Below are 55967 nucleotides of genomic sequence, written 5' to 3'. Positions count from 1 at the left end.
ATTCCGCATCGAGCACGACACCATGGGCGAGGTGAAGGTGCCCGCCCACGCCCTCTACCGCGCCCAGACCCAGCGCGCCGTGGAGAACTTCCCGATCTCCGGACGCACCCTCGAGCGCGCCCACATCGAAGCCCTGGCCCGGGTGAAGAAGGCCGCCGCACGGGCCAACGCCGAGCTCGGGGTCCTCGACCAGGAGCTCGCCGACGCCATCTCGACCGCCGCCGAACAGGTCGAGTCCGGGGAGCTCGACGAGCACTTCCCCATCGACGTGTTCCAGACCGGCTCCGGCACCTCCTCGAACATGAACACCAATGAGGTTCTGGCCACACTGGCCAACCGGTCGCTCAAGGAGAAGGGCTCGGAGAACGAGGTCCACCCGAACGACCACGTCAACGCCTCGCAGTCCTCCAACGACGTCTTCCCCACCTCGGTCCACGTCGCAGCGACCTCGGCGCTGATCAACGACCTCAAGCCCGCCCTGACCTACCTGGCAGAGGCCCTGGAGGCCAAGGCCGAGGAGTTCAAGGACGTCGTGAAGTCCGGGCGCACCCACCTGATGGACGCCACACCGGTGACCCTGGGCCAGGAGTTCCACGGCTACGCCGCTCAGATCCGTTACGGCATCGAGCGCGTCGACGCCGCACTCCCCCGCGTCGCCGAGGTCCCGCTGGGCGGCACCGCCGTCGGCACAGGGATCAACACTCCGCTGGGCTTCGCAGAGAAGGCGATCCGTCACCTCGCCGAGGACTCCGGCCTGCCGCTGACCGAAGCCCGGGACCACTTCGAGGCCCAGGCCAACCGCGACGGACTCGTCGAGGCCTCCGGCCAGCTGCGCACCATCGCCTACTCGCTGATGAAGATCAACAACGACCTCCGCTGGATGGGCTCCGGTCCGAACACCGGTCTCGGCGAGCTGCGCATCCCGGACCTGCAGCCCGGGTCCTCGATCATGCCCGGCAAGGTCAACCCGGTCATCTGCGAATCCGCCATCCAGGTCTGCGCCCAGGTCATCGGCAACGACACCACCGTCGCCCTGTCCTCGACCAACGGCGCCTTCGAGCTCAACGTCGGCATCCCGGTCATGGCCGCCAACCTGCTCGAGTCCGTCCGCCTGCTGACCAACACCAGCTACGTGATGGCGGACAAGATGATCACGGGCCTCACCGCGGACGAGGAGCGCTGCGGCTTCTTCGCCGGCGCCTCCCCCTCAGTGGTCACCCCGCTGAACAAGCACATCGGCTACGAGGCCGCCGCGAAGATCGCCAAGTACGCGGTCACCGAGAAGAAGACCGTGCGCGAAGCGGTCGTCGAGCTCGGCTACCTGGAGCGCGGGGACCTCACCGAGGATCAGCTGGACTCGGCACTCGACGTGAAGTCCATGACTCAGCCGGGCTGAGTCACCTCACGGTCACCACGCTCAGCGCTGCCACGGCGGCACGTCGGGGTCACCCTCGTCGTGCCGCCGTCGGTCGTCCGCCCCGCGCCGGGTGGCCAGCTGCCAGATGACGGCGACGAACGCCACCGCGATCGCCACGGCCACCAAGACGACGATGCCCATCAGCACCAGCGTCAGGATCCGTGCCATGGCTGCTCCTCAGGGGTCGGCGGCAGAGTGACGTGCTGAGCGTACCGACCCGGCGGCTCGTCGAAGAACCGCGCCGGGGCCTGAGCGTCGAGCACCCAGCCGATCACCATCCGCTGATCGTCGGTGATCGGCTCCGGCAGCTCTGAGACCGGGAACCACCCCACGTCTACGGACTCCTCGTCGTTGACCCGAGGTTCGCCCCCGACGGCCTCCATCTCCAGCACGGTGTCCAGGTAGCGGCACCGATCCCCGTGGGGATACTCGATCAGATGCGAGGCGAAGACACCGGCCACCCGCACCGGCCGGGCACGGACCCCGGTCTCCTCCTCGATCTCCCGGACCGCCCCCACCGCCGGCTGCTCCCCCGGGTCGAGGATCCCGGAGGTCACCGTCCAGCGGCCGGAGTCGGTCCGTCGGACCAGCAGCACCTCAGGCTCGTCGGCCGTGCGGCGCACCACGACGCCTCGCACCGCGGGGATCCACAGCTCTGCGGTCCCGACGTGCTCGCGCAGCTCGCGGATGAAGTCAGGGGTGGGCACCTCTGGTCACCTCCGTGGGCGGGTCGGCTCTGAGGCCCAGTTCACCACATCACCAGCGCGAGCGCGGTCCCGCCCAGCAGGAACGGCCCGAAGGGGATGCGCGTGCTGCGGTTCGCACGGCGGGTGACCAGCAGCACCAGGGACACCACTCCCCCGAGGAGGAACGACACCACGACGGCGGCGCCGAGGGTCGACCATCCCACGAACCCAGCCCACAGCCCCAGCACCGCCGCGAGCTTGACGTCGCCCATTCCGATCGACGGCGGATGGATCAGCTTCACCACCAGGAACCCGAGGGACCACACCACCCCGGCGAGCAGCGCCCGCCCCCAGACGCCGACGTCGCCCATCACCAGGGACACGATCAGCAGCAGCCCCGCCGTCGTCGCCGTCCACGGGTAGACGATGCGGTTGGGCAGGCGATGCTCCCGCAGGTCCACCACCGTGAGCAGAAGCGCGCAGACCGTGGAACCGCTCAGACCGAGGATCAGCAGGATCCCGGCGGCCGCACTCCAGCCGCCGGAGCTGAGCGTCTCACCGAGCAGTCCGATCACGTCCGCCACTCTACGGAGAGGTTCGGCACCTCTCATCTCCGCAGCCGCAGGCTGTGGAGTACCAGATCCTCCCGGTCCAGCTCAGGCGCATCCTGTTCAGGCGCACCGTTCAGACACGCTCGATAGACTTGTCCTCCGACCGTCCGAGCAGGAGGCACCTATGGCACGCCGCAGCGACCCCGCCGCGTACGACCCCGCCTCGGAGCCGGCGCGCAGCGAGACCGGCGACTCCTGGGGCGCGATCATGCGCGACGCGCGCACCGGCACCCTGGGGATCTTCGCTCCGCTGCTGATCCTCATCGGCGTCATGTGGGCGGTCCACGTGGTCAACTTCTTCGGAGCCGGCTGGCTCTCCTCATCACTGGGGCTGCGCCCGCGCAGCCTCGACGGGCTCGTCGGCGTCGTCTTCGCACCGCTGCTCCACGGCGGATGGACCCACCTGATCGGCAACTCGGTGGCCCTGCTCCTCCTCGGGGCGATCGCCGCCGCGGTCACCGGCCGGCTGCTGCGGATCACCGCCGCGGTGTGGCTGCTGGGCACGGCGGTGCTCTGGGTGATCGGCACACCCGGAGTCCACATCGGCGCGTCGATCCTGGTCTACGGGTTCGCCACGTTCCTGGTGGTCTACGGATGGGCGACCCGACGTCCGCTGCCGCTGCTCGCCGCCCTGCTGGTGCTGGCCGGCTACCTGGTGCCGTTCCTGGTCGGACTGCTGCCCCAGTCCGGGATCTCCTGGACCGGTCACCTCGCCGGAGCGGCCGGAGGTGTCATCGCGGCCCTGGGCAGCACCCGTCAGATCCGCGCGGACCGCGAACACCGCAGGGCCCTGAAGTACGCGAAGAAGCTCGAGAAGCACCGCTGAACCCCTCCGCGTCGGACCCGGGGGTCGGTGCTCTCCCCAGTGCTCCCCTCGGTGCTCCCTCTCAGTGCTCCTCGAGGAGGTCGGTGACCAGGGCGGCGATCCGCGAGCGCTCCGAGCGGGTCAGCGTGATGTGCCCGAACAGCGGATTGCCCTTGAGGATCTCGACGACGGCGGCGATACCGTCGTGCCGACCGACCCGCAGGTTGTCGCGCTGGGCCACGTCGTGGGTGAGCACGATCTTCGAGTTCTGACCCATCCGGCTCATCACCGTCAGCAGCACGTTGCGCTCCAGCGACTGCGCCTCGTCGACGATGACGAACGCGTCGTGCAGCGACCGCCCACGGATGTGGGTCAGCGGCAGCACCTCCAGCAGCCCGCGGGAGACGACCTCGTCGAGCACGTTCTCCGAGACCACAGCGCCCAAGGTGTCGTAGACGGCCTGGCCCCACGGGTTCATCTTCTCCGCCTCGGAGCCCGGCAGGTACCCCAGCTCCTGACCACCGACCGCGTACAGCGGGCGGAAGACCACGATCCGCTTGTGCTCGCCGCGCTCCAGCACCGCCTCGAGGCCGGCGCACAGCGCCAAGGCCGACTTGCCGGTGCCCGCCCGGCCGCCCAGGGAGACGATGCCGACCTCGGAGTCCCGCAGCATGTCGATGGCCAGACGCTGCTCGGCAGAGCGTCCGTAGAGCCCGAACACGTCGGAGTCGCCGCGCACCAGGTGCACCTCGCCGTCGGCGTGCAGCCGACCCAGGGCGGAGCCGGTGCCGGAGTGGATGACCAGACCGGTGTTCTTCGGGAGCCCGGCGGCCTCCTCCAGGACGATCCGCTCGGCGGAGTAGAGCTCGGAGAGCTGCTCGTCGGATACGGTGACCGACTCCAGGCCCGTCCACCCCGAGTCGGCGACCCACTCGTTGCGGTACTCATCGGCGTCCAGTCCCATCGCCGAGGCCTTAACACGCATCGGCAGATCCTTCGAGACCACGGTGACGTCGCGGCCCTCGTCGGCGAAGCTCTTGGCCACTGCGAGGATCCGGGAGTCGTTGTCGCTGCCGCGGAACCCGTGCGGCAGGACCTCCAGGGAGATGTGGTTCAGCTCCACCAGCAGGGTCCCGCCCTCGTCGTTCAGCGGCACGGGGCTGTTGAGCGTCCCGTGGGTGATCCGCAGCTCGTCCAGCAGGCGCAGCGCCGACCGGGCGTAGTAGCCCAGTTCGGAGTCGTGACGCTTGTGCTCGAGCTCCGAGATGACCACGACCGGCACGACGACGTCATGCTCGGCGAACCGGGTGATCGCCCGAGGGTCGGAGAGCAGGACCGAGGTGTCCAGGATGTAGGTCTTCTGCGCGACGGCCCCGGCGACGACGGCTTCGACGTCGGAGGTCGCGCCGGTCAGGGCGTCCTGGGAGGTGCTGACAGCAGTCACAATGGCTCCAGACCCGGGGGCCGAGCGCCCCCGCGCATCGATCGGTGTTGGTCGGAGCGGCCGAGGGGCCGAGCCGACCCCTGTGATCGATGGTCCGAGGACACGGCATCGAGAGCCTCTCCGGTCAGGGGTGCTGACACCTTCAGCGTAGACGCGCCCGACCTCGTGGGTGTGGAGGAGGCCGTGTCGCGATGTGACGAGCCGGTGAACTTCCCGTGACAGGAGTCCAGGTCAGCCCCCGAAGCGCCGTCCCCTCCGGGAGAAGTCACGCAGCGCGCGCAGGAAGTCCACCCGCCGGAAGTCGGGCCACAGGGCCTCGCAGAAGTAGAACTCGGAGTACGCCGACTGCCACATCAGGAATCCGGAGAGCCGCTGCTCCCCGGAGGTGCGGATGATGAGGTCGGGGTCGGGCTGCCCGCGGGTGTAGAGCTTCGCGGAGATGTCGGCCGGACTGAGCTCGGCCGCCACCTGCGCGGGGGTGCGGCCGGCCCCGTCCGCCTCGAGGAGCAGCTCACGGACGGCGTCGACGATCTCCCGCCGCCCGCCGTACCCGACGGCGACGTTGACGTGGACGGCCGGGGCCTCCTGCGGCCCGCTGATCTCATGCAGCCGCGCCGCGAGCGCCTCGGGGAGCAGGTCCGGGGCCCCCACCGGATGCACCTGGACCGGCCGGCCGCCGGGCCGGGATTCGGCCAGGCTGTCCAGGGTGTCGCCGATGATCTCGGTGAGCTTCTCCAGCTCCTCGGCCGACCGGTTCATATTGTCGGTGGAGAGCATGTACAGGGTGACGGTGGGGATCCGCAGCTCGGCGCACCAGCCGATGAACTCCACGATGCGGCGGGCTCCTGCGGCGTGGCCGTCGGAGGTCGAGCCGCCGGCGAGCCTGGCCCACCGCCGATTGCCGTCGACGACGACGCCGATGTGCCGCGGCATCCGGTCCGGCGACAGACTGCAGTGGAGGCGCGACTCGTAGGCACGGTAGAGCAGATCCTGAAGTGCCATCCCCTCCCCCTTCGCTCTCCGTCGAGGAACCGTTCCACGGTACACATGCCCGACCGATCCCGGTGGGACGCCGGCTTGTTACTCAGCGGTCATATAGGGCGAGTACACTGCATCCCATGACGATGACCGACGCTCGCGCCCGGCACGACGCCGGAGCCCAGGATCATCCTCGCGGCGACGGCGTCGCACCGGCGGACCGACTCTTCGACTCCCACATCCCTCTGAAGCCGAAGATGCGGGGCTGGCTGCACGCCGGGATGGTGCCTCTGGCCCTGGCCGCCGGCATCGTGCTGATCGCCCTCTCGCCCAGCGGGATCCTCACCGTCGCCTCGGTGGTGTATGCGATCACCGGGCTGCTGCTGTTCGCCGTCTCGGCCACCTACCACCTGGGGCGGTGGTCCGCCCGCACCGCCCTGGTGCTCAAACGGCTGGATCATACGAACATCATGCTGATCATCGCCGGGACCTACACCCCGCTGACCCTGGCCCTGCTGCCGGAGCCCAGGGACGCGATCCTGCTGGCCGGCGTCTGGGCGGGCGCTCTGGGAGGAGTGGCCTTCCGGCTGTTCTGGACCTCCGCACCGCGGGCCCTCTACGTCCCGGTCTATGTGCTGCTCGGGCTCGCCGCGGTGATCTTCATCGGTGACTTCTTCGCGGCGAACACGGTCTCGGCGATCCTGATCTGCGCCGGCGGCGCGGCCTACATCACCGGAGCCTTCTTCTACGGGCTCAAGAGGCCGAACATCTCACTGACGTGGTTCGGATTCCACGAGCTGTTCCACGCCTGCACGCTGGTCGGATTCGTGTGCCACTACATCGCGATCATGTTCGCGCTGCTGGGTGGCTGACCGGGCGACCGGGTCACCGGGTCACCGGGATTCGCCGGCACGCTCCCTGAAGAGCGCCTCGGGCACCAGGCGCACGAGGACGATCATCGCCAGCAGCTCCAGCAGGGACTGCAGCACCACGACCACCGGGGCGATCTCCCACCCCACGGGCAGCGCCAGGGCCACCGGCAGCACCAGGAACGAGTTGCGCGTGGAGAACGAGAACGCGAGCGTCCTTCGTGATCGCATCGGGAGCCGACCAGCCGCTCCGAGCAGCGCTGCGGCGACCAGTGCGGCCCCGAGGAACAGGACCACCACGACGGCGACGGCCGGCAGCAGGTCCGCAGCGCCTATCACCTGCGGTGCGTGGACGGCGGTGACCATCAGCACCACCACGGCCAGCAGCGGCACCGGCAGCAGCCCGAGCCGCTCTCGGACCGCCCGACCGCGGTCCGATCGGCCCAGCGGCCGTTCCAGCGCGAACGCCGCTGCGAGCGGCACCAGCACCACGGCGACCGCGGCGACCAGCGACCCGGAGTCGACGGTGAGCACCTGCACATCGGTCATCAGCCACAGATAGACCGGCAGCAGGCCGAGCTGGAGCAGCAGGTTCAGCGGGGTCAGGGCCGCCGCACGGGCGCCGTCGCCCCGGCCGAGGTGGGCGAAGGTGATGAACCAGTCGGTGCAGGGCACCAGCAGGACCAGCAGCAGCCCGATCTGCACCGGGTCCCCGTCCTCGAAGAACCGGGTCAGTCCGAAGGCGACCCCCGGCATGACCACGAAGTTCCCGACCACGGCGACGACGAGGAAGCGCCGGTCGGCGAACGCCCGCGGGATGTCGGCCGACGGGGTCTGGGTGAAGGTGGCGAAGAGCAGGGCGGCCAGCAGCGGCCACACCAGGACCTCGGCCGAGGCCCAGGCGCCGGGGGCGAGGGATCCGGCCAGGAGTCCCGCCGCCGCGGCCACCAGATAGGCCCAGACCTGCAGACGGTCGAGCCGCTCCCGTGCCGTCGGTGCGCCCGCGGTCATCGCTCCCGAGGTCGTCCGCCCTCGAGGTCCTCGGGTGCGGACGACTCCGCAGCCTCGGCGGCAGGGTCCCGCCTCGTCGCCTCTTCCGCGACGGGGGCTGCCCCGAAGCGCTGGGCGGCGGCGGCCTCGCGGGCCCGCAGCTGCGACTCGCTGATCTGCGCGGCGGTCACCTCACCGGGGAACTCCGGCTCGTCCCCGTCGGCCTCCGCTTCGATCTGCGCCCGGTACTTCATCCGACGCATGCGCCGGATCATGTCACGCACGATGAAGATCAGCAGCACCACGATCAGTGCCGTGAAGAGGAACCCCTCGATGCCGGGGGTGATGTCGGACTCCTCGAGCCCCTCGCGCAGGGCAGGACCTTCGTCCTGGCCGCCGCCTCCGGGCCACCAGTCGGTCAGTACGGGAAGAAGATGCACAGGGAGTCTCTCGCCTCAGGGATTCTCGTCGCCGGACCAGTCTACGCGGGTCGGGGGCGGCTCATCAGCGCAGTCCGGCGAACAGGTCGTCCTCCGGAGTGCGGGTCTCCACCCTGGAGTCGATGAGCACGTAGTCGTCGTAGGGCCAGACTCGGCGGACGAAGTCGTTGGGCGTGGCGAAGAAGAAGCCGTCCGGGTCGACCTGGGTGCGGTGCGCCCGCAGCGCACGGTCCCGGTGCTCGAGGAACCGGCCGATCGGCACCTGGGTCGTCGTCTCGTGGGAGGCCCGCCACGGCATGTCTCCGTCCTCGAAGCGCCTCAGCCGATCGCCGAACGGCGAGTCCAGCCCCGCCTCGAGCAGCGCCTCATGGATCGCGCGGAACCGGGCAGGGTTGAACGCGCGGTCGTAGTAGAGCTTCAGCGGGGTCCACGGCTCACCGGCGCCCGGGTAGAACGTGTCGTCGCCGGAGCGCTCCCAGGCCTCGACGGCGATCCGGTGACTCATGATGTGGTCCGGGTGCGGGTATCCGCCGTTCTCGTCGTAGGAGATGACCACGTGCGGGCGGAAGCGCCGGATCAGCCGCACCAGCGGTGCGGCGGCCTGCTCCACGGGCAGGGTGGCGAAGCTGCCGAAGGGCAGCGGCGGCATGGGGTCGCCGTCGGGGAGCCCCGAGTCGACGAATCCCAGCCACACGTGTTCGACGCCGAGGGCCTCGGCGGCCTCGGCCATCTCCAGCCTCCTCAGCCCGGTCAGGTCGCGGTCGCTGTGCGCGGACTCGGCCGCGGGGTTCAGCAGGTCGCCGGCCTCGCCGCCGGTCGCGGTGGCCACCATCACCTGCGCGCCGGCCGCCGCGTAGGCGGCCATCATCGCCGCGCCCTTGGACGCCTCGTCGTCGGGATGTGCGTGGACGGCGAGCAGACGCAGCCCCTGCGAGGGCGGCACGTCGAGGACGTCGGCGTCCGACGTCGCGGTCATCTGAGGACTCGAGGTCACTGGGCTCTCTCCGATCAGGTCATCGGCGGACGGGTATGTCCGGACGGCAGGTCTGAGGACCTAGAATAGTCGCGATGACCGATTCGCCCTCCCAGGACACCCTCGCCGGGCGCTACGGCTCGGCCCGTTCGGGGCTGAGCCCGCGGACGCGCCGCTGGCTGATCATCGGTGCCCTGGCGGCGGCGGTCGCCGCGGCCGTGTACTTCGCGATCGGCAACGCCGTCGGACAGCTCACCTACAAGGATGTCGGATACACCATCCATTCCGACACCCAGATGACGGTGGACTACGAAGTCAGCAAGGACTTCGACGTCACCGCACAGTGCATGCTGCATGCCCTGGACTCCTCCTACGCGGTGGTGGGCGCCACCATCGTCACCATCGGCCCGGACGAGGAGGGCAGCTCCGCGGAGGACCGCAGCCGGTACTTCGAGACCGACCTGCGCACCGAGTACCGGGCCGTGACCGGAATCGTCGACCGCTGCTGGGAGGTCGACGCATGAGGCGGGACTCGCTGCTGTACCGGATGCGCGCCCCGATCGCGCTGGCCATGCTGGCCATGTTCGTGATCGCGTTCGTCATGACGCTCTGACGAGCACCGACGCCGCCGCGCCCTCCTCGGCGGGCGCGTTGAGGTGAGTCGCTGGAGCAACTATGCTGGGGACGCATCACCACCCCGCCCTGGGACGGCTCGGGCGTGACCCGGCAGTCGACCCGCTCGTGAGGCGGGGTCTTTTTGCATGTACCGGACGAGGAGAGACGACAGTGGCGACCAACGCTCACGAGACCGACGAGAACGCACAGTGGCTGACCCAGGAGGCCTATGACCGGCTCAAGGCCGAGCTGGACCACCTCAGCGGCCCGGGTCGCCAGGAGATCGTCGATCGCATCGAGGCGGCCCGCGAGGAGGGCGACCTCAAGGAGAACGGCGGCTACCACGCGGCCAAGGAGGAGCAGGGCAAGGCGGAGGCCCGCATCCGCTACCTCTCCGACCTGCTCGAGCACGCCTACGTGGGCGACGCCCCGGCCGACGACGGCATCGTCGAGCCCGGCATGATGGTCACCGCGAAGATCGCGGGGCAGAAGATGACGTTCCTCTTCGGCAACCGCGAGATCGCCGGGGACTCGGACCTCGACGTCTACTCGCTGCGCTCCCCCATCGGTGAGGCGATCAACGGCCACAAGGTCGGCGACGAGATCTCCTACGCCGCACCCAACGGCAAGGACATCCCGGTGGAGATCGTCGCCGCGGAGCCGTTCTCCGGCTGACCCGCGCGAGCTGAGCGGGCCCTCAGTTCATGACGATGGGCTCGTAGCCCTGGTGGCGCAGGTCGTCGAGCACCTGGTGGGAGTGCTCGGTGCCCTTGGTCTCCATGTTGATGGTGATCGACACATCGCCCATCGACAGCGCGCCGCCGATCCGCGAGTGGTCCACCCCGGTGACGTTGGCGTCGGCGTCGGAGATGATCTTCGAGATCGTCGCCAGCTCACCGGCACGGTCCTTGAGCATGAGCTTCACGGTCAGGAAGCGGTCCGCCGCGGAGAGTCCGCGCTGGATGACCTTGAGCATGAGCATCGGGTCGATGTTCCCGCCGGAGAGCACCGCGACCACCGAGCGGGCGTCGATGCCCAGCTCCTTCAGCTTGCCCTCCAGGAGCGCGGCCACCGAGACCGCGCCGGCCGGCTCGACCACCATCTTCGAGCGCTCCATCAGGAAGATCAGCGCCTGGGCGATGGAGTCCTCACTGACGGTGACGACGTCGTCGACCAGCTCACGGATGATGTCGAAGGGGATCTGTCCCGGGCGGCCCACGGCGATACCGTCGGCGATGGTGCGCACCCCCTTGAGCGGCACCACGGCGTCGGCGGCCAGCGACGGCGGGTAGGCAGCGGCGTTGGCCGCCTGCACGCCGATGACTCGGACCTTCTGACCCCGCCGGGCGGCCTCCTGCTTGATGGCCACCGCAGTCCCCGCCAGCAGGCCGCCTCCGCCGATGCTGGTGATCACGGTGTCCACGTCGGGCTGCTGGTCCAGGATCTCCAGTCCGATGGTTCCCTGGCCGGCGACGACGTCCTCATTGTTGAACGGGTGGATGAACACGGCACCGGTCTCGGCGGCGAAGCGCTCGGCCTCGGCCAGCGCCTCATCGACGTTGGACCCGTGGAGGACGACTTCGGCACCGTGGTCCCGGGTGGCCGCGAGCTTGGGCAGAGCCACTCCGCGGGGCATGTAGATGGTCGCCCCGATCCCCAGCTTCTTCGCGGCCAGCGCCACTCCCTGAGCATGGTTGCCCGCCGAGGCCGCGACCACGCCTCGGTCCTTCTGCGCCTGCGTCAGACGCGCCATCCGCACGTATGCGCCGCGGACCTTGAAGGAGCCGGCACGCTGCAGGTTCTCGCACTTGAGGTGGACCGTGGCACCGGTCATCCGCCCCAGCGCCCGGGAGTGCTCCAGGGGCGTGCGCACGATGACCCCGTCGAGCATGCGGGCGGCGACCTCGACGTCCTGCAGTCGGACGGTGAGCTCCTCCCCCGGTCGCTCCTGGGTCGTCAGTGGGGTCGCGGCGGCAGGCTGCTGGGTCATGTCATCGTCCTTCGTGGTCGCCTCGCTCCGACTCGGGGCCGGAGTCGGCGGCGTGGCCGCCGCTCCGGTCGTCGTCCCGACGGTGCTCCTCGTCGACGGCTGAGCCCCTCTTCCCCCGATGGTGTCCGGTGAGCTCCTGGCCGCCGTGGTGGTCGTGGTGGCCGCGGTGGGGGTTGAACCCCGCCGTCAGGCTGGGCACCGAGGCCTTGATGCGGCTCTTCAGTCCGGCGAGCTTCTCGAGCTCCTCGGCCTCCAGCTCGGCCTGTTCGACCTCCTGGATGGCGCCCTCCTCCTGGAGCCGTCTGTCCATCTCGACGGCTTCGTCGTCCCGGCGCCACTCCTCGTTGGCCACATAGCGCACCGCCCGATTCAGGAAGGCCAGCACCGGCACGGCGAACAGTGCGCCGACGATGCCCAGCAGCAGGGTGCCGCCGGTCACCGCGAGCACCACGGCCAACGGGTGGATGTTGACGGCCTTCCCCATCACGATGGGCTGCAGGACGTTGGACTCCAACTGCTGGACCAGCAGCACCACGCCGAGCATCAGCAGCGCGTTGACCAGTCCGTTGGCCACCAGCGCCAGCAGCACGGCGATGGCTCCGGTCAGCACGGCACCGATGATCGGGATGAAGGCGCCCAGGAAGACCAGCACGGCCACCGGCAGGGCGAGCGGCACGCCCAGGATCGCCGCCCCGATGCCGATGCCGACGGCGTCGACGGCGGCCACGAAGACCTGGACGCGGACGTAGGTGCTGAGTGCCGCCCACCCGCGGCGACCGGCTCCGTGGACGGCGGGGCGGTGCTTGCGCGGCACGAAGTTCACGGAGAAGTCCCACATCCGACGACCGTCGGAGAGGAAGAAGATCAGGGTGAACAGCGCCAGGATCAGACCGGTGATGATGTTTCCGGCGGTGGTGCCGATCGTCATCGCCCCGCCGAGGATGGTGTCCGAGTGATCCTGGATGGTCGACTGCAGGTCGCTCAGCCACGAGGTGACCTGGTCCTGCGAGAGGTCGACGCCGAATCCGGCCGCGACGTCCTCGGCCTGTCCGAGCAGGTCCAGCAGCCCTCGGGTCACCTGGTCGGCCATCTCGGCGAAGCCCTGGATGATCTCCTGTCCCACCAGGTAGAGCAGCCCGACGACGAAGCCGACGAGCACGACGATTGAGCTCAACGACGCGAGGATCGCAGGGAACTTCAGCTTCCGGAAGAAGTTGTGGACCGGACGCATGAGCGTGGCCAGCAGGGCTGCAATGAGCAGGGAGATGATGACCAGGGAGACGTAGGAGAGCAGCCAGATCATCACACCGGTGAAGGCGAGGATGATCAGCACCCGCCAGGACCACGAGGCGGCGATGCGCACACCCCAGGGGATGTCCTCCTGGATGCGCTGCTCCTCAGACATCCGCTCCCGGCGGGGGACGGCGTGGTCCCGCTCGTCGCGCACCGCATGGGCCCAGCCGGAGCCCGTCTCGGGCTCCTTCGTCGCCGTCGCACCGAGGGTGTTCGATGCGCCGGGCTGCTCGTGCTCAGCTGTCATGCGGTCCATCCTGACACAGTGTGTGAGTCGCGGTCTGTGACTCGTCCGTCGGGGTCCGTTCCGACTGAAACGGGCCCGCGACGAACCCCGTTCGGTTCGTGCGGACCCGCTGCAGCGATCGGTGGTGTGGGCTCGGCCTCCGTCAGTCCGCCATGGATCGGACGATGGCGATGATGCGCAGGATCTCGATGTAGAGCCAGACGATGGAGACCGTCAGACCGAAGGCGGCCGACCAGCCGTAGCGCTGGGCGACGCCGGCCTTCACACCCTCGTCGATGTTGGTGAAGTCCATGATCAGCGAGTAGGTGGCCAGCAGGACGGCCAGGGCACCGATGGCCAGGCCGATCCACGGGCTGAACTCGGTGCGCAGGCCGAACATGGAGCTGGTGCCGCCGAGCAGCATGAAACCGAGGTTCACCAAGCAGAAGATCAGGTAGGCGGTCGCGGCCACCATGAACATCTTGGTCAGCTTCGGGCTGGCCCGGACCTTGCCGGACTTGAACAGCGCCAGGATGGTGCCGAAGACGATCAGCGTGGCGACCACGGCCTGTACCACGATCCCGGGGAACCGCATCTCCAGGATGAACGAGAAGGCGCCGATGAACAGCCCCTGGGTCAGGCTGTAGGCCAGGATCAGGGCCACGTTCGGCTCGCGCTTGAAGGCGTTGACCAGTCCGAGGATCAGACCGCCGAAGATGCCGACCAGCATCAGCGGGAACAGCAGGCCGGACGCGGCCACGCCGGCGGTGACTGAGACGCCGGCACCGAGCATGACCACCACGAAGCTGATGAGGGTCTTGCGGATGACGTCGTCGAAGGTCATCCGACCCATGTCCTCGCCGGAGGGCGAGGCCTGGCCGTACATCTGGTTCAGCTCGTCCTGCCCGGACTGTCGGCCGGGCATACCGTGCTGCTGGGCGTAGGTCTGCCCCTGCGAGGGGTACTGGGTGTTCTCGGTGACCTGTCCCTGACCGTTCAGCGTGAAGCTGCGCTGCCGCTTCTTCTCGTCGAACTGGTCCGGGAAGGCCTGCGTGTTGAAGATCGGGTTGGACATGTCTCGGGCCGTTCTCCTCAGTTGCCGGTTGCGGTCTCAGACCTGCACAGCAGTTCCGACCCGGGAGGCCTCCGCGCGGGGGCGGCGGCTCCGGAAGAGACTCTGCGCCTTGCTCCAGTGTACCCACCGGTCAGGTCAGGGCCGAACACGACGGCGGGGTTTCGCCCCCGAGCGAACGTCGGGTCGTGTCGGAGGGGTGCCCCCACTGGGATTCGAACCCAGACTGGACCGATTTTAAGTCGGCTGCCTCTGCCGGTTGGGCTATGGGGGCCGGTGCGACGATCCGGAGGACGACCTCGGCCCGCACCCGTTGCCAGGTGCGGGCCGACCAGGTCATCGGCGGGTCATCGATGACGGGTCATCGGCGAATCATCGACGGGTCAGGCCTTGACCTCGTCCTTCTTCTTCCCCGCGGCCCGCTCGAAGGCCTCGCGCGGGTTCTCCAGGTCACGCAGCGGGGTGAAGTCGCGGCCGAAGATCAGCTCATTGACCCACCCGGTCGCGATGCGGACGGAGCGCTCAACGCTCGGGATCGCCATGCCGTGGTACCCGCGGTGGGCCAGCCATGCCGGCAGGCCTGCCAGCTTGACCCCCTTGGGGTTGCCGACGCCCTGGAACATGCCCAGGCCGGCCACGGCGCCGAGGGACTCGTGGCGGTACTCGTCCACCTGACCCTGGCCGAAGCGCACGGCCGTGAGGTTCTGTGCCAGCTGCTTGGCCTGACGCAGCGCGTGCTGAGCGTTCGGCACGCAGAAGCCGCCCGGACCGGCACCGGTGAGGTCCGGCACCGCGGCCACGTCTCCGGCGGCCCAGGCACCCTCGATCACGTCGCCGTCCTCGCCCACGATCTGCAGGGTGGCGGCGACCTTGATGCGGCCGCGATCGTCGATCGGGAAGCCGGTCGACTTCGCCACGGAGTTCGCGGCCACTCCGGCGGTCCACACCAGGGTGTCGCAGCCGAAGCGGTCGGCCTCGGACTTGTCGGCCATGCTGATGAGCTGGAGGTCTCCTCCCACCGCGGATCCGAGGGAGGTGTTGAGCAGCACCTCGATCCCGCGGCCGCGCAGGTGCTCGACGACGCCCTCGGCCTGATCCTCGGTGACCTCGGGCATGACCCGCCCCATGGCCTCGACCATCACGATGCGCACGTCGGACTGGCTCAGGCGCGGGTTGGCGTCCACCGCGCCGCGGATGATGTCCTCCATCTCGGCGATGCACTCGATGCCGGCGAACCCTCCGCCGACCACGGTGAAGGTCAGGGCCCGGGCCTTGGCGGTCTCGTCGGTCATCATCGAGGCCGCTTCGATCCGCTCCAGGATGCGGTTGCGCACGTACACGGCCTCTTCGATGGTCTTCAGGCCGATGCCCTGATCGCCGAGTCCCTCGATGGGGAAGGTGCGGGTCGTCGCCCCGGCGCCCATGACGATCTCCTTGTACGGCACCTCCGCGGTGCCTCCGCCTTCGAGCTCGACCGTGGCGGTCCGCGCCTCGTGGTCGACCGAGACGAGCGACCCGTTGAGCAGCTCGGTGTCCCTCAGGTGCTCGCGGTGGTTGACCACCGCGTGGCGGGCCTCGATGTGGCCGCCGACGACCTCAGGCAGGAACGGCTGGTAGGTCATGTACGGAAGCGGGTCCACCACGGTGACCACTCCGCCGGCCGCCTTGACCTTCTTCTGGAGCTGTCGGGCGACGGTGAGGCCGACGTAGCCGCCTCCGACGACGAGGATGCGAGGCTTCTGGGAGAGCTTCTGAGAGAGTGCCATGGGTCTCATCCTAGCCAGATCGCGGGGTCAGGGAGAATCGCTCCGGCGGCGGCGCGAGACCAGGTGCGCCGCACCTGCGAACACCACGCCGAGGATGACGACGCCGGCGCCGATCACCACCGCCGGACCCGCCCAGGACTGCACCTCGTCGGTCGCCCTGGCCTCCGGCATCTCACGCGGAGCGCCCTCGGAGCCTCCGCCCTCGGAGTCCGCGCCGTCGTCGCCGTCAGCCTCACCGTCGGCGGCGGCCTCGGTCTCCTCCGCGTCGGACTCGCCGTCCTCGCCGTCGTCGCCGTCGCCCTCGTCGCGGCGATGGATGCGGATCCATTCCTCCAGGGTCTGGTCCGACTCGTCGAGGTCGGGCACCTCGGAGGCCGTCACCGCTTCCCCGACGTCGAGGATCCCGCTGCCGTAGACCGGGTCCGAGGAGCCCTCCTCCGCACCGTCGGCGGCGGAGGAGGCCGTCGCCTTCAGGCGTTCGCGGACCTCGGCCGCGGACAGGTCCGGGTGGGCGGCCATGACCAGCGCGGCCGCACCGGAGACGATGGGCGCCGCCCCGGAGGTGCCGGTCCACTCGGCGTAGTCGCCGTCGGGGATCGCTCCGACCAGAGGCTCCGCGGCGGCCGAGATGTCGATGGAGATGCCCTGGGAGGAGGCGTCCTCGCTCACCCGGCCCTCCTCGTCCACGCCGGCCACGGTGAGGACACCGGGCACGGTGGCCGGTGCGCCGACGCTCCAGTGCCCGCTCATCCGGTTGCCCGCCGCCGCGACGACGAGCACATCTTCCTGCTCGGCACGCAGGAACGCCTCGTCCCAGGACTCGGGCCACTGCTGGGCGTCCGGCATGGAGAAGGACATGTTGATGATGTCGGCGTCGTTCTCGACCGCCCAGTCCACGGCCTCGACCACCTGGTCCTCCAGGGTGGTGCCGCCGTCGTCGTCGATGGCCAGGTCCATCGACACGCTGAGGATCTCCGCCTCCGGGGCGACCCCGACGACGCCGGACTCGTCGCGCTGGGCGGTCTCCACCCCGCGTCCCGCCGCCAGTGAGGCGACCAGGGTCCCGTGCTCCTGGGCGACCTGCTCCACCGGACCGCCGTCCCCGCCGGAGCCGGAGACGTCGGTGCCGCCGGTGACCGCACCCTCGAGGACGGGGTGGTCGCCGTCGACGCCGGTGTCCAGCACGGCGATCCTCACCCCCTCCCCGCGGGTGGTCTCCCACGCCTGGTCGACGCCGTAGTCCTCTAGCCAGTATGCGGAGTCGCGCAGCTCGTCGAGCAGCGCATCGGGCAGCTGGTCGGGGAGCTCGTCGGGCTGCTCCTCGGGCGAGGAGTGCGCCGGGGGCGCGACGACCAGCGGAGCGGCCACCAGTGCGGCGGCCCAGGCCGCCGCGAGCGATCGGGGCCGGCGGGATCGGGTCGGATGCGGATCAGCGGTCATGGCGTCTCTGTCGTCGGTCGTGTGCGGCGACGGTGCTGCTTCTCACCGTCGCGCCGCCCGTCAGTCCTGCTGGGCCGCAGACAGGGCGATTCCGTCGAGGATGTCATGCTCCGAGGCGATCGCGGAATCCGTCCGCCCGTCGGTGAGCTCCTCCAGCCGGTCCAGGATCGTGCGCCAGATGAGCGCCCCGGCCCCGATGACGTCCACACGGCCGGGGTGCATGAATCCCTTGGCCGCCCGCTGCTCTGCGGTGGCGGACAGCAGACGGTCGGCGGCCTCACGGACCTCGGCGATCGCCGATTCGGCCCCGTGGATGGCCGTACGGTCGTAGCTGGTCAGGTGGAGCGCCTCGGCGGCGACGGTGGTGATGGTCCCGGCCACACCGACCACGGTCTCCACCGATGCCAGGTCCACCGCCGCGGCGACGTCGTCGAGGTGCTCCCGGACCTCGGCGACCGCTGCGGCGATCTCCCGGTCGGTGGGCGGGTCGGAGCTCAGGTGGCGCTCGGTGAAGCGCACGCATCCCATGTCGGTGGAGATCGAGCTCTCCACCCCGGCGGCCGTGCCGAGCACGAATTCGGTGGATCCGCCCCCGAGGTCGACGACGAGGACCTTCCGGTCGGTCTCCCAGTCCAGGACCGAGGCCGCTCCCGCGAAGGACAGCGCGGCCTCCTCCTCGCCCGAGATGACCTCCGGGTCGACGCCGAGGCGCTTCCGCACACCCTCGACGAAGACGTCGCGGTTGCCGGCGTCACGGGTGGCCGAGGTGGCGACGAAGCGGACCGACTCGGCACCGTGGGCGGCGATCCGGTCCGCATAGTCGTCGACGGCGGCGAAGGTGCGGTCCAGGGCGGCCTCCGAGAGCTCGCCTGCGGCGTCGACGCCCTCGCCCAGACGGACGACGGTCATGGCTCGTTCCACGTCGGTCAGCGAGGCGCCGTCGTCGGCCACGTCGGCGATCAGCAGTCGGATGGAGTTGGTCCCGCAGTCGACGGCGGCGGTCCTCATCGGCGCTCCTCCTCGTCAGTCTGAGCTCGGGTCTGGGCTTGGGTCTGAGGTTCGTTCTGCTCCTGCTCACGGCGACGCAGCAGCCGCACATGGCGGCTCAGGTCCTCGGCGGGGACCTCCGCCCCGGAGTCCCAGGACTCGGCGCAGACGCAGCGCTGCGGGCTGAAGTCGGCGGCGATGCGCTCCAGGGTCTCGTCCCCCAGCGGGGTGATCCCGGGACCGACGGCGAGCGCGTGGCCGACGAGCACGTGCAGGCACTTGACCCGCTCCGGGTAGCCTCCCGCGCTGACGCCCTCGATCTCCCACACCGGCTCAATGCCCGCGGCGATGCGGATGCGCTCCCGCTCGGAGAGGTAGTTCCGGTGGGCCTCACGGTGCGCGGCGGCCAGGTCGGGGTCGTCGACCAGCCGCTGACTCATCTCCGCCATGACCCCGTCGGCCTCCAGCCGGGAGGCCGCCTGCGTCGCGGCCGGGTGGGTCAGGTAGAAGGTGGTCGGGAAGGGGATCCCGCTGCTCAGTCGCGGCGCGGTGGCCGCGACGAGCGGCGAGCCGCACACGCAGCGGGCCGGGATCTCCACCACGTCGCGCACGGGGCGTCCCAGCTGGAGGCTGAGGGTGTCGAGGTCCTCCGGTGTGGGGACGGCGTCAGTCATCGGGCGGTTCCTCATCGATGGTGGGCGGAGCCCGGTCACTCGGCGGCGGAGCGCATGACCGAGTCCCACAGGGCGTCGGCCCAGGGCAGATCGGTGCGCACCTCGCCGGACTCCTGGTTCTCGGGCACGTCGGTGCCGGCCTCGTCGAGCTCTCCGACGATCTGATAGCGGCGCTCCCCCGGCATCACCAGGTTGATCCGCTCACGGGCCTGCTGGCGCACGTACTCCGGGTCGTCCCAGCGGGCGATGTCGGCCTCCAGATCCCCCTGACGCTCCTGCTCCTGAGCGATCTCGGCCTCGAGCTGGGAGACCTCGGCCCGCTGCTGGAAGTAGGTCCGGGCGGTGGGCACCATGAACGACAGCACGACCAGGGCGACCAGCGTGAGCACGATCATCCGTCCGGAGACGGTGCGCTCGGGCACCGAGGTCCGAGCGCTGACGGGTCGGGCGGACCGGTGGTCCCGGCCTCCGCGCTCCTCGGCGCGACGCGCACGGGCCGCGGTGATGCGTGCGGGCACGCGGATCTCTCCGGAGACCCGGTCACGCTCGGCGAGCCGCCGCTGCGGAGCCGAGCGCGCCCGATCGGCGCGACGTCGATCACGGTGCTGCTCGTCGTCCTCGGCCACGGTCTCGCTCTCCTCGCAACATCACTGTCACCGTCACTATCGCTGTCACTATCGCTGTCACGGTCACTGGGACCAGGATAGGGCGTCGCAGACGGCCCCGGCCCGTGCGACACCGGACCGGGACCGAGGCTCGACGCTCAGGCGACGATCCGGCGACGCTCAGGCGGAGAACCGGGGGAATGCGGAGGCCCCGGCGTACGCGGCGGCGTCGCCGAGCTCCTCCTCGATGCGCAGCAGCCGGTTGTACTTGGCCACGCGCTCGGAGCGGGCCGGCGCGCCGGTCTTGATCTGACCGGCGTTGGCGGCCACCGAGATGTCCGCGATCGTGGTGTCCTCGGTCTCGCCGGACCGGTGGGAGATCATCGTGGTGTAGCGGTTGCGCTGGGCCAGGGAGACGGCCTCGAAGGTCTCGGTGAGCGAGCCGATCTGATTGACCTTCACCAGCAGCGAGTTCGCCGTCTCCGACTCCACCCCGCGGCGCAGACGGTCGGGGTTGGTGACGAAGAGGTCGTCGCCGACCAGCTGCACCTTCTCCCCGATCTGCTCGGTGAGGGTGCGCCAGCCGTCCCAGTCGTCCTCGTCGAGCGGATCTTCGATGGAGACCAGCGGGTAGGCCTCGACCAGCTCCGCGTAGTAGGCGCTCATCTGCTCCGCCGACCTCTGCTGACCCTCGAAGGTGTAGACGCCGTCGGAGAAGAACTCGCTGGCGGCCACGTCCAGGGCCAGGGCGATGTCGGTGCCGGGGGTGTAGCCGGCACGGGTGATCGCCTCGGAGATCAGGTCCAGGGCCTCACGGTTGGAGTCCAGGTTCGGCGCGAATCCGCCCTCGTCGCCGAGCCCTGTGGAGAGTCCGCGCTCCTTCAGCAGGGCCTTCAGCGCGTGGTAGACCTCGACGCCGGCGCGCAGGGCCTCGGAGAAGGTGGCCTGACCGACGGGGGCGATCATGAACTCCTGGATGTCCACGTTGGAGTCCGCGTGGGACCCGCCGTTGAGGATGTTCATCATCGGCACCGGAAGCACATGGGCGTTCGGGCCCCCCAGGTACTTGTACAGCGGCAGGTCGGAGGCGTCGGCGGCGGCCTCGGCCACGGCCAGCGAGACGCCGAGGATCGCGTTGGCGCCGAGGCTCGCCTTGTTCTCGGTGCCGTCGAGGTCCAGGAGGATCTGGTCGATGACTCGCTGCTCGGTCGCGTCCTGCCCCTCGAGCGCGGGGGCGATGACGTCGTTGACGGCGCCGACCGCACCGGTCACACCCTTGCCGAGGTAGCGTCCGGAGTCGTCGTCACGACGCTCCACGGCCTCGAACGCTCCGGTGGAGGCGCCGGACGGCACAGCGGCCCGGCCGAAGCTGCCGTCGTCGAGCAGGACGTCGACCTCCACGGTCGGGTTGCCGCGGGAGTCGAGGACCTCGCGGCCGAACACGCTGGCGATCAGAGACATGGATGCTCCTTCTCGGATGGGGGATTCAGGCGTCGACGCTGACGTCCCCACTCTATAGCCCGGTCCCCCACCGCGGCGGCTCAGAGCTGACCCTTCTCCTGCCGTTTGACCCGTGCCCAGTTGGCCTCGATCTCCGCGTCGCTCGCGGGTCGCGGAGCCAGCCTCCCGTCCGGGCCATAGACGTGGGGGTTGCGGCGGATCAGCTTGGCGGTGATGGCCTCCGCGACGCCGTCCAGGTCGAAGGCTCCCCGCTCCGCCCCGAGCTGGGCGTGGAGCACCACCTGGAGCAGGACGTCGCCGAGCTCGACGCGCAGCCTGTCATCGGCCGCCGGGTCCCCCACGGCGCCGGACTCGATCTCATCGACGGCCTCTCGGGCCTCCTCGAGCATGTAGCGGGTCAGCGCCTCGTGGGTGAGCCCGGCGGTCCAGGAGCAGTGCTCGCGCAGCTCGGCGATGACCTGCTCCAGCCGCACCATATGGGGCAACGGGTGCGGCCTCCGGTCCGGCAGGTCCTCCCGGTCGCTCACCGCTCGCTCACTGCCAGGCTTCGCGGATCAGGGCGGAGAGCGCCTCGCGCTCCTCATAGCCCAGGAACGCCGCTCCGATCGCATTGATCTGGAAGTCGGCCAGCTCCGCGGTCTCGTAGTCGAAGGCCACGGCCAACCGCGCCAGCTCGCCGGAGAGCGTGACCCCGGAGACCAGCCGATTGTCGGTGTTGACCCCGACGCTGAAGCCCAGCTGGTGGAGCATGTCGAAGGGGTGGTCCTCCAGCACCGCCTCCTCGCCGTCGGGGGCGAACCCGGCGACGGCCCCGGTCTGCAGGTTCGACGTCGGACACATCTCCAGGTGGATGCGACGGTCCCGCACCCAGCGGGCGACCTCTCCCAGGCTGACCTCGAGCGCCTCCTCTCCGTCCTCGGTCTCCTCGGAGACCTCGGAGACGGAGATGTCCTCCGCGATCCGGACCCCGTGGCCCAGCCGCTGGGCCCGGCCGGAGACCAGGGCGTCGCGCACTGAGGCGACGCCGTCGCCCTCACCGGCGTGCACGGTGGCCGGGAGCATCCCCTCGGCGAGTCGGGTGAACGCCGCGGCGAAGCGCGACGGCGGGAAGCCGTCCTCGGGCCCGGCGATGTCGAACCCGACCACCCCGGCACCGCGGCGCTGCAGGGCGAGGTCGACGATCTCCTCGGCGCGGTCCGACTGGCGCATCGCCGAGAGGAGCTGTCCGACGACGATGAGCCCGTCCTTCTCGGCCACCGTCCGCATCCCGTCCTCGAGCCCGTTCTGCACGGCGTCGACCGCCTCGGCGAGGCTGAGCCCCTCCTGCTGGTGCTGCTCCGGGGCCCAGCGGACCTCGGCGTAGACCACGCCGTCGGCGGCGAGGTCCTCGACGTACTCGGCGGCGATGCGGCGCAGGGAGGCGGCGGACTGCATCACCGCGGTGGTGTGGGCGAAGCCCTCCAGGTACTGCTCCAGGGAGCCTGAGGTCGAGGACTGCACGAACCATGCGGCGAGTCCGTCGGCGTCGTCGGCGGGCAGGGTGTGTCCGATCTCGGCGGCCAGGGCGATCATCGTCGCCGGACGCAGCGAGCCGTCCAGGTGGTCGTGGAGCGAGACCTTCGGCAGCTGGCGGACCTTCTCCTCCAGCCGGGCGATGCGGTCGAGTGCGGCGGGCTCAGCGGCGGGGCTCTCAGTCATACCGGCGAGTCTATCGGCCGGCGCCGCCGTCGTCCTGACCGTCCGACCGGTCCCGACGGCGCAGGCGGATCGGGCGCTCCACCTCGATGGCCGAGGTGTCGAGGTAGCCCTCCGGGTCGATGGCCACGCCGCGGCGGTCCAGCCAGACGGTGACCGCGCGGAAGATCAGGTCGAACACCCAGCCGACGACGACGGCGAAGGTCACCGCGACGACCACCGCCACCACCAGCGAGTCGAAGAGCGTCGACCCGATGTGTCCCACCGCCAGGCTGTAGCCGGCCCAGACGTGGGAGGCGACTCCGTCGATCACCAGGAATCGGCGCTGGGAGTACCGCGTCGCACCGGCCACATAGTTGATCGAGACCCGGGCCCCGGGGATGAATCGTCCGACGAAGATGACAAGCGCGCCGCGCTTGTCCAGCTCGTGCCGGGCCCAGGCCAGCGCGCGCTGCGGCGCGGGTCGGCGCATCCATCGGAAGCGTTCGGTCCCGATGGAGCGTCCGATCCGGTAGGCCGTGAAGTCTCCCAGCAGGGCTCCCAGCCCGGCGGTGGGCACCACCCAGTACCAGGCGGGGACGCCGGCCTCCCCGAGCATCGTGCCGAGGCCGACCACCACGGTGTCCGACGGGAAGATGGGCACGACCCCGTCGAAGCAGGTGACGGCGAAGACGGCCAGCAGGGTCCACCACCCGCTGGCCGCGTCCAGGAGGGTGTCCTGGAACAGGTCCAGCCATTCGCCGAGCACTGCGGGGCCGACGGGTCAGAGGTCGTCGGCGGTGATGCGCCCGAGGATCAGCTCCTGCGGGGCGGCCTGTGCGGACTCCTCGACGTCGACGGCGCCGGTCAGCGCCTCCTCGGCCCGTCCGATCCGCTGCTCCTCATCGGTGAGCAGGGTGAACAGCGGCTGGCCTTCGGTGACCTGATCCCCCGGCTTCGCGTGCATCCGCACCCCGGCCCCCGCCTGCACGGCGTCCTCCTTCCGGGCGCGGCCGGCTCCCAGGCGCCAGGCGGCCAGGCCGACGGACATGGCGTCCATCCGAGTGAGCGTGCCCGTGGCCGGGGCGGCCACGGTGTGCTGGTGGGCCGCCTGCGGCAGCGCGGCGTCGGGGTCTCCGCCCTGGGCGGCGATCATCCGGCGCCAGACGTCCATGGCTCGGCCGTCGCGCAGAGCCTCGGCGGGGTCGGCCTCGGGCAGGCCCGCGGCGGTGAGCATCTCCCGGGCCAGGGCCACGGTCAGCTCGACGACGTCGGAGGGTCCGCCGCCGGCCAGGACCTCCACGGACTCCTCGACCTCCACGCCGTTTCCGGCGGTCAGCCCCAGCGGGGACTCCATCGAGGTGAGCAGCGCGGTGGTCGCCACACCGGCGTCGGTCCCCAGGGCGACCATGGTGCGGGCGAGCTCGTCGGCGTCGGCGCGGGTCTTCATGAACGCACCGGCTCCGACCTTGACGTCGAGGACCAGCGCGTCGGTGCCCTCGGCGATCTTCTTCGACATGATCGAGGAGGCGATCAGCGGGACGGCCTCCACGGTGCCGGTGACGTCGCGCAGGGCGTAGAGCTTCTTGTCGGCGGGGGCGAGCCCGGCCCCGGCCGCGCAGATGACCGCGCCGACCTCGTCGAGCTGGCGGAGCATCTCCTCGCTGCTCAGCGAGGCCCGCCAGCCGGGGATCGCCTCGAGCTTGTCGAGGGTGCCGCCGGTGTGGCCGAGTCCTCGGCCGGAGAGCTGCGGGACCGGGACGCCGAAGGCGGCGACCAGCGGCGCCAGCGGCAGGGTGATCTTGTCCCCGACGCCTCCGGTGGAGTGCTTGTCCGCGGTCCGGCGGCGGGTGCCGTCGGCGGTGGTCAGGGAGGAGAAGTCCATGCGTTCGCCGGACTCGATCATCGCGCGGGTCCACCGCGAGATCTCTGCCCGCTCCATCCCGCGCAGCAGGACCGCCATCGCGAGCGCGGACATCTGCTCCTCGGCGATGCGGCCGTCGGTGTAGGCGTCGATGAGCCAGGCGATCTCGTCGTCGGCCAGACGACCGCCGTCGCGCTTGGTCCTGATCAGATCGACGACGTCGAAGGCCTGGGGGTCGGGTGTGCTCTCTGCGGTCATGGCGCGTCACCTCACTGGGTCGGGCGTGCTGTCTCGGTGTGGTCTGGGTCGATGCGGACGTCGAACGGCGCCGACGCGGCTGCGGACGCCGACGAAGACGCCGGTGCGGGGCTCAGTCGGTGCGGGGGCCCGGATCGGCGTGGTCTCCGACTCCGAGGTCGTTCGGTCCGAAGGCCTGCGGCAGCAGCTCGTCCATGGTGATCACGCCCCGGGCCGTCCGCACGTACATGGTCTCGGCGGCGAACTCGTGGAGCAGCTGACGGCAGCGGCCGCAAGGGGTGATGAGCTCGCCGGAGCCGTCGACGCAGACGAACGCCGCGATCCGGCCGCCGCCGGACATCCGCAGCTGTCCGACCAGGGTGCATTCGGCGCACAGGCCGACCCCGTAGGAGGCGTTCTCCACGTTGCAGCCGCTGACCACGGTCCCGGTGTCCAGCTCCGCGGCGGCTCCGACGGGATATCCGGAGTAGGGGGCGTAGGCCTTGGTCATCGCGATGCGGGCCCGGGTGGTCAGGGCGTCCCAGTCGATGCGTCCGGCGTCGGCGGCAGCACGCAGGCTGCCGGTCAGCTCGAAGTCGTCCTCTGCCGGTGCGCCGCGGCGTGCCGGCTCTGCGCGGTCGTCGTTCACGCTCATGGCCCCATCCTACGGCGCGGCGCACTCGGCTGCCCGGCCGTCTCCTCAGACACCGCCGAGCAGCCGACGGGCGGCGCCGAGCATGACCCGGAGTCCGACTCCGATCGCCCGTTCGTCGGGGACGTAGTCTCCGCGGTGCAGGTCGTAGTCCTCCCCGCCGGGGGTGCGGGTGCCCAGCCGGAACATCGCACCGGGACGCTCATGGGTCATCCAGGCGAAGTCCTCGCCGCCCATGGACTGCGGCGCCAGCAGCACCGCGCCCCGTCCGAGCACCTCCCGCGCCGCGGACTCCACCAGCCCGGTCTCCGACTCGGTGTTGTGCACCGGGGGGACCCCGCGCACGTGCTCCACGTCGACGTCGACGCCGAACGGGGCCGCGCACTGGGTGATGATCTCGTCGAGCACGTCCCCGGCCCGCCACCAGTCCTCCGCGTCGAGGATGCGCATGGTCCCGGTCAGGGTCCCCGTGGCCGGGATGGCGTTGTGGGCGCTGCCGGCGTGGATCTGACCCCACACCAGCGAGACCGCCGAGCGCACGTCGATCCGCCGGGCGAGCACGTTCGGCGCCGTGGCGGCGATGTGCGCCAGGGCCCCGACCACGTCCTCGGTCAGGTGCGGCCGAGAGGTGTGCCCGCCGCGGCCCGAGACCTCGATGCGGACCACGTCGGCCGCGGAGGTGATCGCTCCGATGCGGGTGCCGATGGAGCCGACGTCGATGCGCGGCTCGCAGTGCAGCGCGAAGACCCGCGGCAGCGGCTCCAGCACCTTCTGGGCGATGACCTCCAGCGCCCCGCCCGGCATGGTCTCCTCGGCCGGCTGGAAGATCACGCGCACCGTGCCGCCGATGCCGCCGTCGGTCTCGGTGTGCAGCCGGTGCAGGGACAGGGCGAGCCCGAGCATCACGGTGGTGTGGATGTCGTGTCCGCACGAATGGGCGACGCCCTCGTGCACGGAGGCGTAGTCGAGCCCGGTGAACTCGGTGATGGGCAGGGCGTCGATGTCTCCGCGGAACCCGGCCACGTGCGGTCCGGCGCCGACGTCGACGTAGAGGCCCGTGGTGGTGGGCAGCAGCTGCGGGTCGAGGCCGGCCTCGCGCAGCCAGCCGGCGATCCGCTCGGTGGTCTGCACCTCCTGCCAGGAGAGTTCGGGGCGGGAGTGCAGCTCACGACGCATCCCGATCAGCCGCGGCTCCAGCTCGGCCGCGACCGCACCGGCCCGGTCCGACGTGCGGCCCGAAGACGTGTCAGAGGACATCGGAGTCTCCCTTCTCGCGCAGCGCCTCCACGGCCTGCTTGACCGCCTGGGCGTGATCGGTGGTGGTGACCAGCAGGGCGTCGTCGGTGTCGACCACCACGATGTCCTCGACGCCGATCAGGGCGACCACGCGCCGGGTGTCGGAGACCACGACGCCGGAGGACTGGTCGGAGTACACCCGCGCCTGTTCGCCGAGAACCGTCATCGCATCCTCGTGCTCCGCCGGGTTGAGCCGCGCGATCGCGGCGAAGTCGCCGACGTCGTCCCAGGTGAAGTCCCCCGGAACGACGGCGACGTCACCGGCGTCGGCCGCCGGTTCGGCGACCGCGTAGTCGATGGCGGTGCTGGTCAGCGTCGGCCAGACCCGGGCCATCACCTCCTCGGCGCTTCCGTCGCCGGCCTCCCAGGCCTCGGCGATCTCCGTCAGCCCGGCGTGCAGCTCAGGCTCGGTCCGCCTCAGATGGTGGAGCAGCAGTCCGACCGGTGCTACGAACATCCCCGCGTTCCACAGGTGGTCCCCGGAGTCGACGTAGCGCTGGGCCGTCGCCTCGTCGGGCTTCTCCACGAAGCGGTCGACCTGATGGGCGTGCGGGGCGCCGTCGACGTCGAGCTGCGCTCCGCGTCGGATGTATCCGAAGCCGGTCGACGGGTAGGTCGGGGTGATCCCGATGGTGACGATCCTGCCCGTGGCGGCGGTCGCGGCGGCCTCCCGGACGGCGTCCTGGAAGGCGTCGACCGGGGCGATCACCTGGTCGGCGGCGAACGAGCCCATGATCATGTCCGGGTCGCGGTGGGCCAGGATCGCCGCGGCCAGACCGATCGCCGCCGCCGAGTCCTTCGGAGAGGGCTCGAGGATGAGGTCTTCGACGTCGAGCTCCGGGATCTGCCGGCGCACCGCCTCCCGGTGGTCCTCCCCGGTGACGACCATGACGTGCGCTCCGGTCAGCGGCGCCATGCGTTCGTAGGTGCCTCGGATCAGCGTGGTCCCGGAGCCGGTGAGGTCATGGAGGAACTTCGGCGCCTTCGCCCGGGACAGGGGCCACAGACGCGTCCCCACACCTCCGGCGGGGATCACTGTGGTGAAGCGTTCGAAGGGATCGGCGCGGGTCGCGGCGGGCGTGCGTGCGGCGCCCTCATCTCCATGAGTCACCCCTACAGGGTAGACGGACGTGACCGGTCTGCGCGGCGCGCGGAGCGCCCCGCGGCATTCGGCACCCCGCCCGGCGCGGGCCCATCGGACGCGCGTACGTCGCAATATTGCCGCGACCTCGTCGTCGCGGCCCGACCTGGGGGCCGCGGTGTCGTACGCTGGTGTCTCGAGATCGCATTCGCACCGGCCTCGTACGAGTCAGCACCGCCGCGCGATCGCCGCACCCGAGGGAGGGGCGGTGGGCGGTCTTCCGTGCGGCGCTGCAGGGAGGTTAGGAACTCGTGACGCAAACCAAGACAGGCGGGACCCTGTACCGGGGCCGCGAAGGCATGTGGTCGTGGGTCGTCCACCGGATCAGCGGGGTGGGGATCTTCTTCTTCCTGCTGGTCCACGTGCTCGACACCTCGCTCGTGCGGGTCTCCCCCGAGGCCTACGACGCCGTGATCGGCGCCTATAAGAACCCCATCATGATCGTCGGCGAGATCGGACTGGTCGGCGGCATCGTCTTCCACGCCTTCAACGGCCTGCGCATCATCCTCGTCGACTTCTGGAAGCAGGGCACCCGGTACCACCGGCAGCTCCTCTGGGGCGTCGTCGGGCTCTGGGTGATCACCATGGCCGCCTTCACCGTCCGCCACCTGATGCTGTTCTTCCAGGGAGCCTGATCATGACGACCAAGAACCCCGAAGCGGTCCTCCCCGCGCACGGCATCGAGGCCCCGCGCTCCGGCCGAATCGACCCCAAGTACCTCCGCAGCGGCTCCGGCTCCGGCAGCTTCGAGATGGCCGCCTGGCTGTTCATGCGCATCTCCGGCCTGGCGCTGATCGTGCTGATCTTCGTCCACCTGTGGACCAACCTGATGATGGGCGACGGCATCCACCAGATCGACTTCGGCTTCGTCGCCGGCAAGTGGGCCAACCCGGTCTGGCAGTTCTGGGATCTGGTGATGCTGTGGCTGGCGATGCTGCACGGCACCAACGGCATGCGCACGATCATCGACGACTACGCCGAGAAGGACCGCACCCGCGTCGCACTCAAGGGCATCCTCTTCGTCGCCTCCGCAGTGATCATCACCCTGGGAACCCTGGTGATCTTCACCTTCGAGCCCTGCCTGATGGACTCCTCCGGCGAGCTGCTGGACTCCGTCCCGGCCTTCTGCCACGACGTCGTCGGCTGACCCTCCGTCGAGCACCACCTCTGAGACACCCGAGAAGAGAGACCCTCCACTGATGCAGGTACACAAGTACGACGTCGTCATCGTCGGCGCAGGAGGCGCCGGCATGCGCGCCGCCATCGAATCGGGCCAGCGTGCGCACACCGCCGTGCTGACCAAGCTCTACCCGACCCGCTCCCACACCGGGGCCGCGCAGGGCGGCATGTGCGCCGCGCTGGCCAACGTGGAGGAGGACAACTGGGAGTGGCACACCTTCGACACGGTCAAGGGCGGTGACTACCTCGTCGACCAGGACGCCGCCGAGGTCATGGCCAAGGAGGCCATCGACGCGGTCCTCGACCTCGAGAAGATGGGGCTACCCTTCAACCGCACCCCGGAGGGGAAGATCGACCAGCGCCGCTTCGGCGGCCACACCCGGGACCACGGCAAGGCCGCCGTGCGCCGCGCGTGCTACGCCGCGGACCGCACCGGTCACATGATCCTCCAGACGCTGTACCAGAACTGCGTGAAGCACAACGTCGAGTTCTACAACGAGTACTACGTGCTCGACCTGCTCACCGTCGAGGAGGAGGCCACCCGCGAGGACGGCTCCACATTCATGCAGAAGCGTGTGGCCGGCGTGGTGTCCTACGACCTGGCGGACGGGGAGATCCACATCTTCCAGGCCAAGTCCGTCGTCTTCGCCTCCGGCGGTCTGGGCAAGATCTTCAAGACCACCTCCAACGCCCACACCCTGACCGGCGACGGCATGGCCATCGCCTACCGGGCCGGGATCCCGCTGGAGGACATGGAGTTCGTGCAGTTCCACCCGACCGGCCTGGCCGGACTGGGCATCCTGCTCTCCGAGGCCGCCCGCGGCGAGGGAGGCATCCTGCGCAACGCCGATGGCGAAAGGTTCATGGAGCGCTACGCCCCCACCATCAAGGACCTCGCCCCGCGTGACATCGTCGCCCGGTCGATGGCCGAGGAGGTGCGGCAGGGGCGCGGCGCCGGTCCGAACAAGGACTACGTGCTGCTGGACCTGACCCACCTGGAGCCGGAGCACATCGACTCGAAGCTGCCCGACATCACCGAGTTCGCCCGCACCTACCTGGGCGTGGAGCCCTACACGGAGCCGGTGCCGGTGTTCCCGACCTGCCACTACGCCATGGGCGGGATCCCGACCACGGTGGACGCCGAGGTCCTGCAGGACAACGAGACCATCGTGCCCGGGCTGTACGCCGCGGGCGAGGTGGCCTGCGTCTCGGTCCACGGCTCGAACCGTCTGGGCACCAACTCGCTGCTGGACATCAACGTCTTCGGCAAGCGGGCCGGGATCTCCGCGGCCGAGTACGCCGCAGGCGCCGAGTTCGTCGAGCTGCCGGAGACCCCGGAGACCGCGACGGTGGAGATGCTCGACGTCGTGCGCAGCGGCTCCGGCGGCGAGCGGGTGGCCGCCATCCGATCGGACCTGCAGGAGACCATGGACGCGAACATGCAGGTGTTCCGCTCCGAGGAGACCATCCGCGAGGCGCTCGACGTGATCGACAAGCTGCGCGCCCGGTACCGGAACGTGCAGATCCAGGACAAGGGTCGGCGGTTCAACCTCGACCTGCTCGAGGCTGTGGAGCTGGGCTTCCTGCTCGACATGGCCGAGGTCATGACCGTTTCCGCCCTGCACCGTCAGGAGTCCCGCGGCGGCCACTACCGCGAGGACTTCCCGGACCGCGACGACGACCGGTTCATGCTGCACTCGATGCTCTACAAGGACCCTGAGGCTGAGATGGAGGGCATCAAGGGCATCCGTTTCGACACCAAGCCGGTCGTCTTCACCCGTTACGAGCCGATGGAGCGTAAGTACTGATGAGCACCACTTCCGACGTCGCAGAGCCCGCCTCCAAGGTCGACCTCGATCAGGGCGAGGGCGGGGGCGAGGTTCCCAGCTTCGACATCACCCTCAAGGTCCGCCGCTACGACCCGGAGTTCTCCGAGGAGGCCCGGTGGGACGAGTGGACGATCACCATGTTCGGCACCGACCGCGTGCTGGACGCCATGCACAAGGTCAAGTGGGAGATCGACGGGTCGCTCACGTTCCGCCGCTCCTGCGCGCACGGGATCTGCGGCTCGGATGCGATGCGCATCAACGGACGCAACCGTCTGGCCTGCAAGACCCTGCTGAAGGACCTGGACACCTCCAAGCCGATCACGGTGGAGCCGATCAAGGGTCTGCCGATCGAGAAGGACCTGATCGTGGACATGGAGCCGTTCTTCCAGTCCTACCGAGAGATCATGCCCTTCCTGATCAACAGCTCTCCGGCCCCGACCGCCGAGCGGCTGCAGTCGGCGGAGGAGCGCCAGCGGTTCGACGACACCACCAAGTGCATCCTGTGCGCGGCGTGCACGTCGTCCTGCCCGGTGTTCTGGACCGACGGGCAGTACTTCGGGCCCGCCGCCATCGTGAACGCGCACCGATTCATCTTCGACTCCCGCGACGACGCCGGCGACCTGCGCCTGGAGGTGCTCAACGACAAGGAGGGCGTGTGGCGCTGCCGCACGACCTTCAACTGCACCGACGCATGCCCGCGCGGCATCGAGGTCACCAAGGCGATCGCCGAGGTCAAGCAGGCGATCCTCACCCGCGCGATGTGATCGCCGTGACCGACTGACCGTCGGAGCACCGCGCATCCGGGTGCGCCCCGGCGCAGAGAGGGGGCAGGAGGAGATCGGATCTCCTCCTGCCCCCTCTCTCTGTCTCCGTCTCTGTGCCGCAGCACTGCCCGAGCCTGTGCACTCTGAGCCTTGAAGCGCCCCGCACCCCGGTGCTCCCCTGACCCCTACAGCGCCCTCCCGACCCGTTGCTCCCCTGACCCCACCGTCGAGGGAGCGAATCCTGCGGCCCGGATCGGCGTGTCGCGGCACGTCGTGCTCCCTCGATCAGCGGGGCGGCGGGCCCACTCATCGAGGGAGAGAAGTTCGTCCCCACCGGCCGGCGAGTCGGGGCGAGATTCTCTCCCTCGATGGTGGGGGCGGAGTCAAGCAGGAGGTGGGGCGAGGTCACGAGCCGGCCGGACGTGCACGCGGACCGCTGCGGAGTCACTGCGGAGTCACTGTGGGGTCACTGCGGGGAGCGGGCTCCGGAGGCGCGCCGCTCACTGCGACGCTCCGCGCGGCGGGCGACCCCCACCGCTCCCCAAGAGGCGGCCAGCAGGATCACCAGGCTGAACAGGAAGAAGTAGAAGAACAGCCCCAGCACGGCGGTGAACGAATCGAGGATCGGATTCGCCGATCCCGCGAACAGCTGCCCGGAGACCATGCGCAGCAGGGAGGCCCCCACCGCGGCGATCAGCACCGACTGCCACAGCACCGCCACCGGGATCACCACCCGTGAGGCCACCCGGAGCAGCAGGAGCGCCAGCAGCCCGTCCATCAGGAACGTGACCAGCGGGATCCCCGCCCGGCTGATCACCGTCATCAGGGGCCCCTCGTCCCACCCCAGGAACTCCATGGCGGTCTGCACCACGTCGGTGGTCAGCGCCCACAGGCCGACGGTGCCCAGCAGCAGCACCGCCACGATGAGCATCAGCCCCAGATCCCGCAGCTTCACGATGATGATGTTCTCGGCCATCAGCGGTCGGTCGAAGATCGAACGCACCCCCGACCGCAGCCCGTGCAGCCAGCTCAGCGAGGTCACCACGAGCACCACCAGGGACACCCCCAGCGCGGCGCTGAACCCCTGCTGGCGGAACAGCTGCTCCTGAGAGGCCAGTCCCCCGCCGTCGCCGGTGTCGATCAGCCCGGGGATCGCCGTGTTCACCGCGGCGACGAGGTCCTGCTGGAGCTGCTCGTTCCCGCCGACCACGATGCCGGCGATCGAGAAGCCGGCGACCAGCATCGCCGCCACCGAGAAGAACATCATGTAGGCGGCGCCCGCCGCCATGACGGTCCCGTAGTGGAAGAAGAAGAGGTTCACAGTCCGCATGCCGCGCGTGGTGTCCAGCCGGGTCAGGCCCCAGAAGATCATCGCCGGGATCAGCGCACCGGCACCGCGCCGCTCGCGGCGGATCCTGCCGACCTCCCTCCGCGCCCTCAGCTCCCGCTGACGCAGGGTGTGCAGGTCGACGGGGTCCGGGCGGGGGGTGACCTCCTGGCGATTGTCGATCCTGTCGATGCGGCTCTTGGCCGATTCGAGCAGGGCATGGTGCTGCGAGGTGCGCGGACGGATCCGGTCGTCGGGGCCCAGTGGGACCGACCCCGACTCATCGGAGCGCCGGGTGCGGTGCGGCTCGGAGCCGGCGCTCCGTCGACCTGCGTCCTCACCCGCCACGACGTCAGTCCTGCGCCGGCGGCAGGAAGCCGATCTTCTCGTAGACCTCGGCCACCACTGGCCGTGCGGTCTCCCGCGCCTTGGCCGCGCCGCGGGCCAGCAGGGCGTCGAGCTCGGCCCGGTCGTCCAGCAGCTCCAGCGCCCGGTCGCGGACCGGTCCGAGCGCGGCGACGACGACGTCGGCCAGCTCCACCTTCAGGTGTCCGTACATCCGACCCTGGAACTCCTCGACCAGGTCGTCGATGCTGCGCTCCCCGACCGCGGAATAGATCGCCAGCAGGTTCGAGACCCCAGGCTTCTCCTCACGGTCGAAACGGATCTCGGTGCCGTCGTCGGTCACGGCCGAGCGGATCTTCTTCGCCATCTGCTTATCGGTGTCGAGCAGGTTCAGCAGCCCGTTGGGCGACTCCGCCGACTTGCTCATCTTCGCCGTGGGGTTCTGCAGGTCGTAGATCCGCGCCCCGGACTCGGGGATGAACGGCTCGGGCACCCGGAAGGTCTCCCCGAAGCGGTGGTTGAATCGCTGGGCGAGGTTCCGGGCTAGCTCCACATGCTGCTTCTGGTCGTCGCCCACCGGCACGCCGTGCGGCTGGTACAGGAGGATGTCGGCGGCCATGAGCATCGGGTAGGCGAAGAGCCCCACCCCGGCGGCGTCGGTGCCGGACCTGCGGGTCTTGTCCTTGAACTGCGTCATCCGGGAGGCCTCGCCCATCCCGGTCAGGCAGGTCATGATCCAGCTCAGCTGGGCGTGCTCGGGCACCTGGGACTGGACGAACAGCGTGGAGCGTCCGACGTCGATCCCTCCGGCGATGTACTGCGCGGCGGTGCGGTGGGTCCGCTCGCGCAGGTCGGTCGGCTCGTGGGCGACGGTGATGCCGTGCATGTCCGGGATGAAGAAGTAGGCGTCGTACTCCTCCTGGGTCCGCACCCAGTTCTTCAGAGCGCCGATGTAGTTCCCCAGGTGCAGGGAGTCGGCCGAGGGCTGCATGCCGGAGAGCACCCTCTCCCGCGCCCCCTCCCCGACTCCGGGGAGCGTGGTCGCACCCGTCGCGGGCTCCTGGCTGTGCGGGGTCTGACCCACGTATCCGTCCTCTCGATGCTGCTGCGTCGTGTGTTCCCCTGCCGCGGGGCGGCTCAGTCCTCCATGCCGAGGGCGAAGCCGGCCTCCAGGTCGGCCTCGCTGTGCGCCCGGAAGGCCACGAGCGTCTCGGTGTCCCGCAGGCCGGGCACCTTCGCGATGCGGTCCGGGATGAGGCTGGAGAGGTCGTCGAACCGGCGCCCCTCCACGATGGCCACCAGGTCCCAGCCGCCCGTGACCGAGTAGACCTCACGGACCCCGTCGACGGCGACGATCTGCTGAGCCGCCTCGACGATGGCGTCCTGGTCGGTCTTGATCATCACGATCGCTGTCACCATGGTCGGGCCCTCCTGAGGGGATGTGTGCGGCGACGTCGTCGGACGTCCTCGGTCTCCGCCCTCAGCTTAGGCGATAGTCGACCACCAGAGGGGCGTGGTCGGACCAGCGCCGCGAGTAGTCCGCGGCCCGATCCACCCGCGGGTTCTCGGAGAGTGCGGCGAGCGCCGGGGTGGCCATGTGGTAGTCGATGCGCCAGCCGGTGTCGTTGTCGAAGGCCTTCCCGCGGTAGGACCACCAGGTGTAGGGGCCGTCGACCTCGCCGGCGTGGCGGCGGGCGACGTCGACGTAGCCGCAGGAGCCGAAGAAGTCGTCGAAGTAGGCCCGCTCCTCGGGCAGGAAGCCGGAGTTCTTCCTGTTGCCCCGCCAGTTCCTGATGTCGAGCTCGGTGTGGCCCACGTTGAGGTCGCCGAGCACGAGCACGTGGTCCTTCTCGGCGGCGAGCTGCGGCAGGTGTCCGCGCATGTACTCGAGGAAGCGCATCTTGTGGTCCTGCTTGGTGCTGCCGACCTCGCCGGAGTGGACGTAGACGCTGACCATGGTGAGCGTGCTCCCGTCGGCCAGGGGCAGATCGACCTCGACCCACCGTCCCTGGTCCTCGGCGTGCCCCTCACCGATGCCGCTGCGTCGGGCCCGGGGCTCCTCGCGGGTGGCGACGGCGACGCCGGCGCGGCCCTTGGCGGCGGCCTCCTCCTCGTGGAGGTGCCACGGCCCGCCGGCCGACTCGGTCATCTCGTCGAGCAGCCGGCGGGTGATCGACGCGTCGGCGCGGACCTCCTGCAGCGCCAGCACGTCGACCTCCCGGTCGGCCAGCCACTCGCCCATCCCCTTGCGGTGGGCGGCGCGGATCCCGTTGACGTTGACCGAGGCCACACGGAGCCGACCCTCGGGCTTGGGGTCGCGGACGGTGTGGGGGCTCTGCTCGGCGCTCATCGGACCACGCTCCCCGAAATGGTGCCGTCGTCGTCCCCGCGCGTGCGGTCCTCGCGGGCGTGCCGGGGCCGCTCATCGGACTGCTCACCGGCCGGTTCTCCGGCCTGCTCCTCGGTCCGCTCGGCGCTGCGCCGCCCCACCAGGTCGGCCAGCATGTCGCGCCCGTTGTGCGCGGTCTGCTCGATGGTCTCCAGGGACCTCAGAACCATGTCGATGTCGGCCTCGCCGCCCCTCTCCAGCTCCTCGGCGATGACCCGCTTCTGCACCTGGACGATCTTGAACGAGTGGTCCAGCTTCAGGTTCCGGGTGTGGGCGTCCTCGTCGACGACGACGGTCCCCCCGCCCGAGGCGGAGTTCCGCGCAGCCTGGTCGGCCCGGGCGTGCTCGATGGTCTCCCCGACCTTCCGGGCGCCGCGGCGGACGAACAGCACCACGCAGGCGGCGAGCAGCAGCCATCCGGCCGAGATCGCGGCGATGATCCACCCGATGACGTCGTTCTGGTTGGCAGCCAGCACGAGGGCGACCAGCAGCACGGTGATCATCACGGCGAAGGTCATGCGCGGCAGGTTCAGCGGACCGGACCGCTCCTCGCGGGACGACCGGTCGGATCCCCCGTGCACGCCGGAGGGAGGCAGGGACTGAGAGCTCATGGGTGCGATTATCCCCGGCTGCGGGCTCCCGTGGCGAATCGCCGGATCCCGGTCGCCTGGACTAGGTTCGGACCATGGAGTGCGACGTCATCGTGGTCGGTGCAGGCCTCTCGGGGCTGGTGGCCTGCGACGAGGCCGCCCGTGCGGGGCTGCGCGTCGTGCTCGTCGATCAGGAGTCCGAGGCGAACCTGGGCGGTCAGGCGCACTGGTCCTTCGGCGGCCTCTTCCTCGTCGACACGCCCCAGCAGCGGCGCTTCGGCGTCAAGGACTCCTTCGACCTGGCGTGGCAGGACTGGCAGGGTTCGGCCGGCTGGGACCGACTGACCGGTGACCGTCCTCAGGACCTGTGGGGCCGCCGGTGGGCGCGGGACTACGTCGAGTTCGCGGCCGGGGAGAAGCTGTCCTGGCTCCGCGAGCGCGGGGTCCGCCTCACCCCGATGGTCGGGTGGGCCGAACGCGGCGACGGCACCGCAACGGGCCACGGCAACTCGGTGCCGCGCTTCCACATCGCCTGGGGCACCGGCACCGGGGTCAGCGACCCCTTCGTGGGGCGGGCCCGGGAGGCCGCCGCGGCGGGACGGGTGCGGATGCTCTTCCGCCGTCGCGTCGACGATCTCATCGTCGAGGACGGCGCGGTGGTCGGGGTCTCCGGTGCGGTCCTGCGGGAGGATCCGGCACCGCGCGGCGTCGCCGCCGACCGCGTCGTCGTCGACGACTTCACCCTGCGCGCACCCGCCGTGGTGGTGGCCTCGGGCGGCATCGGCGGCGACCAGGAGAAGGTCCGCCGCTGGTGGCCCTCACGCATGGGCACTCCCCCGGCCCGCATGATCTGCGGGGTGCCGGCCTCGGTGGACGGGCGGATGCTGGACATCGTCGCCGACCGTGGTGCCCGGCTGGTCAACCGCGACCGCATGTGGCACTACACCGAAGGCATCCGGAACTGGGATCCGGTGTGGCCGGACCACGCGATCCGGATCCTGCCCGGGCCCTCGTCGATGTGGTTCGACGCGATCGGCCGTCGCCTCCCCGCCCCGGGTCTGCCCGGCTTCGACACCCTGGGCACCATGCGTCTGCTCCGCACCGATCCTGACATCAGCGGATTCGACCACTCCTGGTTTGTACTGAACCAGAGGATCATCGAGAAGGAGTTCGCGCTCTCCGGCTCCGAGCAGAACCCGGACCTCACGGAGCGGGATCTGCGGCTGCTGCTCCGCAGTCGGCTGGGCTCCGGCGCCGCGCCGCCTGTGGAGGCCTTCAAGGAGCACGGGGAGGACTTCGTCGTCGCTGAGACGCTGGACGAGCTGGTCGCAGGAATGAACGCCCTGCAGGGCGATGACCTGCTGCGGGCCGACCACCTCGCCGAGCAGATCGAGGCGCGCGACCGGCAGGTTGCCCAGCCCTTCTCCAAGGACGTCCAGATCATGGGGATCCGCAACAGCCGCCGGTACCGGGGCGACCGGCTGCTGCGCACCGTCGCCCCGCACCGGATCCTGGATCCGAAGGCGGGTCCGCTGATCGCGGTGCGCCTGCGGGTGGTCACCCGCAAGACGCTCGGCGGCATCCAGACCGACCTTGAGTCGCGCGTCCTGGACGACGACGGCGCTCCGATCCCCGGGCTGTGGGCCGTGGGTGAGGCCGCCGGGTTCGGCGGAGGCGGGGTCCACGGCTACAACGCGCTGGAGGGCACCTTCCTCGGCGGGTGCCTGTTCACCGGCCTGCGCGCCGGCCGGTCCCTGGTCGAGCGCCGATGAGCCGCGGAACCTCGGACGGCGCCGGCGGCGTGTCTCAGGCACGGACGATGACGGCGCTGCTGACGCCGCTGTTCGCGGCGCTGATGAGCATCAGCATCGTCAACGTGGCCCTCCCGGCGATCGAGGAGGGCCTCGACGCAGGGTCCGCCGATCTGCAGTGGGTGCTCTCCGGATACGCGCTGGCCTTCGGCGTGGCCCTGGTCCCGGCCGGACGTGCCGGCGACCTCTGGGGACGACGCCGATACTTCCTGGTCGGCGTGGTCCTCTTCGGCGCGTCGTCGCTGCTGTGCGCCCTGGCCCCCACGGCGGCCGTGCTCAATGTGGGACGGCTGCTCATGGGCCTCGGCGCCGGGACGCTCACTCCGCAGATCATCGGGATGATCCAGTCCCTGTTCGACGGTGCCGCCCGCGGCCGGGCCTATGGGCTGATGGGCACGGTCATCGGCGCCGCCGTCGCGTTCGGGCCGACGGTGGGCGGCCTGCTCATCGACCTGGCCGGCGACGACCTGGGATGGCGGCTGACCTTCCTGATCAACATCCCGGTGACCGCGGTCGCCTGCGTCCTGGTGGTGATGTGGCTGCCCGGACCGGCGTCCCCGCCGACATCGCCGACGTCGCCGACGTCGCCGAACGGCCCGGACGCCGACCCTCAGGCCGGAGAGGAATCGGTCGAGCATGGTCAGGACCCCGCACTGCGGTCGGCGCGACCGGGGATCGGCGCCCTGGATCCGATGGGCGCCGTGCTGCTCTCCGCCGCGGTGCTGCTGCTCATGCTGCCGTTCCTCGGCACCCCGGGGGTGGTCGGGGCGGCGCTGGGGCTCGCCGGCGCGGCCCTGCTGGGGATATGGATCGTGTGGGAGCGGCGTCTCGGCGCGCGCCCCGGCGGCAGTCCGATGGTGGACCTGCGGCTGTTCTCACTTCCCAGCTACACCCTGAACTCCGTCGTACTGACCCTGTACTTCTCCGGAATGCCCGCCATCTGGGCGATCGTCGCGGTCTACGTCCAGCAGGGACTGGGGTTCAGCGCCGTGGTGGCCGGGCTCGCCACCCTGCCCAGCGCGGTGTTGGTGATGGCGCTGTCCTCCGCGGTCGGACGGCGGGTGGGCCGCTTCGGTCCGCGGTTCCTGGTGGTGGGCACCACCACGGCGGTGGTCGCGATGCTGCTCGTCGCCGGGACGGGGGCCCTGTCGGGCACGGTGTGGGGGTCGGTCTGGGTGATCGCGGCGGTGGTGGCGCTCGTCGGTGCGTCCCAGGCGATGATCATCCCCAGCGCTCAGACCCTGTCGATGCAGGACGTGCCGCCGCGACTGGCCGGTGCCGCCGGCGGCGTGGCACAGACGGCTCAGCGGCTGGCGACGGCGGTGGGCATCGCAGTGGTGACGGCCGTGTACTTCGCCGTCGAGCAGGCCTCGGACCACTCGGCCGGCTTCATGGCCGCCTCTCTGACGATCGCGGCGTTCCTCGTCCCGTCCGCGGCGATGGCGGTGCTCATCGCTCGTCGCGCCGACCGCGGCCCCGGGTCCGCGGCGCAGAATGCCGACTGAGCGCAGACTGCGGTACCGCTCGGAGCAGGTTCAGCGCAGCGGAAGCACCTCGCGGAGATCCTTGGCCAGCGCGTACTTGGGCTTATCGGCGAAGAGGATGCCGCGGATCTCCGACTGCTCCCACTCCTGCTCGGCGGCCGCGTAGGCGGCGGAGTCACCGGCACGGCTGACGAACCACGTCAGCTGGGTGCGGTCCGCATCGATCCACATCTGCTCGACGCGGAAGCCGAACTGCTCCCGTGCGGGGATCACCTCGTCCCGGAGGAACGCGAGGAACTCCTCCGCCAGTTCGGGGTCGATGGTGTAGCGGCGCATCCAGGTGGTGCGCGTCTCCTCAGCCATGGGGGGCTCCCCTCGTGAAGTCGATGGACCCTCATCCTACGGACAGCCGACGTCGAACACCGGGCCGCTCACCTCCCCGGCGCGTCAGGTCCCCGGCTGATGCGGAGGCTGCGAGCCGCCGGGCGCGTATCCCTGGGGCCCGTAACCCTGGGCTCCATATCCCTGCGGTCCGTAGCCGGGCTGGCCGTACCCCTGCTGGGAGTGGGGCCAGCCCCCGTTCTGATCCCGGGAGCCCCACGGCGTGCGGATCGCGACGACCAACCACCAGACGTTCACCGCGAAGAACACGAGGGTCACGATGATGGAGAGCACCGCCACCAGCACTGCTCCGCCCCCTTCGTAGAAGGCGACCATCCAGATGACCATCATGAAGAACCCTCCGAAGAGGTGCGCCGCGCCTCCGAGCACGAACCCGACCAGCCCGACGATCCGGCCCCAGCCGGCGTCGGCGCGGAGCCCGAAGAACGTCACCGCGTAGAGCACGGCTCCGACCACGACGACCGCGAGGCCGCCGAAGACGAGGACCCCGAAGTTCCCGTCCAGGGTGAGGCTGCCGCCCGCACCCCGGTAGGCGACGACGTCGCCCATGCCGTAGCCGATCGCACTGATCGTCGCATAGCGCGTGACCGTATCGAGCAGGTGGAGCAGCAGGAAGACTCCTGCCGAGATCAGTGTGACCCGGCTCAGTGCACGGAACCGTCGCTGCTGTGACGCCATGGTGGGGATGTCCTTCCGCTCTCAGTGGTCGACTGCCCTCAGGATCCGGAGGACGTCGCCCCCATCATAGGGGCCGGGACCAGAGCCTTCGGGGCCGACGACGATGACGGCGTGGCAGACCGACCCCCGGGCGTGGCCCGGGCGGCTGCGACGATCCACCAGACGGTGGTGCCGAAGTAGCCCGCCCACAGCAGGGTCGCCGCCGTCAGCAGGGCCGCGGTCATCAGGTACAGGGGGTCGAGCGAGAGCGCCATCCCGAACGCCACGACGGGCAGGGAGAAGATCTGCCCCAGGGACAGGCTCCCCAGCAGCCCGAGGCCCGCCAGGACGAAACCCGTCACGCGGGCCCACTGCCGCTCCCGGGACATGCCCACGGCAACCACCCGATACAGGACGCCGGCGGCGAGGAGGCCCAAGGTCATCACCACCGAAGCGGCGATGCCGGGCATGAGCATGACCAGCAGGTACCCGTCAGCCTCACCGGAGCCCGATCCGCGGCCGTCGTCCCAGACCCCGGTGGTCATCGCACCGAACACCAGCAGGCCGACGACGGTGGCCAGCACTGCGGCGACCAGAGCCACCGCGGAGAGCACCAGCGCCGGCTGCGCCGTGCCCAACGGCGGACGCGCGGGCCGCGGAGGCCCGTACGTCAGCTCGGCGGGCAGGTGCCATGGGTAGGGGTGCGGATACAGAGTCTGCTGCTGAAACTGGCGCTGCGGATGGTGTGTCCGATGGTGCCCCTGGTGCATGGTCCCCTCCCGGGTCCGACGGCGGTGCGGTCTCGCCGTCGATGCTGGCAGAGGGGATTCTGCGACGCCTTCAGCTCTCCACAGGGGGTGAGCGGTCCACAGCCTGCTGGACGCCGGTGGACGGCATCCCGCAGGCTGTGGCAGTGCGCAGGCTCGCGCGGAGACGGACCGTCAGCGCTTGGCCCGGTCGGCGAAGTAGGCGTTGTTGACCCCGGAGAACGCCGTGATCAGCCACAGCACGTTGATCACCAGGAAGATCACCGAGATCGCGAGGCTGATGATGCCGACGGCTCCGGCCTCCATCATGGCGCCGGCTCCCAGCATGCCGAACCCGGTGAAGATGATTCCGAGTCCGCAGAACACGGTGCCCAGGATCCTCGCCCAGTTCTTCACCTTCTTCAGCCCCATCAGGACGATGAGGTAGACGATGAGCGCGACGACGACCATCAGCACGCCGGAGACGAGGCCGAAGGTCGTCATCATGTCGACGGCCTCCTGCGAGCTCTCCACCCCCTGCATCTCCAGCTGGGCGCGGACCATGTCCTCGTCCATCGAGGTGATGATGGCTGTGACGCCGGAGAGCAGGTAGACCACCATCGAGGCGATGGTCAGCGTCCGCAGCCGACCGAAGGCCTTGGGCCGCTCCATGGGTCCGCCGTAGGCGGCGTGGGGGTCGTAGGCGTGGGTGCCGAACTTCGAGTGCTGCTCCGGCCCGACTCCGGGGTTGGTGCCCTGCGGGTCGCCGTAGGGATTCTGTGTCATGGTTCCGTTCCTCCTCATCGATGGTGATGATGTCAGGGTCTGTGCGCGCCGCCGATGGGCGACCGTGCTACTCGTATCTCAGCGCGTCGATCGGGTCCTTCTTCGCCGCGCGGGCCGCCGGAAGCGTCCCGGCCAGGAAGGCGATGCCGACCACCAGCACGGTGATCAGGACGATGGAGATCGGGTCGACGGCGAAGAGCACCAGACCCACCACGTTCTCCAGCGGGCCGTTGACCAGCAGGGCATTGCCGATGACCCCGGCACCGACCCCGGCACCGACACCTATCAGCGAGCCCATCAGTCCGATGACGATGGCCTCCATGGAGAAGAGCCCGAACACCTTGCCGCGGCTCATCCCCAGGGCCTTCATCAGACCGATCTCCCGGGTGCGCTCCTGGACCGACATCAGCAGGGTGTTGACGATGCCGAAGCTGGCCGCGACGAGGGCGATGATCGCGAACCCGCCGAGCACCCAGGTCACCGTGTTGATGATCCCCTGGATCATCCCCAGCTGGTCTTCGAGGGTCATCCCGGTCAGGCCGTCGTCGGTGAGCTGCTCCTTGATGCTCGTCTCGTCGGCCTCCATGTCGTCGACCTGGGCGACGGCATAGATGTAGGTGCTGGGCTGCTCCTCCGGCAGACCGGACATCGCCGCCTCGTTGATCTGCTCGCTGAGCTCCCGCGACGGGGTGGGCACCTGCCCGGTCTGGGAGACAGAGGGCTCGGAGACGCCGGAGATGGTGGCTTCGACGGTCTCCTCCTCCTGGGCCAGGTTGGTGAAGCCCAGCTGGACGGTGTCGCCGACGACGTCGGACGGCGAGTCGCCGCCCAGGGCGGAGACCCAGGCCTCGGGCACGGCGAGCTCCATGGCGTCCTGCGCCGGCGGGTCTCCGGCGACCATCTCCAGGGCTCGGGCGTCGACGGACTCCCCCATCCGGTTGACGGTCCACTGCTCACCGTCGGCCCCTTCGAGGTAGTCGACGTCGATCATCACGATGGCCTGGACGGACTCGACGCCGTCGATGTCTCGGACAGCGTCGATGTCGTCGTCGTCGAGGGTCGAGGTGCCCATCATGGTCATCTCGCCGGAGTCGCCGTCGGCGTCGTACTCGGACGGTCCCTCATCGTCGGCGCCCTGCTCCTGGGCCGCCTCCTGGGATCCCATCACGTACATCTCGTCCTCTTGGCCGAAGCCCTCGACGACGTGGTCGACGTACTTGTTGATGCCCGCGCCCATGCCGAAGGTCAGCGTCAGCGCGAAGGCACCGATGACGATGGCGATGACGGTGAGGAAGGTGCGCAGCTTCGAGCGCAGCGTATTGCCCAGGGCCGTCTTGGCCACATCGAAGGACTTCATGCCCGACCCCCCTCAGACTGCTCGGCCTGATCGGCCCCGTCGATCTCGTCCTGGTCCTCCAGGCCGAGCTGGGAGGGGTCGAAGGTGTCGTCGTCGGTGTCGGTCTCGGTGCCGAGGGTGGAGTCCACGTGGTGGTCGACCAGCACGCCGTGCTCCTCCGAGACGATCATCCCGTCCTGCATGATCAGTCGCCGGGAGCACCGTGCGGCGAGGTCGTCGTCGTGGGTGACCACGACCAGCGTGATCCCATGGTCCCGGTGGAGTCCGAACAGGATGTCCTCGACGATCTCCGAGGTGGCCGAGTCGAGGTTGCCCGTGGGCTCGTCGGCGAAGATCACCGCCGGGCTGTTCACCAGCGCGCGGGCGATGCACACCCGCTGCTTCTGACCACCGGAGAGGTCCTTGGCCTTGTTCTCGGCCTTGTCGTCCATCTCCAGCTGGGTGAGGACCTCCAGGCCGCGTCGTTCGCGGTCGGCCTTGGACCAGCCGGAGATCTTCAGCGGCAGGGTGACGTTCTCCAGCACGCTCTGGTGGGCGTTGAGGAAGAACTGCTGGAAGACGAATCCGAAGGTCTCGTTGCGCAGCCGGGAGACCTCCTTGGTCTTCAGCTGGGAGACCGGGCGTCCGTGGAGTGCGACCACGCCGGCGGTCGGGGCGTCGAGCAGGGCCAGCAGGTGCATCAGCGTCGACTTGCCGGACCCTGACTTGCCGACGATGGCCAGCGATTCGCCGTCGTGGATCTCGAAGGTCAGTCCCTTGAGCGCGTCGAACCGTGACTCTCCGCTGCCGTAGACCTTGACCAGGTTCTCGGTCTCGAGAACTGGGGTGGACATGAGGGGGCTCGTCCTTTCCTCGGCAGGTGTGTTCCGTTCAGCCTCATTCTGACCCATGTCGCGAGGGCGGCGCATCGGCCGTGAGGATGATGTCGCCTCGACCGACCGGACGACGTCCACTCAGAGGCACAGACCTTCGTCACCGACGCCCCGGCGGCAGGCGGATCGGGCGACCACGTCGGAGACGCCGCAGCCGTCCTCGAACTGTTCGACGGTGATCTCCGGACGCTCGCCGCGGAGGGAGAGCACGGCGGCCCGCGGCCTCTGGCCCGGGGATTGTTGGGTGGATAAACTGTCGGCCATGTCTGCTCCTCTCCGGACGATGGACTCCGCCCCGTCGTCAGCATCGGCTCCTGACGACGTCCCGGCGGTGCGGGCCACGCGTCTGACCAAGTCCTATGGGAACTTCACCGCGGTCGACGGCATCGATTTCACGGTACCCCGGGGAGAGGCGTTCGGACTGCTGGGGCCCAACGGTGCCGGCAAGTCCACCACGATGCGGATGATCGCGGCGGTCTCCGCCCGCACCGAGGGAGATCTCGAGGTCGCCGGACTGGACCCCCAACACCACGGTCCCCTGGTCCGCGCCCGCCTCGGAGTGATCCCCCAGCAGGACAACCTGGACGAGGAGCTGACCGTCCGGGAGAACATCATCATGTACGGCCGGTACTTCGGACTGCCGCGGCGCCACCTGTTCGCCAAGGCCGACGAGCTGTTGGAGTTCGCCCAGCTGACCTCCCGTGCGCGCTCCAGGGTGGAGGACCTCTCCGGCGGGATGAAGCGTCGGCTCACCATCGCCCGCGCCCTGGTCAACGATCCCGACATCCTGCTGCTCGACGAGCCCACCACCGGCCTGGACCCGCAGGCACGGCACATCCTGTGGGACCGGCTGTTCCGGCTGCGCGAACGCGGCACCACCCTGGTGCTGACCACCCACCACATGGACGAGGCCGAGCAGCTGTGCAATCGGCTGATCGTCGTCGACCATGGGCGGATCATGGCGGAGGGCTCGCCGGCGGGTCTGATCCGTGAGCACTCGACGCGTGAGGTGCTGGAGCTGCGCTTCGGCACCGACCGCAACGCCGAACAGGCCGAGGAGCTGGAAGCCCGGCTGCGGCGCGACGACGTCGGCTTCGACCGCATCGAGGTCCTGCCGGACCGGCTGCTCGTATACGCCGAGCGCGCCGAGGCCGCCTTGGAGACCGTCCATGCCGCGGATCGACGACCGGTGACCTCCCTGGTGCGCCGGTCGTCGCTGGAGGACGTGTTCCTCCGACTGACCGGGAGGAGCCTCATTGACTGAGCGCCGGTCACCTCAGGCCGTCGACACGGGCCCCGCCGCGGATCCCGCTGCGGATCCCGCTGCGGATCCCGCCGCCGACAAGGACCGGCTGGCCCGGCGGGTCGGACGCCGCGGGGTGCTGTACCAGGCGGAGCACACGCTGCGCGGCATGCGCGCCTACGCCGGGGTGATCATCACCAGCTCGATCGGCGAGCCGCTGCTCTACATCCTGGCCATGGGGCTGGGGCTGGGCGTGCTGATCGGCGACAGTCCCGAGATCGCCGCCTACGGGGCCGACTCGTACCTGATGTACATCGGGCCGGCGGTGCTGGCCTCGACGGTGGCGATCACCGCAGGGATCGAGTTCACCTTCCCGGTGATGGAGAAGTTCAAGTGGCGGCGCATCTACTACGGGGCACAGGCGACTCCGCTGACTCCGGCGCAGATCGCCACCGGGCACATCGTCGCCGCATCCTGCCGATTCGTGCTCCACGCCGCGCTCTTCGTCGGGGTCCTCGCGCTCTTCGGCGCGGCGGGCGGCGCCTGGGCGATCCTGCAGGTGGTCACTGCCACGCTGGGGGCGCTGGCGATCGGCCTGCCGATCATGGCGTACATGGCGTCCCTGCGGGAGGAGCGCGGACATGCGGCGCTGATCCAACGATTCGTCATCATGCCCCTGTTCCTGTTCTCCGGGACGTTCTATCCGCTGAGCAACCTGCCGGGGCCGCTGCAGATCGTCGGGTGGATCTCGCCGCTGTGGCACGCCAACGAGCTGGGACGGGTGCTCGCGTTCGGTCAGCCGACCTCACCGGCGATGCTCGCCGTGCACACCGGGGTCCTGGTGCTGTTCGCCGTGGGCGGCTGGGTGGCCGTGATGTGGGTGTTCGAACGGCGGCTGGGCCCGAGCGAGTGGCAGGGACGCACCCCCGGAGAGCGGTCTCGGCTGCGCCGGGAAGCACGGATCGAGGCCCGGGACCGGGCCTCCGACTCAGAGGGCGTCGACGGCGACCACCGGGTTCCCGAGGTCCGTCCGCGCACCGGGATCGGGGCGAACTGGTACTCCGGGAACATCCGTGCGGTGTTCTCCCGCGGCCTGGTGGCCATCCGGAACAACCGTGGGGTCATCTTCGTCTCCGGGTTCCTGGAGCCGGTCCTGTTCCTGACCTCGTTCGGACTGGGCGTCTCACCGATGATCTCCGGAGTGGAGACCGCCGACGGCGGACGGATGAGCTACGCGGCCTTCATCGCTCCGGCGCTGCTGGCGGTCTCGGCGATGAACGGCGCGATCTTCGACTCCACGTGGAACGTGTTCTTCAAGCTGAAGATCACCAAGCTCTACCGCTCCATGATGGCGACGTCATTGGGCCCGCTCGACGTCGCCGTCGGTGAGATCCTGCTGGCACTGTTCCGCGGAGCGATCTACGCAGTCGGGTTCCTCACCGTGCTGGTCGCGGCGGGTCTGGTCTCGCCGGCGAGTGCCGCGCTCATGCTGGTGGCCGCGCTGTTCATCGCTCTGGGCTTCGCCTCATGCGGCATGGCGGTCACCTCGTACATGACCCGCTTCCAGCAGATGGACTGGCTGATGATGTTCCTGGCGCCGATGATGCTCTTCTCAGCGACGTTCTTCCCGATCTCGGTCTACCCGGAGTCCGTACAGCTGTTCATCCAGGCGATGCCGCTGTGGCACGGTGTGGAGCTGATGCGAGACATCGCCGCCTGGGACTTCGGAGCCATGACGCTGGTGCACATCGGGTACTACCTGGTGATGATCACCGTCGGGATGACGGCGGCGACGATGCGGATGAAGGCGCTCTTCCTGCGCTGAGGGGCGAACCGCCGCTCAACGGACGCGACGACGGCCGCGGACCCGGGGAGCGGCCGCCAGCACCACGCCCACGACCATCAGCACGGCACCGATCCAGACGGTCACGCTGGTCAGCCCCAGGTGCGTGACCACCAGGTTCGGAGCCACCGCCACGTAGAGCGCGGCCCACCCCAGCAGAGGTCCCGCCCGACCGAGGCGGCCCACGGGTCGGACACGCTCCAAGGCTCCCAGCGGCCACGTGAGGCCGAGGGTGAGCCCCACCGCCAGCAGGTACAGAGGGATCCGCGTCCACCACCATGTCGGCTCGCCCGGCTCCGGGGCGACTCCGGAGAGCCAGAGAAGCCCGTTGAGCAGGATGATGACCGTCATATGCCACAGGTACAGATGCATCGCCCGTGAGGCGACGAGGGCCATCACTCCCTGGATGGGCCGTACCACGGCGGCGGCGCCCAGGACGGGACGCAGCAGCTGGAAGAGCGCGAGGTGTGTGAGCCCGATCGTCAGCAGCGGCAGCGTCGGAGGGTTCAGGTTCATCAGCATGTCCGTCGGATACGGGGCCCATGTGGCGAGTGCCGCCGTCGCCGCGAAGGAGCATAACGCCGTCACCGCCCAGGCCCAGGCCCGCACCCCGGAGAGGGACCCGTGGGCCAGCAGCATGCCGATCAGCTGCAGCAGCGGCCACAGCAGCCACATGTTCAGCAGACCGAGGGCGTCCGCGGGGGTCCCCGTCGTCCCGACGACGCCGACGGCCCCACCCTCCAGGCCCTCACGTGCGAGCAGCATCAGACGCACCGCATCGATGCATACGATTCCCGCGACCGTGGCCGCGGCCACAGCGCACAGCCTCCTCGGACCTCCGGAGACCACCAGCCGGTGCTGGGCACGGACGAACCCCTGACATATCAGGAATGCGGCCATGAACCAGAGCGGGTCCCCGGCCCCCTCCAACGCAGAGTCCAGCATCTCCGGAGGCGACCCGGCCAGCAGGAGGATCAGCGCGACGACGGCCACGACCGAGTAGAACACCGCCGCCGGAAGGCCGAGCCGCAGGGTCCGACGACGCAGATGCTCGCCGAAGGACCCCTCGTCCGACTCCCCGGACCTGCGATCGGTGTCCTCCCCGGAGCGCCGGCTCATGGCCATATAGGCGCCGAATCCGCCGAGCAGGAAGAACAGGGGCATGACCTGTCCGAGCCAGGTCCCCACGGCGAAGAACCAGAGGCCGGTCAGCGGGTTCGAAAGCTCCAGCTCGCCTCCCTGTCCGCCGATGCCCACCATGGCGGTGTGGATCGCCACCACCGCGAGCAGGCACAGGACCCGGACGAGGTCGACGGAGAGGTCACGGTTCGGCACAACAGTCATCCCTGCGCCCGGAGCATCCGGGTCGGCGGCGACGGCGAACCGCGACTCACAGGCAGCCTCCGTCCGAGGCCCCGCGCAGACAGATCGGGGTCCGCTCGACGTCGGTGATCCCGTAGGTGTCGTCCTCCCGCTCCAGCCGCACCGAGAGCCGGTCCCCGAGCACGGCGTCGTCGCCGGGGGTGGTGAGGTCGACGGTCCACTCCTGCTCCCGGGCTTCGAGTCCGTCCTCAGGCGGAGCCCCGGTGAGGTCCGAGTAGGCGTAGCGGGTCTCGTCACGAGCCGCGGCGGCGGCACGGGAGGTCACCATGTCGACTGCGGCGCGCGGAACCGACGCCGGGCCCAGATCGGAGTAGTCCTCCGTGACGTCCTCGGCCTCACCCAGGTAGCCCAGGTAGTAGGTGTTGACCCAGCCGACGCCCTCGTCGAGGGCGATCTCCGCCCAGGAGTTCGATCCGAGCAGGCGCTCCCGCCCGGCCAGCTCCACCTCACCGTCCGGTCGCAGGGTGGTGATCGGATCCTCCGTCGCCCCGGGCAGACTCCGCACGTTGAGCTGGTCCTCGTGCCCGACGCGGATGACCTGCGCCTCGGCGCCGGTGCGTGAGAAGTACGTGAGCACGGACTGCCCCGGCAGATCGGAGTCCTCGGCCGGCTCCACACCCTCGGGCTGCGACGGGGAGGCCTCCGTCGGCGACGGGTCGGCCGTGTCCGCCTCGTCCACTCCGCCGTCGTCGTCGGCATCCGCTCCGGCCTCCGGCTCCCCGTCGCCCTCGTCGTCGGGGGCCGGTCCCTCGGCCGTCGGATCCGTTGCAGGAGGATCGGTGGGCGGGGCGGTCGCCTCCTCGTCGGCGGACTCCCCGTCGGAGGGCCCGCCGCAGGCGGTCAGCACCAGCAGGGCACCGGTCAGCGTCAGCGCCGCGGCTCGGGCCCGATCACCCATGCACCGTTCCCTCCCCCGGATCAGTCGACCTGTCTCTCTGCGGTCTCCACCACGTTGGCCAGCAGCTCGGCACGGGTCATGGGGCCCACTCCCCCCGGGTTCGGCGAGTACCAGGCGGCCACATCCTCCACACCGGGGGCGACGTCGCCGTAGATCCGCGCCTTCCCGGTCTCCTCATCGACCTCTCGGGTGACTCCGACGTCGAGCACGATCACCCCGGGCTTCAGATCGGCCGGGTCGATCATGTGCTTCACTCCGGCCGCGGCGACGACGACGTCGGCCCGGCTCAGGTGCTCGGGAAGGTCCCGGGTCCCGGTGTGGCACAGGGTGACCGTGGCGTTGACCACCCTGCGGGTGAGCAGCAGCCCGATGGGACGGCCGATGGTCACGCCCCGACCCACCACGACGACGTGCCGTCCGGCGAGATCGATGCCGTAGTGCTCGAGCAGGTCCACGCAGCCCTTCGGCGTGCACGGCAGCGGGCTCTCCAGCTCTCCGGCTACCGTGGCCACCAGGCGGCCCAGATTCGTCGGATGCAGCCCGTCGGCGTCCTTCTCCGGGTCGACGGCCTCCAGGACCTTCTGGGTGTCGAGGTGGCCGGGCAGCGGCAGCTGCACGATGTAGCCGGTGCAGGCGGGATCGGCGTTCAGCTCCTCGAGGTGCTCGAGGAGCTCCGACTCCGAGACGTCGGCCGGCAGCTGCACCTGGATCGACTCGATGCCGATCTCCGCACAGTCGCGGTGCTTGCCGGCCACGTAGGTCTGGGAACCCGGGTCCTCACCGACCAGCACGGTGCCCAGGCCTGGGGTGATGCCCCTGGCCTTCAGCGCACCCACACGGTCCGCGAGTCCCCGCTTCAGCTCCTTCGCCGTGGCCCGGCCGTCGAGTATCTGCGCCGTCTGCGAGCGGGGCATCACCACTCCTCGAGGCCCTCGTACAGAGGGAAGCCGGCGGTCAGCGCGTCCACGCGGGAACGCAGGGCCGCCAGGTCGGCACCCGGCTTGAGCACCTCGGCGATGACGTCGGCGACCTCGCCGAACTCCTGTGCCCCGAATCCGCGGGACGCCAGTGCGGAGGTGCCGATCCGCAGGCCGGAGGTGACCATGGGCGGGCGCGGGTCGTCGGGCACGGCGTTGCGGTTGACGGTGATGCCGACCTCGTGGAGCAGGTCCTCGGCCTGCTGGCCGTCGAGCTCGGAGTCCCGCAGGTCCACCAGCACCAGGTGCACGTCGGTCCCTCCGGTGAGCACGCTGACGCCGTGGGCCGTGACGTCCTCGGCGACGAGACGCTCGGCCAGGATCTGCGCGCCCTCGACGGTCCGGCGCTGCTTCTCCCGGAACTCCTCTCCTGCGGCGATCTTGAACGCGATGGCCTTGGCCGCGATGACGTGCATCAGCGGACCGCCCTGCTGGCCGGGGAACACCGCGGAGTTCAGCTTCTTCGCGTGCTCCTGCTTGGCCAGGATGAGGCCGGAGCGCGGACCGGCGAGGGTCTTGTGCACCGTGGAGGTGACCACATCGGCGTAGGGGACCGGCGACGGGTGCAGGCCGGCGGCGACCAGGCCGGCGAAGTGGGCCATGTCCACCCAGAGGATCGCGCCGACCTCGTCGGCGATCTCGCGGAACGCGGCGAAGTCGAGCTGCCGGGAGTAGGCCGACCACCCGGCGACGATCATGTCGGGCCGCTCGGCGAGCGCCTGGCGGCGCACAGCCTCCATGTCCACCTGTCCGGTCCGGGTGTCCACCTCGTAGGCCACGATCTCGTAGAACTTCCCGGAGTGGTTCAGACGCATCCCATGGGTCAGGTGCCCGCCGTGGGCCAGAGACAGGCCCATGAGCTTGTCGCCGGGCTTGAGGAAGGCGGTCATCACCGTCACGTTCGCCTGGGCGCCGGAGTGCGGCTGGACGTTGGCGAACTCGGCGCCGAAGAGCTCCTTGGCCCGGTCGATCGCCAGGGTCTCGGCGACGTCGACGAACTCACATCCCCCGTAGTAGCGCCGCCCCGGGTAGCCCTCCGCGTACTTGTTGGTGAGCACGGAGCCCTGAGCCTCGAGGATCGCCCGCGGCACGAAGTTCTCGGAGGCGATCATCTCCAGGGTGCCGCGCTGGCGCCCGACCTCGTCGGTGATCGCCTGAGCGATCTCCGGGTCGACCTCCGCCAACGGCGCGGTGTGCAGGTTCTTCGGTGCTTCACTCATGCTCAGCGGTCTCCTCGCAGGATCTGAGGTCCGGAATCGGGTGTCCCGGAGACGGCGGCGCGTCGTCCGTTCAGGAGTCTACCGCCGCGCACCGACACGATCCCCGCGAGCACGCGCGCATGTCCCGGCGCAGGTCGGGGCCGGTCGGGGCCGGTCGGGGCGGCGTCGTCGTCCCGCCATCACCTCGTCATCCGCCGTTATTGTGAGTGGCTCATATCTGAGGCAGACTGGTCCCCGTGAGCACCGCAGCATCGACGACGCCGGAGGCGACCGACTGGTCGACCCTGCTCCGCGGACGCGGCCTGCGCGTGACCCGGCAGCGCTTGGCGATCCTCGACGCCGTCGCCGCGCGCCCCCACCAGCCCGCCGAGGCGATCCACACCGCCGTGAGCACACGGCTCCCGAAGATCACCGTGCAGTCGGTCTACACCGTGCTCCACGACCTCACCGCCCACCAGCTGCTGCGCCGCTTCGACCCGCCCGGCTCCCCCGCCCGCTACGAGACGCGGGCCGAGGACAACCACCACCACGCCATCTGCACCCGCTGCGGGCGGATCGAGGACGTCGAGTGCGTCCACGGCGCCGCCCCGTGCCTGCAGACTCCTCCGGACCTGGCGATGTCGGTGGAGGTCGCCGACGTCGTCTTCCGAGGAGTCTGCTCCGACTGCTCGGACGAGGCCCGACGCGACTGACCCCGCGGCCCCGAGCCGCGCGGAAGACCACCCGAGAGAACCGAACGAAAGGTATCAGTCATGAGCGCTGAGAACACCCCGCACGCGACCGGGTCCACGACTCAGGCCGGGATCCCCGCCGAGAGCGACCGCAACTCGCTCTCCGTCGGCAGCGACGGCCCGCTGCTGCTGCACGACCACCACCTGGTCGAGACCCTGGCGCACTTCAACCGCATGAACGTCCCCGAGCGCCGTCCGCACGCCAAGGGCGCCGGCGCCTTCGGCACCTTCGAGGTCACCGAGGACGTCTCGCAGTACACCAAGGCGGACATGTTCCAGCCCGGCAAGACCACCGAGACGCTGCTGCGCTTCTCCACCGTCGCCGGCGAGCTGGGCTCCCCCGACACCTGGCGCGACGTGCGCGGCTTCGCACTGAAGTTCTACACCGAAGAGGGGAACCACGACGTCGTGGGCAACAACACCCCGGTGTTCTTCGTGCGCGACCCCATGAAGTTCCCGCACTTCATCCGCTCGCAGAAGCGCCTGCCGACCAGCGGCCTGCGCGACAACCACATGCAGTGGGACTTCTGGACGCAGAACCCGGAGTCGGCCCACCAGGTGACCTACCTGATGGGTGACCGCGGCCTGCCGTCCTCCTGGCGCCGGATGAACGGCTACGGCTCGCACACCTACCAGTGGAACAACGCCGACGGCGAGCGGTTCTGGGTGAAGTACCACTTCATCAACGATGCCGGCTTCGACACCATGACCAACGAGGAGGCCGAGAAGCTGGCCGGCGCCGACGCCGACTACCACCGGCGCGACCTCTATGACGCCATCGAGCGCGGCGAGCACCCCACCTGGACGCTCTACGTGCAGGTCATGCCGTACGAGGATGCCAAGACCTACCGCCTGAACCCGTTCGACCTGACCAAGATCTGGCCGCAGGCGGACTACCCGCGCATCAAGGTCGGCACGCTGACCCTGAACCGGAACCCGCAGAACTTCTTCGGCGAGATCGAGCAGGCCGCCTTCTCGCCGGCGAACATGGTGCCGGGCACAGGCAACTCCCCGGACAAGATGCTGCTGGGGCGCAACTTCGCCTACGCCGACGCCCACCGCTACCGCATCGGCACCAACTTCCAGCAGCTGCCGGTCAACCGCCCGAAGAACGAAGTCTACTCGTACAACTTCGAGGGCAACATGTGGTACGACCACACCGGCGACCGCCCGGTCTACGCCCCGAACACCGTCGAGGGCGCGAGCTGGTCGGATGAGACCGGTCCGGTGGACAACGGCTGGGAGACCGACGGGCAGCTGGTGCGCGAGGCATACACCCTGCGCGCCGACGACGACGACTTCGGCCAGCCCGGCATCCTGGTGCGCGAGGTCTTCGACGACGCCCAGCGCGACCGTCTGGTGGAGACCGTCTCCGGCGCACTCTCCGACGGTGTGCGCGAGCCGGTGCTCTCCAACGCGATCCAGTACTGGAAGAACGTGGACGCCACGATCGGCCAGCGGATCGAGGACGCCGTCAAGAACGGCTGATCTCCGCATACGGACGACGGCGGCCCCGTCCCCTCCGGCCCAGAGCCGGCGGCGGGACGGGGCCGTCGTCGTGCGCGCACACCTCTCCCGCCCGTCCCCACCCCTTCCCTCCATCGATGGAGTGAACCTCGCGGCGCACCACGGCGAGTCGCCGCACGATCTGCTCCCTCGACGGGTGGGGGCGGATGGAGCAGCCGGAGCTCTCTCAGACGGCGGGTGATGCTGGTGCGGGCAGCAGACAGGCGAGCGGCCCGCCCCCGACTCTCGGTCGGGTGCGGGCCGCTCTGATCACATGCTGAGAGGACTCAGCGACGGGGGAAGGGGCTCAGCCCTCCTCCTCCTCGTCGTCCTCCTCCATCATGTCATCCTCTTCGTCGTCCTCAGCGGCGTCGTCCTCCGCGGCGTCATCCTCAGCCGCGTCGTCGCCGTTCTCCTCCTCGGCGCCGTTCTCTTCCTCGACGGCGTCGTCTTCCATCGGCTCCTCGGCCTCGTCACATGCGGTGGCACCGAACAGTGCCAGGCCACCGATGCTCAGCACGGCTGCGAGGGAACGGAACTTGCTGTTCTGGTTCGTGGTAGTGGCCATGGGGATCGATACCTCCATCACTATCGCTTATACAGACTCCTCAGAACTCCTCTTCCGAGGAGCGTTCTTCCGCGGGACGCCGGGGCTTCTCCCGTACGCCTTATCCCCCACACCATCAGATGAGGAGGCAGAACAAAAGCTGAGACGGTGGTCTCATCCTGAACTTTTACCCAAATTTCAGCTTGCCGTAAGGTAATCGCGCCCTGAACAGCTTCCCTGAGCACGACCTGAACAGCCCTCCGTGCAGATCCTACATCGTCCCTGGTCAGGCCGATGTCTCGGGAACCCGCTCGCGGATCCGGCGAGCGCCCTCCGGCCCGTCGGACTCAGTGTCCGCCGCATCATCCAGTGCGCGACCCTCGACGTCGACGTCGGGGATGATCCGATCGAGCCAGCGCGGCAGGTACCACGCCCGGTCGCCCAACAGTCCCGTCACGGCAGGAATCAGCGTGGCACGCACCAGGAATGCCTCGATCAGCACCCCGACCGCGAGTCCGAAGCCGACGGGGCGGATCATCGCAAGGTCCGCGAAGACGAACCCGGCGAACACCGAGATCATGATGATTCCGCAGGCCACGACGACCGGCCCACCCTGGGCGATGCCGCTGAGGATCGACGTCCGGGCGCTGCGGCCCCGACTGTAGGCCTCCCTCACCCCGGACATGATGAACAGCTGATAGTCCACGGCCAGGCCGAAGAGCACGCCGCAGATCAGGATCGGGAGGAACGCGAGGACCGGCCCCGGCTCCGTGACCCCGAAGAAGTCCTGCAGCCAGCCCCACTGGAAGACCATGACCACCGCGCCCAGAGTGCCCAGCAGCGAGAACACGTACCCGGCGGCGGCCAGCGCGGGC

General features: G+C 69.9%; 57 protein-coding genes and 1 tRNA gene (2 of these 58 running past the window's edge). 15 read left to right on the top strand and 43 right to left on the bottom strand.

What is annotated here, in order from left to right; all coding sequences use genetic code 11:
* A protein-coding gene (locus tag N7E59_RS08180; RefSeq protein ID WP_261624432.1) for a class II fumarate hydratase crosses the window boundary here: on the top strand, positions 1 to 1396 show its 3' portion. It extends 26 nt beyond the left edge of the window; the window shows 1396 of its 1422 coding nt (coding positions 27-1422); its start codon lies off the left edge, out of view; it ends in the stop codon at positions 1394 to 1396.
* Positions 1397 to 1417: 21 nt separating this feature from the next.
* Here the strand turns inward: N7E59_RS08180 and N7E59_RS08175 are convergent, their stop codons facing one another.
* Genes N7E59_RS08175 through N7E59_RS08165 form a run of 3 tightly spaced genes read right to left on the bottom strand, consistent with a single transcriptional unit; the run spans position 1418 to position 2678 of the window.
* The gene (locus N7E59_RS08175; protein ID WP_261624431.1) at positions 1418 to 1585 is read right to left on the bottom strand and encodes a hypothetical protein; all 168 of its coding nucleotides are present in this window, start codon (positions 1583 to 1585) and stop codon (positions 1418 to 1420) included.
* Entirely contained in the window at positions 1570 to 2124 is a 555-nt protein-coding gene (locus N7E59_RS08170) for an NUDIX hydrolase (RefSeq protein ID WP_261624430.1), read from the bottom strand. Before N7E59_RS08170 ends, N7E59_RS08175 begins: the two co-directional genes overlap by 16 nt.
* Before the next feature lie 41 nt (positions 2125 to 2165).
* Positions 2166 to 2678: a prepilin peptidase gene (locus N7E59_RS08165; protein ID WP_261624429.1), complete on the bottom strand. Its 513-nt coding sequence runs from the start codon at positions 2676 to 2678 to the stop codon at positions 2166 to 2168.
* Positions 2679 to 2838: 160 nt separating this feature from the next.
* Between N7E59_RS08165 and N7E59_RS08160 the strand changes: the two genes are divergently transcribed.
* On the top strand, positions 2839 to 3540 hold the full coding sequence (locus tag N7E59_RS08160; RefSeq protein WP_261624428.1) for a rhomboid family intramembrane serine protease: 702 nt from the start codon (positions 2839 to 2841) through the stop codon (positions 3538 to 3540).
* A gap of 61 nt (positions 3541 to 3601) precedes the next feature.
* Here the strand turns inward: N7E59_RS08160 and N7E59_RS08155 are convergent, their stop codons facing one another.
* Complete coding sequence (locus N7E59_RS08155; protein WP_261624443.1) at positions 3602 to 4933, bottom strand: PhoH family protein; 1332 nt, start codon at positions 4931 to 4933, stop codon at positions 3602 to 3604.
* Positions 4934 to 5194: 261 nt separating this feature from the next.
* Positions 5195 to 5965 (bottom strand): polyprenyl diphosphate synthase, encoded by a 771-nt coding sequence (gene uppS, locus N7E59_RS08150; RefSeq protein ID WP_261624427.1) that lies wholly within the window; start codon positions 5963 to 5965, stop codon positions 5195 to 5197.
* Between the two features lie 116 nt (positions 5966 to 6081).
* Here uppS and trhA point away from each other — a divergent pair, with 116 nt between their 5' ends.
* Positions 6082 to 6813 carry a PAQR family membrane homeostasis protein TrhA gene (trhA, locus tag N7E59_RS08145; protein WP_390905028.1) on the top strand — a complete coding sequence of 244 codons (732 nt, stop codon included), beginning with the start codon at positions 6082 to 6084 and terminating at the stop codon, positions 6811 to 6813.
* Between the two features lie 21 nt (positions 6814 to 6834).
* Here trhA and N7E59_RS08140 read toward each other — a convergent pair whose 3' ends face one another.
* The 3 genes from N7E59_RS08140 to mca form a co-directional block, all read right to left on the bottom strand.
* Positions 6835 to 7821, bottom strand: coding sequence for an arsenic resistance protein (locus N7E59_RS08140; RefSeq protein WP_261624426.1), 987 nt, complete (start codon positions 7819 to 7821; stop codon positions 6835 to 6837).
* The gene (locus tag N7E59_RS08135; protein ID WP_261624425.1) at positions 7818 to 8240 is read right to left on the bottom strand and encodes a hypothetical protein; all 423 of its coding nucleotides are present in this window, start codon (positions 8238 to 8240) and stop codon (positions 7818 to 7820) included. Before N7E59_RS08135 ends, N7E59_RS08140 begins: the two co-directional genes overlap by 4 nt.
* Before the next feature lie 64 nt (positions 8241 to 8304).
* On the bottom strand, positions 8305 to 9216 hold the full coding sequence (mca, locus tag N7E59_RS08130; RefSeq protein ID WP_261624424.1) for a mycothiol conjugate amidase Mca: 912 nt from the start codon (positions 9214 to 9216) through the stop codon (positions 8305 to 8307).
* Between the two features lie 92 nt (positions 9217 to 9308).
* Between mca and N7E59_RS08125 the strand changes: the two genes are divergently transcribed.
* The gene (locus N7E59_RS08125; protein ID WP_261624423.1) at positions 9309 to 9737 is read left to right on the top strand and encodes a DUF4307 domain-containing protein; all 429 of its coding nucleotides are present in this window, start codon (positions 9309 to 9311) and stop codon (positions 9735 to 9737) included.
* Positions 9738 to 9999: 262 nt separating this feature from the next.
* Complete coding sequence (gene greA, locus N7E59_RS08120; protein ID WP_261624422.1) at positions 10000 to 10503, top strand: transcription elongation factor GreA; 504 nt, start codon at positions 10000 to 10002, stop codon at positions 10501 to 10503.
* Positions 10504 to 10525: 22 nt separating this feature from the next.
* On the opposite strand, the gene ilvA is transcribed toward greA, so the two are convergent.
* The 17 genes from ilvA to N7E59_RS08035 all read right to left on the bottom strand — a co-directional run bounded on the left by ilvA (position 10526) and on the right by N7E59_RS08035 (position 28101).
* Positions 10526 to 11818: a threonine ammonia-lyase gene (gene ilvA, locus N7E59_RS08115; protein ID WP_390905027.1), complete on the bottom strand. Its 1293-nt coding sequence runs from the start codon at positions 11816 to 11818 to the stop codon at positions 10526 to 10528.
* Between the two features lies 1 nt (position 11819).
* The gene (locus N7E59_RS08110; RefSeq protein ID WP_261624421.1) at positions 11820 to 13358 is read right to left on the bottom strand and encodes an AI-2E family transporter; all 1539 of its coding nucleotides are present in this window, start codon (positions 13356 to 13358) and stop codon (positions 11820 to 11822) included.
* A 142-nt stretch (positions 13359 to 13500) separates the two neighbouring features.
* Entirely contained in the window at positions 13501 to 14412 is a 912-nt protein-coding gene (locus N7E59_RS08105) for a Bax inhibitor-1/YccA family protein (protein ID WP_261624420.1), read from the bottom strand.
* A gap of 197 nt (positions 14413 to 14609) precedes the next feature.
* Positions 14610 to 14683 (bottom strand) — tRNA-Leu (locus tag N7E59_RS08100).
* A gap of 109 nt (positions 14684 to 14792) precedes the next feature.
* Positions 14793 to 16175 carry an NAD(P)/FAD-dependent oxidoreductase gene (locus N7E59_RS08095; protein ID WP_261624419.1) on the bottom strand — a complete coding sequence of 461 codons (1383 nt, stop codon included), beginning with the start codon at positions 16173 to 16175 and terminating at the stop codon, positions 14793 to 14795.
* Between the two features lie 27 nt (positions 16176 to 16202).
* Positions 16203 to 17615 (bottom strand): S8 family peptidase, encoded by a 1413-nt coding sequence (locus N7E59_RS08090; protein ID WP_261624418.1) that lies wholly within the window; start codon positions 17613 to 17615, stop codon positions 16203 to 16205.
* Between the two features lie 60 nt (positions 17616 to 17675).
* Positions 17676 to 18623 carry a Ppx/GppA phosphatase family protein gene (locus N7E59_RS08085; protein ID WP_261624417.1) on the bottom strand — a complete coding sequence of 316 codons (948 nt, stop codon included), beginning with the start codon at positions 18621 to 18623 and terminating at the stop codon, positions 17676 to 17678.
* Positions 18620 to 19276, bottom strand: a complete 657-nt coding sequence (locus N7E59_RS08080; protein WP_261624416.1) for a DUF501 domain-containing protein — start codon at positions 19274 to 19276, stop codon at positions 18620 to 18622. The genes N7E59_RS08085 and N7E59_RS08080 overlap by 4 nt, the downstream gene beginning before the upstream one ends.
* A gap of 35 nt (positions 19277 to 19311) precedes the next feature.
* Complete coding sequence (locus N7E59_RS08075) at positions 19312 to 19902, bottom strand: FtsB family cell division protein (RefSeq protein ID WP_261624415.1); 591 nt, start codon at positions 19900 to 19902, stop codon at positions 19312 to 19314.
* A 159-nt stretch (positions 19903 to 20061) separates the two neighbouring features.
* Complete coding sequence (gene eno / locus N7E59_RS08070; protein ID WP_261624414.1) at positions 20062 to 21342, bottom strand: phosphopyruvate hydratase; 1281 nt, start codon at positions 21340 to 21342, stop codon at positions 20062 to 20064.
* A gap of 80 nt (positions 21343 to 21422) precedes the next feature.
* The gene (locus tag N7E59_RS08065) at positions 21423 to 21869 is read right to left on the bottom strand and encodes a MazG nucleotide pyrophosphohydrolase domain-containing protein (protein WP_261624413.1); all 447 of its coding nucleotides are present in this window, start codon (positions 21867 to 21869) and stop codon (positions 21423 to 21425) included.
* A 7-nt stretch (positions 21870 to 21876) separates the two neighbouring features.
* On the bottom strand, positions 21877 to 23040 hold the full coding sequence (locus N7E59_RS08060; protein ID WP_261624412.1) for an adenosine deaminase: 1164 nt from the start codon (positions 23038 to 23040) through the stop codon (positions 21877 to 21879).
* Positions 23041 to 23050: 10 nt separating this feature from the next.
* Positions 23051 to 23785: a DedA family protein gene (locus N7E59_RS08055; protein ID WP_261624411.1), complete on the bottom strand. Its 735-nt coding sequence runs from the start codon at positions 23783 to 23785 to the stop codon at positions 23051 to 23053.
* Positions 23786 to 23800: 15 nt separating this feature from the next.
* Entirely contained in the window at positions 23801 to 25138 is a 1338-nt protein-coding gene (locus N7E59_RS08050) for a thymidine phosphorylase (protein WP_261624410.1), read from the bottom strand.
* Between the two features lie 112 nt (positions 25139 to 25250).
* Positions 25251 to 25772 carry a cytidine deaminase gene (locus N7E59_RS08045; RefSeq protein WP_261624409.1) on the bottom strand — a complete coding sequence of 174 codons (522 nt, stop codon included), beginning with the start codon at positions 25770 to 25772 and terminating at the stop codon, positions 25251 to 25253.
* A 45-nt stretch (positions 25773 to 25817) separates the two neighbouring features.
* A complete protein-coding gene (locus N7E59_RS08040; RefSeq protein WP_261624408.1) occupies positions 25818 to 27026 on the bottom strand; it encodes an amidohydrolase in 1209 nt (402 codons plus the stop codon).
* Positions 27016 to 28101, bottom strand: coding sequence for a mannose-1-phosphate guanylyltransferase (locus N7E59_RS08035; RefSeq protein WP_261624440.1), 1086 nt, complete (start codon positions 28099 to 28101; stop codon positions 27016 to 27018). The genes N7E59_RS08040 and N7E59_RS08035 overlap by 11 nt, the downstream gene beginning before the upstream one ends.
* Positions 28102 to 28457: 356 nt before the next feature.
* Here N7E59_RS08035 and sdhC point away from each other — a divergent pair, with 356 nt between their 5' ends.
* Genes sdhC through N7E59_RS08015 form a run of 4 tightly spaced genes read left to right on the top strand, consistent with a single transcriptional unit; the run spans position 28458 to position 31978 of the window.
* On the top strand, positions 28458 to 28841 hold the full coding sequence (gene sdhC, locus N7E59_RS08030) for a succinate dehydrogenase, cytochrome b556 subunit (protein WP_261624407.1): 384 nt from the start codon (positions 28458 to 28460) through the stop codon (positions 28839 to 28841).
* 2 nt (positions 28842 to 28843) lie between these two features.
* Complete coding sequence (locus tag N7E59_RS08025; protein ID WP_261624406.1) at positions 28844 to 29353, top strand: succinate dehydrogenase hydrophobic membrane anchor subunit; 510 nt, start codon at positions 28844 to 28846, stop codon at positions 29351 to 29353.
* A gap of 52 nt (positions 29354 to 29405) precedes the next feature.
* Positions 29406 to 31193, top strand: a complete 1788-nt coding sequence (gene sdhA / locus N7E59_RS08020) for a succinate dehydrogenase flavoprotein subunit (protein ID WP_261624405.1) — start codon at positions 29406 to 29408, stop codon at positions 31191 to 31193.
* Positions 31193 to 31978, top strand: a complete 786-nt coding sequence (locus tag N7E59_RS08015; RefSeq protein ID WP_261624404.1) for a succinate dehydrogenase iron-sulfur subunit — start codon at positions 31193 to 31195, stop codon at positions 31976 to 31978. The genes sdhA and N7E59_RS08015 overlap by 1 nt, the downstream gene beginning before the upstream one ends.
* Positions 31979 to 32444: 466 nt before the next feature.
* Here the strand turns inward: N7E59_RS08015 and N7E59_RS08010 are convergent, their stop codons facing one another.
* The 5 genes from N7E59_RS08010 to N7E59_RS07990 form a co-directional block, all read right to left on the bottom strand.
* The gene (locus tag N7E59_RS08010) at positions 32445 to 33653 is read right to left on the bottom strand and encodes a YihY/virulence factor BrkB family protein (protein ID WP_261624403.1); all 1209 of its coding nucleotides are present in this window, start codon (positions 33651 to 33653) and stop codon (positions 32445 to 32447) included.
* Between the two features lie 4 nt (positions 33654 to 33657).
* Complete coding sequence (trpS, locus tag N7E59_RS08005) at positions 33658 to 34734, bottom strand: tryptophan--tRNA ligase (protein WP_390905025.1); 1077 nt, start codon at positions 34732 to 34734, stop codon at positions 33658 to 33660.
* A 53-nt stretch (positions 34735 to 34787) separates the two neighbouring features.
* Complete coding sequence (locus N7E59_RS08000) at positions 34788 to 35069, bottom strand: Lrp/AsnC family transcriptional regulator (protein WP_261624402.1); 282 nt, start codon at positions 35067 to 35069, stop codon at positions 34788 to 34790.
* 61 nt (positions 35070 to 35130) lie between these two features.
* Complete coding sequence (locus tag N7E59_RS07995; protein WP_261624401.1) at positions 35131 to 36000, bottom strand: exodeoxyribonuclease III; 870 nt, start codon at positions 35998 to 36000, stop codon at positions 35131 to 35133.
* Positions 35997 to 36650, bottom strand: coding sequence for a hypothetical protein (locus N7E59_RS07990; RefSeq protein ID WP_261624400.1), 654 nt, complete (start codon positions 36648 to 36650; stop codon positions 35997 to 35999). Before N7E59_RS07990 ends, N7E59_RS07995 begins: the two co-directional genes overlap by 4 nt.
* Positions 36651 to 36724: 74 nt before the next feature.
* Here N7E59_RS07990 and N7E59_RS07985 point away from each other — a divergent pair, with 74 nt between their 5' ends.
* The gene (locus N7E59_RS07985) at positions 36725 to 38401 is read left to right on the top strand and encodes an FAD-binding dehydrogenase (protein ID WP_261624399.1); all 1677 of its coding nucleotides are present in this window, start codon (positions 36725 to 36727) and stop codon (positions 38399 to 38401) included.
* Positions 38398 to 39945: an MFS transporter gene (locus N7E59_RS07980; RefSeq protein WP_261624398.1), complete on the top strand. Its 1548-nt coding sequence runs from the start codon at positions 38398 to 38400 to the stop codon at positions 39943 to 39945. Before N7E59_RS07985 ends, N7E59_RS07980 begins: the two co-directional genes overlap by 4 nt.
* Positions 39946 to 39975: 30 nt before the next feature.
* Here N7E59_RS07980 and N7E59_RS07975 read toward each other — a convergent pair whose 3' ends face one another.
* The 7 genes from N7E59_RS07975 to N7E59_RS07945 all read right to left on the bottom strand — a co-directional run bounded on the left by N7E59_RS07975 (position 39976) and on the right by N7E59_RS07945 (position 45008).
* On the bottom strand, positions 39976 to 40287 hold the full coding sequence (locus N7E59_RS07975) for a hypothetical protein (RefSeq protein ID WP_261624397.1): 312 nt from the start codon (positions 40285 to 40287) through the stop codon (positions 39976 to 39978).
* An 84-nt stretch (positions 40288 to 40371) separates the two neighbouring features.
* Entirely contained in the window at positions 40372 to 41004 is a 633-nt protein-coding gene (locus N7E59_RS07970; protein ID WP_261624396.1) for a hypothetical protein, read from the bottom strand.
* Between the two features lie 38 nt (positions 41005 to 41042).
* Entirely contained in the window at positions 41043 to 41753 is a 711-nt protein-coding gene (locus tag N7E59_RS07965; protein WP_261624395.1) for a hypothetical protein, read from the bottom strand.
* A gap of 171 nt (positions 41754 to 41924) precedes the next feature.
* On the bottom strand, positions 41925 to 42515 hold the full coding sequence (locus tag N7E59_RS07960; RefSeq protein ID WP_261624394.1) for a hypothetical protein: 591 nt from the start codon (positions 42513 to 42515) through the stop codon (positions 41925 to 41927).
* 67 nt (positions 42516 to 42582) lie between these two features.
* Entirely contained in the window at positions 42583 to 43872 is a 1290-nt protein-coding gene (locus N7E59_RS07955; protein WP_261624393.1) for an ABC transporter permease, read from the bottom strand.
* Positions 43869 to 44705, bottom strand: coding sequence for an ABC transporter ATP-binding protein (locus N7E59_RS07950; RefSeq protein WP_261624392.1), 837 nt, complete (start codon positions 44703 to 44705; stop codon positions 43869 to 43871). The genes N7E59_RS07955 and N7E59_RS07950 overlap by 4 nt, the downstream gene beginning before the upstream one ends.
* A 120-nt stretch (positions 44706 to 44825) precedes the next feature.
* Entirely contained in the window at positions 44826 to 45008 is a 183-nt protein-coding gene (locus tag N7E59_RS07945; protein WP_261624391.1) for a hypothetical protein, read from the bottom strand.
* A gap of 19 nt (positions 45009 to 45027) precedes the next feature.
* Between N7E59_RS07945 and N7E59_RS07940 the strand changes: the two genes are divergently transcribed.
* Together N7E59_RS07940 and N7E59_RS07935 are read left to right on the top strand one after the other, a co-directional pair.
* Positions 45028 to 46008, top strand: coding sequence for an ABC transporter ATP-binding protein (locus tag N7E59_RS07940; RefSeq protein WP_390905032.1), 981 nt, complete (start codon positions 45028 to 45030; stop codon positions 46006 to 46008).
* Positions 46001 to 47812, top strand: coding sequence for an ABC transporter permease (locus tag N7E59_RS07935; protein WP_261624389.1), 1812 nt, complete (start codon positions 46001 to 46003; stop codon positions 47810 to 47812). The genes N7E59_RS07940 and N7E59_RS07935 overlap by 8 nt, the downstream gene beginning before the upstream one ends.
* A 15-nt stretch (positions 47813 to 47827) precedes the next feature.
* Here N7E59_RS07935 and N7E59_RS07930 read toward each other — a convergent pair whose 3' ends face one another.
* The 4 genes from N7E59_RS07930 to glyA are packed head-to-tail and all read right to left on the bottom strand — an operon-like array spanning position 47828 to position 52308.
* Positions 47828 to 49174: an acyltransferase gene (locus N7E59_RS07930; protein ID WP_261624388.1), complete on the bottom strand. Its 1347-nt coding sequence runs from the start codon at positions 49172 to 49174 to the stop codon at positions 47828 to 47830.
* A gap of 46 nt (positions 49175 to 49220) precedes the next feature.
* A complete protein-coding gene (locus tag N7E59_RS07925) occupies positions 49221 to 50111 on the bottom strand; it encodes an SH3 domain-containing protein (protein WP_261624387.1) in 891 nt (296 codons plus the stop codon).
* 20 nt (positions 50112 to 50131) lie between these two features.
* Complete coding sequence (locus N7E59_RS07920; protein ID WP_261624386.1) at positions 50132 to 51025, bottom strand: bifunctional methylenetetrahydrofolate dehydrogenase/methenyltetrahydrofolate cyclohydrolase; 894 nt, start codon at positions 51023 to 51025, stop codon at positions 50132 to 50134.
* Entirely contained in the window at positions 51025 to 52308 is a 1284-nt protein-coding gene (glyA, locus tag N7E59_RS07915; RefSeq protein ID WP_261624385.1) for a serine hydroxymethyltransferase, read from the bottom strand. The genes N7E59_RS07920 and glyA overlap by 1 nt, the downstream gene beginning before the upstream one ends.
* A gap of 236 nt (positions 52309 to 52544) precedes the next feature.
* Between glyA and N7E59_RS07910 the strand changes: the two genes are divergently transcribed.
* Together N7E59_RS07910 and N7E59_RS07905 are read left to right on the top strand one after the other, a co-directional pair.
* Positions 52545 to 53000, top strand: a complete 456-nt coding sequence (locus tag N7E59_RS07910) for a Fur family transcriptional regulator (protein ID WP_315943003.1) — start codon at positions 52545 to 52547, stop codon at positions 52998 to 53000.
* Between the two features lie 60 nt (positions 53001 to 53060).
* A complete protein-coding gene (locus tag N7E59_RS07905) occupies positions 53061 to 54527 on the top strand; it encodes a catalase (protein ID WP_261624384.1) in 1467 nt (488 codons plus the stop codon).
* A gap of 325 nt (positions 54528 to 54852) precedes the next feature.
* Here N7E59_RS07905 and N7E59_RS07900 read toward each other — a convergent pair whose 3' ends face one another.
* Both N7E59_RS07900 and N7E59_RS07895 read right to left on the bottom strand, forming a co-directional pair.
* Complete coding sequence (locus N7E59_RS07900; RefSeq protein WP_261624383.1) at positions 54853 to 55113, bottom strand: hypothetical protein; 261 nt, start codon at positions 55111 to 55113, stop codon at positions 54853 to 54855.
* Between the two features lie 265 nt (positions 55114 to 55378).
* A protein-coding gene (locus tag N7E59_RS07895; RefSeq protein ID WP_261624382.1) for an MMPL family transporter crosses the window boundary here: on the bottom strand, positions 55379 to 55967 show its final stretch. The gene runs 2081 nt beyond the window's last position; only the last 589 of its 2670 coding nucleotides appear in the window; the start codon falls outside the window, past its right edge; its stop codon occupies positions 55379 to 55381.

Source organism: Nesterenkonia marinintestina, assembly GCF_025420485.1.
GTDB classification, from domain to species: Bacteria; Actinomycetota; Actinomycetes; order Actinomycetales; family Micrococcaceae; genus Nesterenkonia; species Nesterenkonia marinintestina.
This window is presented reverse-complemented; position numbering and strand designations above follow the sequence as displayed.

Coding starts and splice junctions, on each gene's coding strand:
- N7E59_RS08175 (WP_261624431.1), bottom strand. CDS start 1,585: ATGGCACGGATCCTGACGCTGGTGCTGATGGGCATCGTCGTCTTGGTG.
- N7E59_RS08160 (WP_261624428.1), top strand. CDS start 2,839: ATGGCACGCCGCAGCGACCCCGCCGCGTACGACCCCGCCTCGGAGCCG.
- uppS (WP_261624427.1), bottom strand. CDS start 5,965: ATGGCACTTCAGGATCTGCTCTACCGTGCCTACGAGTCGCGCCTCCAC.
- trhA (WP_390905028.1), top strand. CDS start 6,082: ATGACGATGACCGACGCTCGCGCCCGGCACGACGCCGGAGCCCAGGAT.
- N7E59_RS08140 (WP_261624426.1), bottom strand. CDS start 7,821: ATGACCGCGGGCGCACCGACGGCACGGGAGCGGCTCGACCGTCTGCAG.
- mca (WP_261624424.1), bottom strand. CDS start 9,216: ATGACCGCGACGTCGGACGCCGACGTCCTCGACGTGCCGCCCTCGCAG.
- N7E59_RS08125 (WP_261624423.1), top strand. CDS start 9,309: ATGACCGATTCGCCCTCCCAGGACACCCTCGCCGGGCGCTACGGCTCG.
- ilvA (WP_390905027.1), bottom strand. CDS start 11,818: ATGACCCAGCAGCCTGCCGCCGCGACCCCACTGACGACCCAGGAGCGA.
- N7E59_RS08110 (WP_261624421.1), bottom strand. CDS start 13,358: ATGACAGCTGAGCACGAGCAGCCCGGCGCATCGAACACCCTCGGTGCG.
- N7E59_RS08105 (WP_261624420.1), bottom strand. CDS start 14,412: ATGTCCAACCCGATCTTCAACACGCAGGCCTTCCCGGACCAGTTCGAC.
- N7E59_RS08095 (WP_261624419.1), bottom strand. CDS start 16,175: ATGGCACTCTCTCAGAAGCTCTCCCAGAAGCCTCGCATCCTCGTCGTC.
- N7E59_RS08090 (WP_261624418.1), bottom strand. CDS start 17,615: ATGACCGCTGATCCGCATCCGACCCGATCCCGCCGGCCCCGATCGCTC.
- N7E59_RS08085 (WP_261624417.1), bottom strand. CDS start 18,623: ATGAGGACCGCCGCCGTCGACTGCGGGACCAACTCCATCCGACTGCTG.
- N7E59_RS08080 (WP_261624416.1), bottom strand. CDS start 19,276: ATGACTGACGCCGTCCCCACACCGGAGGACCTCGACACCCTCAGCCTC.
- eno (WP_261624414.1), bottom strand. CDS start 21,342: ATGTCTCTGATCGCCAGCGTGTTCGGCCGCGAGGTCCTCGACTCCCGC.
- N7E59_RS08060 (WP_261624412.1), bottom strand. CDS start 23,040: ATGACTGAGAGCCCCGCCGCTGAGCCCGCCGCACTCGACCGCATCGCC.
- N7E59_RS08050 (WP_261624410.1), bottom strand. CDS start 25,138: ATGACCGCAGAGAGCACACCCGACCCCCAGGCCTTCGACGTCGTCGAT.
- N7E59_RS08045 (WP_261624409.1), bottom strand. CDS start 25,772: ATGAGCGTGAACGACGACCGCGCAGAGCCGGCACGCCGCGGCGCACCG.
- N7E59_RS08040 (WP_261624408.1), bottom strand. CDS start 27,026: ATGTCCTCTGACACGTCTTCGGGCCGCACGTCGGACCGGGCCGGTGCG.
- N7E59_RS08025 (WP_261624406.1), top strand. CDS start 28,844: ATGACGACCAAGAACCCCGAAGCGGTCCTCCCCGCGCACGGCATCGAG.
- sdhA (WP_261624405.1), top strand. CDS start 29,406: ATGCAGGTACACAAGTACGACGTCGTCATCGTCGGCGCAGGAGGCGCC.
- N7E59_RS08015 (WP_261624404.1), top strand. CDS start 31,193: ATGAGCACCACTTCCGACGTCGCAGAGCCCGCCTCCAAGGTCGACCTC.
- N7E59_RS08000 (WP_261624402.1), bottom strand. CDS start 35,069: ATGGTGACAGCGATCGTGATGATCAAGACCGACCAGGACGCCATCGTC.
- N7E59_RS07995 (WP_261624401.1), bottom strand. CDS start 36,000: ATGAGCGCCGAGCAGAGCCCCCACACCGTCCGCGACCCCAAGCCCGAG.
- N7E59_RS07990 (WP_261624400.1), bottom strand. CDS start 36,650: ATGAGCTCTCAGTCCCTGCCTCCCTCCGGCGTGCACGGGGGATCCGAC.
- N7E59_RS07985 (WP_261624399.1), top strand. CDS start 36,725: ATGGAGTGCGACGTCATCGTGGTCGGTGCAGGCCTCTCGGGGCTGGTG.
- N7E59_RS07980 (WP_261624398.1), top strand. CDS start 38,398: ATGAGCCGCGGAACCTCGGACGGCGCCGGCGGCGTGTCTCAGGCACGG.
- N7E59_RS07975 (WP_261624397.1), bottom strand. CDS start 40,287: ATGGCTGAGGAGACGCGCACCACCTGGATGCGCCGCTACACCATCGAC.
- N7E59_RS07970 (WP_261624396.1), bottom strand. CDS start 41,004: ATGGCGTCACAGCAGCGACGGTTCCGTGCACTGAGCCGGGTCACACTG.
- N7E59_RS07965 (WP_261624395.1), bottom strand. CDS start 41,753: ATGCACCAGGGGCACCATCGGACACACCATCCGCAGCGCCAGTTTCAG.
- N7E59_RS07960 (WP_261624394.1), bottom strand. CDS start 42,515: ATGACACAGAATCCCTACGGCGACCCGCAGGGCACCAACCCCGGAGTC.
- N7E59_RS07955 (WP_261624393.1), bottom strand. CDS start 43,872: ATGAAGTCCTTCGATGTGGCCAAGACGGCCCTGGGCAATACGCTGCGC.
- N7E59_RS07950 (WP_261624392.1), bottom strand. CDS start 44,705: ATGTCCACCCCAGTTCTCGAGACCGAGAACCTGGTCAAGGTCTACGGC.
- N7E59_RS07945 (WP_261624391.1), bottom strand. CDS start 45,008: ATGGCCGACAGTTTATCCACCCAACAATCCCCGGGCCAGAGGCCGCGG.
- N7E59_RS07940 (WP_390905032.1), top strand. CDS start 45,028: ATGGACTCCGCCCCGTCGTCAGCATCGGCTCCTGACGACGTCCCGGCG.
- N7E59_RS07930 (WP_261624388.1), bottom strand. CDS start 49,174: ATGACTGTTGTGCCGAACCGTGACCTCTCCGTCGACCTCGTCCGGGTC.
- N7E59_RS07925 (WP_261624387.1), bottom strand. CDS start 50,111: ATGGGTGATCGGGCCCGAGCCGCGGCGCTGACGCTGACCGGTGCCCTG.
- N7E59_RS07920 (WP_261624386.1), bottom strand. CDS start 51,025: ATGCCCCGCTCGCAGACGGCGCAGATACTCGACGGCCGGGCCACGGCG.
- glyA (WP_261624385.1), bottom strand. CDS start 52,308: ATGAGTGAAGCACCGAAGAACCTGCACACCGCGCCGTTGGCGGAGGTC.
- N7E59_RS07905 (WP_261624384.1), top strand. CDS start 53,061: ATGAGCGCTGAGAACACCCCGCACGCGACCGGGTCCACGACTCAGGCC.
- N7E59_RS07900 (WP_261624383.1), bottom strand. CDS start 55,113: ATGGCCACTACCACGAACCAGAACAGCAAGTTCCGTTCCCTCGCAGCC.